Here is a 57,671-nt window from a genome sequence, read left to right on the forward strand (position 1 = left end):
TGTCTCGTATTAACGATTATCGGCGCTATTAACTGGGGACTGATCGGGTTTTTCCAATTTGATTTAGTAGCAGCCATCTTCGGCGGCCAAGGATCAGCTCTGTCGCGGATTATTTACGGCCTTGTCGGCATCGCCGGCCTGATCAATCTCGGCCTGCTGTTTAAGCCGAACGAAGAAACATCCCGCGAGGAAGCGGCAAATCCGGAAGTCAGATAAACATAAAAAAAGCACCGAACATACATATCCGGTGCTTTTTTTAATGATTATTTTTTGATAAGGTCTTTGCGGTTGGACTGTTCAATCCACTCTTCAAGCTTATCTTTCAATGTGTTGAAACCTTGCGGAGCAGAAGTTTCTTCAGAAGCTTGTGCCGCTTTCGGTTTTCTTGGTTTGCTTTCTTTTCTTTCAGGCGCCGCTTGAGTTGCACGGATAGAAAGGCTGATTTTGCCTTTTTCTTCGTCAACCGCAAGTACTTTTACTTGTACTTCGTCACCGATAGAAAGGTGTTCGTTAATGTCTTTTACGAAACCGTGAGTGACTTCAGAAATGTGAACAAGTCCTTGAGTTTCTTCATCTAATGCAACAAACGCACCATACGCTTGTAATCCTGTTACTTTACCAGTGTAAACACTGCCCACTTCAAATTTTGCTGCCATTCATAACAACTCCTAAGTTAAATTAAATACAGATTATACGCAATTTAAAATTATATCATACAAGTTTGTTTTTCGCAAAGAGAACTTTTTTACATAATCAAGTTTAAGCACAGATAAAGGAGGGTATACTATGATTACGAAGGCTTTCTAGTATTCCCCCCCTTTTATTTGGATGCGAACCGGGTTCGTATCTTTTTTTATGCCCTTTTTTCAACAAACCGTTTGATTCTGACGAGCGCTTCCTGAATCTGCTCAATGGATGTCGCATAGGAACATCTGATGTAGCCTTCGCCGCTCGGGCCGAATACATTCCCCGGAACGACGGCTACTTTTTCTTCAATGAGCAGCTGTTCCGCGAATTCTTCTGAACTCATGCCGGTCGACTGAATGGAAGGAAAGGCGTAAAATGCTCCGCCGGGGTGGTGGCAGCTGAGTCCGATTTCGTTCAATGTCTCCACAATCAGGTTTCGGCGTCTCCGATAGCTTTTCTTCATTCTTTCGACGTCTTCCTGGCCGTTTTTCAGCCCTTCAAGCGCCGCGTACTGAGCCATGGAAGGCGCGCACATCATCGCGTGCTGATGAATTTTGAGCATCGCATCCCTGATCACGGGAGGCGCCGCCGTAAATCCGAGTCTCCATCCCGTCATGGCAAATGCTTTGGAGAAGCCGGAAATAAGAACCGTGCGTTCCTTCATGCCGCGGATGGCCCCCATGCTCGTGAATGGCTCATCATACGTCAGCTCGGCATAAATTTCATCAGCAAGCACGATCAAGTCGTGTTTTTCAGCGAAAGCAGCGATGGATTCAAGCTCTTCTTTCGAATAGACGGAACCTGTCGGATTTGACGGCGAGCATAGAAGCAGCGCTTTTGTTTTGTCCGTCAGGGCCGCTTCAAAATCGGCTGGGGATGCTTTGAAACCTTTTGCAGCGACAGTCTGAATCGGCACCGGCTTCGCCCCCGTCAGGGTCACGAGTGATTCATATGCGACAAAACACGGTTCGGGAATTAACATTTCCTCTCCAGGATTCATAATGGCGCGGACAGCGAGATCAAGCGCCTGGCTTGCCCCTACAGTAACGATCAGTTCACTGTCAGGCGAATAACTCAGGCCGAACCGCTGATCTAAATAGCGGCTGATTTCTTCTCTCAGTTCATAAAGACCCGCATTTGCGGTATAAGCCGTATAACCCTGTTCTAAAGAAAGAATACTCGCTTCCCTCACGTTCCAGGCCGTCACAAAGTCAGGCTCTCCCACTCCCAGTGAAATGACGCCTTCCATCGTAGCGGCCAGATCAAAGAATTTGCGGATGCCTGACGGTTTAATCTGCTGCACGTAGTCAGATAAATAAGAAGTCTTCGTTTCCATTTACGGAGACACCACGATTCTTTTGTCATCGTCTCCGCTTTCAAAGACTTTGCCGTCATGCTTATATTTTTTCAGGATGAAGTGCGTTGTCGTGGAAACGACAGACTCAAGGGTGGACAATTTTTCAGACACGAAGCTTGCCACGTCTGACATCGTGTTGCCGCGAATAACGACGGATAAGTCATACACCCCTGACATCAGGTACACTGATTCAACTTCCTGGAATCTGTATATCCGCTCAGCGACTTCATCAAAGCCGACATTTCGTTTCGGAGTGACTTTTACGTCAATCATCGCCGTGACGCCTTCCAAACCGTCGACTTTGCGCCAGTCGATCATCGCCGCATAATCAATGATGACTTTTTCCTTTTCAAGCTTTTCAATGATGCTTTTGACTTCTTCAGCGGGAATGTTTGCCATTTTCGCAATCGTTTCCGCATCAACGCGGCTGTTTTCGTCTAAAATTTCTAATATTTCTGTTTCTTTTTCGGTCAGCTTCATACGTTTCACACCTTTGCATTATCAAAAATCTTCATGACATTATATCACGATTTTCGACAAATGCTAAGAAAAACCCGAAAGAAACCAGAGCTAAAATCTGACAATCAAAAAAGCCTTTACATTACAACAAAGAAAGGACGGCGAAGGCTCTCATGGAAGCTGTTTCACCGATTAAACGGGCCGCGATAGACGGAGTTGAGCTGTATTACGAGCATTATGAAAATCCCGGCAGACAGACACTCGTCTGTGTACACGGTTTTTTATCTTCGGCATTCAGCTTCAGAAAACTGATCCCGCTGCTCAGAAACCATTATGATATTATCGCCGTTGACCTGCCTCCTTTCGGGCAATCGGAAAAGTCACGGACATTCGTATATACTTACGCAAACCTCGCCAAGCTTCTGATCGGACTTCTGGAAAAGCTCGGTATCAGCCGGGCCGCACTCATCGGCCATTCAATGGGCGGCCAGATTTCCTTATCCGCGTCTCTTCTCAGACCCGAGCTTTTTTCTAAAATCGTCCTGCTGTGCAGCTCGGGGTATTTAAAGCGCTCGCACCCGTCGATTATATTCGGGACGCATCTCCCTTGTTTTGACCTGTATCTTAAGTATTGGCTTTCAAAAGACGGCGTGCTGAACAACCTGTTAAATGTCGTTCACGACCGGACGCTTATCGATCAGGAAATGATTGACGGTTACGAAAAACCATTTACAGACCGCCAGATTTTCAAAGCGATGACAAGGTTTATCAGACATAGGGAGGGCGATTTAGAGCCCGAGGATTTGAAGAAAGTGCAAAACCCCGCTCTTTTAATCTGGGGAGAAGAAGACCGTGTCGTTCCGGTCTCAGTCGGAAAACGGCTTCATGACGACCTGCCGGATTCCATTCTGTATTCACTCAAGGATACGGGGCACCTCGTACCCGAAGAGCGCCCGGAGTTTGTTTCGGAGCGGATTTTTGAATTTATTCAATAAAAAAACCGGCGGAACCGCCGGTTTTTAAGGGGTGCAGGAGCTGCTTTCTTTTATGAACAGAAGCTGCTCGGCGGCCTTTTGGCAGCCTTCGATCGGAAGCTTTCGCTCAAATGAAGCTTCAAAGATATCCTGAATGGCTGCTGCCAGCTTGTCGGCACGGTCTTCACTGTAGACGGCCTGAACGATATCGACGGCTTCTGTCTCATAAAAATCTTCTCCATATTTAAACGGGTCCCACTTGGCAATGATTTTCATCATTTCCATGACCGCTTGGCTTTCTTCCATTTTCATCACCGCTTATAATAAAGTTTGCAATTCTATTTTATCATAGATACGCTGTGCAAAATAATGATACTACAGGAGTGACATACATGAACTTTGATCTTCGAGAAAACCGTCTTGGCACACAATCGGTGAAATGGGACAAGGCGGAAGCGTTATTCGGCGTATCGGATGCGCTTCCGATGTGGGTTGCCGATATGGATTTCCGCGCTCCCGAAGCGGTCACTGACGCCTTAAAAGCCCGCCTTGACCACGGCATATTCGGTTATACGTCTCCTGACGAAAACACAAGAGAAGCCGTCGCTTCATGGCTTGAGACGCGGCACGGCTACCGGCCCGATCCCGCAAGCATCGCGTTCAGTCCCGGTGTTGTCACGGCAATCAGCATGGCCGTACAAGCCTTTACCGAACCGGGCGATCCGGTGTTGATTCAATCACCGGTGTATACGCCTTTTTATCAGATGATCAAGGAAAACAAACGGCAGGTTTTACATAACCCGTTACGGGAAGAAAACGGCGTCTACTGTATGGATTTTGAGGATCTTGAGAAAAAGCTGAACGATTCTGAGGTCAAGCTGATGATTCTTTGTAATCCCCACAATCCGTCCGGCAGAGCGTGGAGCCGGGATGAGCTTATGAAGCTCGGATCGCTGTGCGCCGCCCATAACGTTACCGTCGTTTCTGACGAGATACATTCCGACTTGATGCTGTACGGAAAGCCGCATACGCCTTTCGCTTCTCTGTCTGAGGAGTTTGCGCGGATTTCCGTTACTTGTGTCGCGCCGAGCAAGACGTTTAATATTGCCGGCATTCAGGCATCCGCCATTATCATTCCCGATCGGTATAAGCGGGCGAAATTCTCCGCCGCATTGCATCAGAACGGAATTTCCAGCCTCAACACATTTGCGGTTGCAGCAATCGAAGCGGCCTATACAAAGGGAGGCCCTTGGCTTGACGCGCTGATTCCTTACATTGAAGGGAATATGAAATTGGCTGAGGACTTTTTAAGAAAAGAATTGCCGAAAGTCCGCATGATGAAGCCTGACGCTTCCTATTTGATCTGGATGGATTTCAGCGAATACGGATTTTCGGATGCCGAGCTCAAAGAAAGAATGCTCAAAAAAGGGAAAATCATATTAGAGCCGGGAACAAAATACGGACCGGGCGGCGAAGGATTTATGAGACTTAATGTCGGCTGTTCAGCCGCCGCCGTAAAAGAAGGGCTTGAGAGAATGAAAGCAGCGCTCGCTTAGCAGCGGAAAGAACGCCTTTATCAGATGAGATAAGGGCGTTCGCTTTAGAGAAATATATACTTTTTTTTCCGGTAAAGATGTTATAATAGATTCATATTTACATAGGAAAGGATTTCGCATAAATGGAGATTGTAAAGGATTACCTGCTTCACTTCTCTTTTATTTTATTCCCTATTTTTCTTTATCAAGTCTTCTGGCTCAGCAAGCCCGATTTGCTTGTGCCGAGAGCGAACCGCCTGCTGGTCGCCGTATTTGCAGCGTCATCTTCCTTATTATGTACGGCTTTTCCCATCCAGGAGCTTCATTCCGTCCGTTACGGTTTGCAGCTGATTCCCATTATCGTCTGCCTGCTTTATTCCGGTACCGCCGCAGGACTTGCCGCAGGGGCGGCATCCGTTTTTTTTCAGCTCATATGGTTTGAACCTTCCGCTCTTTTTTTCTTATCCTTAATTCCTTTTTTAATCATCATCCCTATCCAGCTCCAAACGAAATGGCCTTTTTTTTCAAAGCGGAAGAAACTGCTTTTCGCTCTTCTCATCGGCTGCACTGAAACCGCCTTATTAACCGCATCTGTCTTCATCTATTCCGCGACCAATATTTTCAATTTTCAAAATCTATCTTCCGTTTATTATGAGGCGGCAGTATCCGTTTTTTTTCAAGTCAGCGCCCTTTTGCTGTGCATTTATTTGATTGAGATCATTGATGAGAATGCGTCCATGCGGGCAAGGCTGATTCACTCAGAAAAAATGGCCGTCGTCAGCGAGCTTGCGGCAAGCGTCGCCCATGAAGTCCGCAATCCGCTTACGGTCGTCAGAGGTTTTGTGCAGCTGCTGTTCAGCGGCGAGCAGCTTCAGGACAAATCCCACTCCGGATATCAGAAACTTGTGCTGTCCGAACTCGACCGGGCTCAGACGATCATTACGAATTATCTCGATATGGCGAAGCAGGATGACTATGAAAAAGAAAAGTTTGATATTTCTCTGCTCGTAAAGGAAACAGGTTCCTTAATGGAGTCTTATGCCAATTTTAAATCGGTGACCGTGACTGTTCAAAGCGAACCTGATTTATATGTGTTCGGCGATGTAAAAAAACTGAAACAGGCCTTCATTAATCTGATTAAAAACAGTATTGAAGCCGTGCCCTCTGAAAACGGCCGAATCGAGGTCTCCGTCCAAAAACAGGAAGAGATGATTCTCATTCAGATTACGGATAACGGAATCGGCATGTCCGATGAAGAACTGCAGAAACTCGGCAAGCCGTATTATACGCTGAAAACGAACGGCACCGGGCTCGGGCTTACCGTGACATTCTCGATTATTCAGCATCATGAAGGCTCCGTCTGTTTCACCAGCGGCGAGCACTCGGGCACAACGGCCTCAGTCAGGCTTCCGGCAGCTGTTCACTAGCCAACCGCGTTGATCTCTTATAGAATAACTAGAGAGAGGTGAACGCTATGAATACGTTTGACATCGGCACAATCGTAAAAGGGTTTTATAAAACAGGAGCATACATAGGGGAAGTGACAGACGTCAGGCCCAATCACTATTTAGTGAAAATTAAAGCCGTTCTGACGCATCCCGCTCAAGGAGATCTTCATCATCCGAAGCAGGCGGATGTTCCGTTTTTTCATGAAAGAAGAGCGCTTGCATTCGGGGAACAGACAAACATACCGCATCAGATGGTCAAACCGTTTGATGGCGAGGTGCCTGATTATACGGCTTCCTTACAAGCGGCGTCTGCCCGGCTGAAAGATCAGCTTACAGCGGACGGCTCAGAATGGGCGGAACGTTCGCTCGACAACTTGGCCGCGTTAGAGCGTGACTATTTTAAAAGAACTTGACCCAGTCGGCATGATTGGGTTTTTTTATGTGGCCCGGCGAAACAGTTCAGTCAGATCGACGCGATCACCGATCGTCGGAGGTTTCGGTTTTTCAAGATATTGTTTATCCCGCTCGACAAGCTTGAATAATTTGTATGTCGTCCGCGCATCATCCAGCGCTTTATGATGCGTGCCCGTCCCTTTATCGCCATACTCTTCTGCCGCTTTCCAAAGGCCGGTCAATGTTCTGTCGCCGAAGAAGTTTTTGTATTCAAGGGACAGATCCCGAAGTTCTCCTTTGAACGGAAAAGGGATGTGGTTAAACATGCAATTTTGCTTTAACACTTTCATATCCATATTGCCCCAGGTGACGATCGTGCAGTTTTTATCAGGATCAAGCTCATTTAATTTGCGGATGAATTCATTAAACGTGATTCCGCCGTCCACGTCTTTTTGGGTGATGTTCAGAAAGGTTTTGCATCGTTTCGTCAGCTTCGGAAATTTTTTCGGTTTGATATAACTCGAAAACGTTTCAGTCACTTCATCATTCACTGTCTTGACAATCCCCGCTTCAATAATCTCGGGAAAGAAATTTTGCGGGCTGTATTTTCCGTCAGGCATTGTAAATTCAAAATCAATAATGAGCAGACTGCGCTGATCCACTTTTTTTACACCTGCCTTTCCTCCGATCAAAAATGATATTTTATGATAGTATATCAGTTTCCCCTCTGAAACTTTCTTCATTTTCTAAAAATAATGAATTTTCCTATATCCGCATCGAAAATACAAATACCGGATTCATTCCTATATACTAATGATTAGATACACGAAAAGTAAAGAAGGTGATGTTATTTCTGTCCGTAAGAAGAACTTCGTCGTCATTTGGATTACAAATTTCTTTATTTCCGCCAGCATGACCATGATTGTTCCGTTTCTTTCGTTATATATCGAAACGATCAGCCCCCATTCGGGCGGGTATGTGCAGAGATGGAGCGGGTATGTGTTCGGCGTCACGTTTTTAATGGCGTTTGTGATTTCCCCGTTTTGGGGCAGATTCGGCGATAAGCGCGGCTACAAAAAAATTCTCTTGATTACAGGAACCGGCATTGCCGTCAGCATTTTATTGATGGGGTTTGTGACATCCGTTTATCAGCTGTTTGTCCTGCGGATGCTTATGGGTCTAGTAACAGGCTTTGTTCCGACGTCGCTTGCCATGATTTCGGCGCAGACGCCGAAAGAGACTGCCGGGAAGACGCTCGGCACGCTGCAGATGGGGCAGGTGTCAGGCACTTTATTCGGACCGATGCTGGGCGGGCTGCTCGCTGACAGCTTCGGGTTTACGTACACGTTTTTTATTACGTCTTTTGTCATTTTCGCATCGGTGCTTCTCGTTTTATTTCAGGTGAATGAGCAGCCGCTCGGCGAGAAACAAAACAAGCGGAAAACCTATTCCAGAAAACAGGTGCTCTCTTATATTTTTCACCAGCCCGCGCTTTGGGCGATGATGGTGCTTACTATGATCGTGCAGACCGGCAATTTCAGCATCCAGCCGCTGCTCGCTTTATATGTCAATGAGCTGCACGGACCTGTTAATTTAGCCTTTTTCTCCGGTATGGCGTTTTCAGCGACCGGACTCGGAAGCTTACTGCTTGCCCGGAAATGGGGGGACTTCGGCGACCGCTTCGGCCACAGCCGGATCTTAATCGTGCTTTTGATTGCCTCAGCGGTGTTTTTCATTCCGCAGGCGCTCGCCTCCTCCCTCTCCATTCTGTTAGTCTTCAGATTTCTGTTCGGCATGGTCATGGGCGGCACGCTCCCCTGCATTACGGCCGCAATCCGCGTCAGGGCGCCGGGCAGCATCCAGGGAGAGGTGCTCGGCTATAACGTCAGCTTTCGTTTTCTCGGAAATGTGCTCGGCCCTCTGCTCGGAGGTGCGGTCTCAAGCGGTTTTTCCATTTCGGCTGCTTTCTACGTCACCGCCTTTCTCTTTTTAATAGGCGCGGGGCTCTTATGGATGGCGGGACATCTGCAAAAGGATACAGCGTCAAATGCGGGCTGACCGGCAGCGATCACGATTTCTTCTAAATTTAACCTTCTCGTATTCTTAAAAGAATGATACGATATGGCTAGAAATCAGGAGAAAAGAGAGTGACCATGGTACGTAAAATAATCGGATGGATTTTGCTGCTCGGCATTATCCCGTTGTGTGCATTTACAGTTATTGCTTCCGGCAAAGAGGTAAAACAAATCAAGCCTTTTGATCAGGTGCTCGATAAACATATTGATTTAAAAGCGATCAACCTGGTTCAAAACAGTTACATGTATGACAGGGACGGAAGCCTTGTTTCTGAGATTGTCAGCGATCATGAGAACCGCGTGATCGTGCCCTTTAATAAAATACCGAATGAGGTAAAACAACTGTTTTTAACCTCTGAAGACCGTCATTTTTATGAGCATAAAGGGTTTGACTTTATGGGGATGGTCAGGGCGGCCGCCTCCAATTTCAAAGATCATAAAATTGATCAGGGCGCCAGCACCATCACCCAGCAGCTGGCAAGGAATGTGTATTTAAGCCATGAACGCACCTTCAGCCGAAAACTGACGGAGCTGGCCTATTCCTATCAGCTTGAGAAAAAATACAGCAAAGATGAGATTTTAGAAGGCTACTTAAATACGATTTATTTTAATAACGGCGTATACGGTGTCGGTTCGGCGGCACAATTTTATTTCAGCAAGCCGCTGAAATCTCTCACTTTGGGAGAAATGGCCTTTATCTGCGCCATCCCTAATAACCCTACATTATATGATCCTCTCAAGCATTTTGATTATACGAAAAAACGACAAGTCAGATTGCTTAACGGATTAAAAAAAGCAGGTGTTATATCCGGGAAACAGCTGAAAAAAGCCGAAAAGGAAAAGATCAAGCTTGATATAAACGAAAAAACAAATAAATATCCTGACTATGTTTCCTATGTAAATGATGAATTCACACAGCTTGTTTCATCATCCGAAGGCTATGACAAACGTCTTGAAAAAGCTTCCGGAAAGGCGAAACAAAAAATACAGAGTGAGCTTTCAGACAGAGTCAGCACATTGTTAAAAGACGGCGTGAAGATTTATACGGCGCTGAATCCGTATATGCAAAACCAGGTCGTCGCCCAAGTGAATCAAAATCTGCCGTATGCAGGCGTCCAAGGCGGAGCGGCCGTGATTAATCATCAGACACATCAGATTATCGCGCTTTCAGGCGGGAAAGATTACCATAAATATGATTTCAACCGTGCCTATCAGGCATACAGACAGCCCGGTTCATCCATTAAGCCGCTGCTTGATTACGGACCTTACATTGAAAAGACCGGCGCAACGCCACACAGCAAGATTGACGCAAGCAAATTCTGCAGTGCGGATTACTGCCCGCAAAACTACAATAACCGCACGTACGGTACGGTCACGCTGGAAACGGCGTTTAAATACTCGTACAACACACCGGCCATCAGAATCATGGACCGCGTCGGCGTCAATAAGGCGTTCAGCTACCTTGAACCGTTTCATTTCGCGAAGCTGGTCAGCGCGGATTACCGTCTGCCTGCGGCGCTTGGCGGTTTTACAAACGGCATGACTCCGCTTGAAATGACCAATGCGTACACCACGTTCGGCAACAACGGCGTTTATACGCCGAGCCATGCGATTACAAAAGTGACTGATTTAAAAGGAAAAACGATATTAAAATGGAAAGATGAGCCGACGCAGGTATTCAGCGTGCGGACCAACATGCAGATCAAAGAAATGATGAAAGCCGTCGTCAAGAGCGGTACAGGAAAAAAAGCGAACTTTAAAGCCCCGTACGTCGGCGGAAAATCAGGAACGTCAAATGACTATCACGATATGTGGTTTGTCGGCCTGACGGACGCTTATACGATGGGGGTATGGGTCGGCAAGGATACACCGTCAAGCGTCGAATATCTTCATGACGCAAGCCCTCAGCTTTCGATCTGGAAAAACACGCTGCAGGCAGCTTATTAAAGATAACGGAGGGGATCCGCTTTGAAACCAGCTCAGCTTCCGGACCGCGTTCTTTTGTTTGACGGCGTCTGCAACTTATGCAGCGGCGCCGTTCAATTCATCATTAAACGCGATCCGGCCGGCAAAATCTCATTTGCATCATTGCAATCAGATACCGCCCGGGAGCTTTTGGCATCAGAAGGACTTCCGACAGAACAATTTGACAGCATGATTTTTATCGAAAACGGGCGGATATACAAAAAATCCGCAGCCGTGTTAAAGGTTTCCCGTCATCTCCGCGGAGCCTGGCGGCTGTCAGCGGTTTTTTTCGCAGTGCCCCGCCCCCTCAGGGACAGAGCCTATTCTTTCATCGCCCGGCGCCGCTACAAATGGTTCGGAAAAAGGGAAGCATGCATGCTCCCCTCCCCTGAGATCAAAAACAGATTTCTGTCTTAACAAAAATGGCTAGCTTACACAGGTAAGCTAGCCATTATGCTATTATAAAGCTTGATAAAGATGTACAAAATACCGATAACAAAAGTAAACCAAAACAGAATCTCAAGCAATATAAAACCGATCAGCGAAACGATCGAGAGTGTCGAATAGATTCTGTACACCATGAAAATCAAATAAACGAGCGTAACAACGGCAAATAACGCCGCAATCCAAAAACCATTCTGCACGAGCGCAAAGGAAAGAATTCCTCCGCCTACATAAATTAAAGAGCCTAATCTGATTTTTTTCAGATTGTCCCCTTCAGGGTCATTTGTGAAAAACAAAAGAGACAGCTCTGTCACTGTGTTTGCAATCAGCTTCAAAGCCGAAAAAAGCATAAAATACACAAGGGCGAACGCTGCAAAAAGCGCCAGTCTGATCCCTTTCTCAGAGAAATAATCCAGCATCCCCTGATACATGCCGAGCGTCTGAAGTATCTTCATGACATAAAGCGAGGTAGAAATGGATAATGACGAACTAAAAAGCAGAATCGCAACGAGCGGAAAATAACCCGTCCAATAAGTATTTTTCATATAAAAAGTCCCTTTCTGTAATCTACCTCACTTATTATGGAGGACTTAAAACACATTGACAAGATAAAAAATACCATTTTTCCTCACTTTTACGAAATAAGGGCCTGATCTTCACAAACCGGCTTTTTCGGAGTAAAGTAGAACGCGGGAATGATAAACGTAAGGAAGGCTGTTATGAAAAAAACATTAAAATTGCAAACCCGATTAACGATATTCGTCTGTATTGTCGTCCTTATCGCACTTTGTATCACCTTTTTCACGATCAGCGTCCAAACAGCAGACCGCGTGAAAGAAGAAGAACGGACGACCGCGCTGCGCACCGCAAAGCTGGTCGCGGAAACACCGAGTGTCGCGCAGGCATTGCAAACAAGAAAAGGGCTGAAAGAGCTCCGGGATTATACATTAGACGTCCAGCATACGACAGGAACCGAATTTGTCGTGGTGATGGATATGAACAGCATCCGCCTCACCCACCCCGACGCAAATAAAATCGGGAAGAAATTCACCGGCGGAGATGAACAGCCGGCGATGCACGGGCATATCAAAACGAGCACATCAGCGGGAACTCTCGGAAAATCCATGAGAGCCTTCGTACCGATCTATGGAAAAGATAAAAAACAAGTGGGCGTCGTTTCGGTCGGAATTTCGCTTAACAAAATACAGGATGTCGTCAGCCACAGTTTGAGACCGCTTTATTTCATCATCTGCGTAAGTATTTTTGTCGGCGTCATCGGAGCCGTCATTGTCGCCCGCACCGTCAAAAACATTATGTACGGTCTTGAGCCTTATGAGATCGCCACCCTCCTCGAAGAGCGGAGCGCCATGCTCGAATCAACGAAGGAAGGCATCCTGGCGGTTGACGCGCGTGGAAAAATCAAGCTCGCCAATGCGGAAGCGAAACGGCTTTTTATTAAAATGGGTATTCCGACTAACCCGGTCGATCAAGATGTGAACGATATTCTCCCGAAAAGCCGGCTGAAACAAGTGATTGAAACGAAAAAACCGCTTCAGGACAGGGATATCCGCATTAACGGGCTTGAGCTGGTCTTTAATGAGGTTCCGATTCATCTGAAAGGACAAACCGTCGGAGCGATCGCCACGTTCAGGGACAAAACGGAGGTCAAACATTTAGCAGAACAGCTGTCCGGTGTTAAAATGTATGCAAACGCATTAAGAGCCCAGTCTCATGAATTCATGAATAAGCTTCATGTCATTTTAGGGCTTGTCCAGTTAAAAGAATACGATGATCTCGGCACTTACATTAAAGACATTGCCATTCAGCAGAAGACGGAAACAAGCGAGATTATAAGTGATGTCAAAAGTCCGGTTCTCGCAGGGTTTCTTCTAGGAAAACAAAGCTACATACGCGAACAGGGCGCTGATCTGGACATTCAGCTCGGCAGCCTGATCCCGAATGCGGCAGATCCGGCCGTCATCCATGAGCTCATTACGATTATCGGAAACCTGTTAAACAACGCGCTCGATGCGGTGGCGCAGATGCCGAAAAAAAACATTACGTGCTCGATGCGGTTTCAGGATCGCCAGCTTGATATAGAGATTACGGACACGGGAGCCGGAATGTCTGCGGCAGACCAAGCCCGTATTTTTGAACAAGGTTATTCCACGAAAGGGACAAACCGGGGGTTCGGCCTCTATTTCACCCAGCAGGCAACAGAAAATTTAAAAGGCCATATGATTGTGACAAGTGAAAAGAATGAAGGAACGACTTTCAGTCTTCGCATTCCGTATGAACCGAAGGAGGAAAATGATGATTAATGTACTCATAGTTGAAGACGACCCCATGGTGGGTGAATTAAATAAACGCTATCTCAGCCAGATTGAAGGATTTCAGCTGAAAGGGATCGCATCATCCTTTCAAAGCGCGCTGCACGTGCTGAGCGAGCATCATATCGATCTCATCCTTCTTGACATTTACATGCCGGGAAAAAACGGGCTTGAGCTATTAACGGAAATCCGCAAACAAAATGAATCGGTTGATGTCATCGTCATTTCGGCCGCAAGCGAGCTGGACGTCATCAAAAAAACGCTTCGGTACGGCGCCGTCGATTATTTAATCAAACCATTTGAATTTGACCGCTTTCAAACCGCTCTTTCCGACTACAGACGCAAGCAGAAAGTTTATCAATCACACAGAAGCATGACACAGAAAGAATTGGATGCCGAGCTTTTTCAAAAGAAAGAAGCGGCGGAAAAGGTTCACCTTCCGAAGGGATTGACAAAAAGCACGCTTAAACTCATCTGGGCGAGCATTGAGTCTTTCGGTGACGGCTCTTTTACCACGGAAGATCTCGCCAAGCATACTGAAATCTCGCAAGTCTCCATCCGGAAATACCTTAAATTTCTGGAAGACATACAAGTGCTGAATGTAGAGATGGCGTACGGCACAATCGGAAGGCCCGTCTTCCAATATCATATCAACACCGGCAATGTCAGCAGCATCAAACAATATTTATAATGTCAAAAAGCGCCGTTCCGCTGTGAACGGTGCTTTTTTACTGTCATATCCCGTGACAAAAGGCTTGAGATTCCTTTTTTGTATGCTATATAAGGATAATGACCCGGCTGATCCTCCTCTGTTTTATCCAGATGAGGAAGCCGATTCATAAAATTGATATTTTTTAAAAAATAAGCAAATTTCTATTTATTTATGGCGGGTAAAATGATAAATTATGATTGGTTAGCAGATCTTTTCAGATAAGTCATAAGTCCCGAACCCGGAAGAGACAGCCGCTCAAGGCGGGAAAAAGAGAGACGTCTCATCATTATTATCAGAAAGTTTTTTCGATTCTGCATCCGGTACGGGGACTCAAGTCTGAATTGAACGGCACAGCCATATTTTACAGGGGGGTTATATCTTTGAAAAAACGCAAAATCGGAATGGCGATGGCGCTCATCGCGGCGGCCGGAACCATATTAAGCGCATGCGGTTCAAGTGACAAAGCAAACGGCTCCGGCAGTAAAAACTTTACCGTCGGCATGGTAACGGATATCGGCGGCGTCGATGACAAATCATTTAACCAGTCCGCCTGGGAAGGTATTCAGGCATTCGGAAAAGACAACGGGCTTACAAAAGGCAAAAGCGGTTTTGACTATCTTCAATCAAAATCAGATGCAGATTATACAACGAACTTAAATAAATTAGCGCGGGAACACTTTGACCTGATTTACGGCGTCGGGTATCTGATGCAGGATTCCATCAGCGAAATCGCCGATCAGCGCAAAGACACAAATTTTGCGATCATTGACGCCGTTGTCAAAAAAGACAACGTGGCGAGCCTTACATTTAAAGAGCAGGAAGGTTCATTCCTCGTGGGAGCGGCCGCTGCGCTATCGAGCAAAACGGGAAAAGTCGGATTCGTGGGCGGAATGGAGTCTGAATTGATCAAAAAATTCGAAATCGGCTTCCGTGCGGGTGTACAAGCCGCAAATCCGAAAGCGACCGTCGAAGTGAAATATGCGGGCGGATTTGACAAAGCCGATGTCGGTAAGGCGACGGCTGAAAGCATGTACAAATCAGGCGTTGACGTCATTTATCACGCGGCCGGCGCAACGGGAACGGGCGTCTTCACAGAAGCGAAAAATCTAAAAAAAGAAGATCCGAAGCGGAACGTATGGGTCATCGGAGTTGATAAAGACCAGTACGCGGAAGGTCAAGTCAAAGGCACAAAAGACAATGTCACTCTCACATCAATGGTCAAAAAAGTGGATACAGCCGTGGAGGACTTAACGAAAAAAGCGAGTGACGGCAAATTCCCGGGCGGCAAAACATTAACATACGGTTTGGCGCAAGATGCAGTCGGCATCTCGGATCACAAGGAGAACCTTTCTGACGATGTCATCAAAGCAACAGACGATTGGAAGAAGAAAATCGCGGACGGACTCGAGATCCCTTCAACTGAAAAAGAATTGAAATCCTTCAAGGCTGAGTAAGAATCAGGGGATAAGGAGACTTCCGTGCTTATCCCCTCTCTTTTATGAAAAGAGCGGTGAAGGAAAAGCTGCATCTCTTGCAGCTTTTCTTTTGCCAAGCGCTTTCTCATCAAAGTATCTCTGAAAAGGAGCGTCAAATCGGTGGATTATATCATTGAAATGCTTAATATACGCAAGGAGTTTCCCGGAATCGTCGCCAATGATGACGTCACGCTTCAAGTGAAAAAAGGCGAAATACACGCCCTTCTCGGTGAAAACGGCGCCGGAAAATCGACACTCATGAACGTTTTATTCGGCCTGTATCAGCCGGAAAAAGGCGAGATCCGGGTGCGGGGCGAACGCGTTCACATCAACAGCCCGAACAAAGCCAACGATCTCGGCATCGGGATGGTGCACCAGCATTTTATGCTTGTGGATACCTTTACCGTCTCAGAAAATATCATTCTCGGAAAAGAGCCGAAAACTTTCGGCCGAATTGACAGACAGCGCGCCGCCCGGGACGTGCGCGATTTATCCGACCGTTACGGCCTGCACATTGATCCTGAAGCCAAAGTTGCCGATATTTCAGTCGGTATGCAGCAGCGGGCGGAAATATTAAAGACCCTCTACAGGGGCGCCGACATTCTCATTTTTGACGAGCCGACCGCGGTACTGACCCCGCACGAAATTCAAGAACTGATTCAGATTATGAAAAATCTTGTCAATGAAGGAAAATCAATTATCCTCATCACCCACAAATTAAAAGAGATTATGGAAGTCTGCGACCGTGTCACCATCATCCGGAAAGGAAAAGGCATTACAACACTCGATGTCGCACATACGGATCAAGATGAACTGGCAAGCCTTATGGTCGGACGCGAAGTGTCATTCAAGACGGATAAACAAGCGGCCGATCCGAAACAAGAAGTGCTTTCACTTTCTGATGTAACGGTTAAAGACGCGCGCGGCGTTGAGGCGGTCAAACAGCTCTCCCTCTCAGTCAGAGCCGGTGAAATCGTCGGCATTGCGGGCGTTGACGGAAACGGCCAGTCTGAATTAATTGAAGCCATTACAGGTCTCAGAAAAACGAATGCCGGCACGATCACGTTAAACGGCAAACAGCTGCAAAACATGCCGCCCAGGAAAGTCACTGAAGCCGGCATCGGGCATATTCCGCAGGACAGGCATAAACACGGGCTCGTCCTTGATTTTCCGATCGGAGAAAATATCGTGCTCCAAAGTTATTACCAAAAGCCCTACTCTTCTTTCGGCATATTAAATAAACACACGATTTATGACAAAGCGCGAAGCCTGATTGAAGAATACGACGTCAGAACACCTGATGAATATACGCCTGCGCGCGCTCTCTCCGGGGGGAATCAGCAAAAGGCCATTATCGGCCGGGAAGTGGACAGAAATCCGGATCTTTTAATTGCGGCCCAGCCGACGCGGGGACTCGATGTCGGCGCGATTGAATTCGTCCATAAAAAGATCATTGAGCAGCGTGACGCCGGTAAAGCGGTGCTTCTGTTATCTTTTGAACTTGATGAAATAATGAATCTCAGCGATCGCATCGCCGTCATCTTTGAAGGCAGCATCATCGCAAACGTCAATCCGCTTGAAACAAACGAGCAGGAGCTCGGACTTTTAATGGCGGGAAGTAAGCAAATGGAGGCGGGGAAAACACATGATTAATCGACTTTCTCATCTGGCTGTGCCGCTGATTGCGATCATCCTTGGATTAGCTGCGGGTGCGGTCATCATGCTCGCCAGCGGCTACAATGTCGTAAGCGGGTATTCGGCTCTTTGGAGCGGCATTTTCGGTGAAGTGTATTACATCGGGGAATCGATCCGGCAGATTACGCCATATATTTTGTCCGGATTGGCCGTGGCATTCGCATTTCGGACCGGCCTGTTTAATATCGGGGTTGAAGGACAGCTCCTTGTCGGCTGGACCGCCGCGGTGTGGGTCGGCGCTTCCTTTGACGCCCCCGCTTACATCCACCTTCCGCTTTCGTTATTGGCGGCTGCGGCTGCGGGCGGCATTTGGGGCCTGATTCCCGGATTTTTAAAAGCCCGTTTTTTTGTCCACGAAGTGATTGTCACGATCATGATGAATTATATCGCTCTTCATTTAACCAATTATCTCATTTCCGATGTCATGACGGACCACCGGGACAAAACAGACAAAATTCATGAAAGCGCGTCGCTCCGCTCGCCGTTTTTAGAGCAGCTGACAGATTACTCCCGCCTTCACTGGGGCATTCTGATCGCTCTGTTTGCGGCAGTCCTCATGTGGTTTATCATTCATAAAACAAAAAGCGGATTTGAATTCCGGGCTGTCGGCTTTAACCAGCACGCCGCACAATACGCCGGAATGAGCGTCAGAAAAAATATGATGTACGCCATGATGATTTCCGGCGCCTTCGCGGGGCTTGCCGGCGCGATGGAAGGACTCGGAACCTTTCAATACGCGGCGGTTAAGGGCGCCTTTACCGGCGTCGGCTTCGACGGCATTGCGGTTGCGCTTCTCGGCGGCAGCACGGCAATCGGCGTTGTTCTGGCGGCATGTCTTCTCGGCGGCCTTAAAGTCGGGGCATTAAATATGCCGATTGAATCCGGGGTGCCTTCTGAAGTCGTTGACATCGTCATCGCCATTATTATTTTGTTTGTGGCATCAAGCTACGCCATCCGTCTCATCCTTGATAAATTGAAGAAAAAGGGGGCGAAGTAAGTGGACTTCCTGCAGATTTTATCCATTATTGTCCCGGCAACACTCGTATATGCGGCTCCGCTTATTTTAACTGCTCTCGGCGGCGTGTTTTCTGAAAGATCGGGAGTTGTCAACATCGGTCTTGAAGGACTGATGATTATCGGCGCCTTTACAAGCGTCATGTTCAACTTATTTTTCGGACGCGAGCTTGGCGCCGCCGCTCCGTGGCTCGCCTTGGCTGCGGCTATGATTGCCGGCGGACTGTTCTCACTGATTCACGCGGCCGCCGCGGTTTCTTTCCGCGCCGATCAGACGGTAACCGGTGTGGCGATCAATATGCTCGCGTTAGGAGCGACACTGTTTATCGTCAAGCTGATCTACGGAAAGGCGCAGACTGATAAAATCCCGGAGCCCTTTTACAAAACGAACATTCCCGGGTTAAGCGATATTCCGGTTTTAGGAAAGATTTTCTTTTCCGACGTATATTATACGTCGATTTTAGCCATCGTACTGGCCTTTGTTTCCTGGTTTATTTTATTCAAAACGCCGTTCGGCCTCCGCATCCGTTCTGTCGGGGAACATCCGATGGCGGCCGATACGATGGGAATCAACGTGTTCGGCATGCGCTATATCGGCGTCATGATCAGCGGGCTGTTCGGCGGGCTCGGCGGCGGTGTATATGCTTCCACGATCGCGCTTGATTTCACGCACTCCACCATTTCCGGACAAGGCTTTATCGCTCTCGCCGCGCTGGTTTTCGGCAAATGGCATCCGATCGGCGCGCTCGGGGCGGCGCTGTTCTTCGGATTTGCGCAGAGTTTGAGCATTATCGGCTCGCTTTTGCCCCTGTTCAAAGACATTCCGAATGTATACATGCTGATGGCTCCTTACATTCTGACCATTCTCGCGCTTGCCGGCTTTATCGGCCGCGCGGATGCCCCTAAAGCCAACGGCATCCCTTACATTAAAGGAAAACGCTGATTGCCACAAAAAAGAGTTCCGCACCCTGGTGCCGGAACTCTTTTCATCTATATACGATTCTGATATACTCACGCGGCTGAAACGGCGTTTGCATTGATTCAGCCGCACTCAGCTTGTCTTCTGCGTATTCCGCACCGAGAAAAAAACGCTCCCAATTATCTGCCTCCGTCTGCTGCCGCGTTTTGCAGAAATCGTCCGCTATGAATGTTCCTGCAATAATAGAACAAAATATTCCAATACAGGCCGCCGCCTTTCTCTTCATCTGACCAGCTCCTTTTTTAAAAGCTTGATCTGAAAGATAAATGTATATACAAAGATCAGGATATTTGATAAATTTATTTTAGGTTCAAAAGACCACAAAAACACAGAAAGGAATACATTATGCCGTAGCAGGGTAAAAAAAAGTGCGATATAATTTGTACTGGGTCCTATGACCGTGAATTGATTGATTCACTCTTACATAAAGCAGTTGCTTGATGAAAAAACAAGCAAAGGAGGTCTTCTGTTGCAGCTGTTACATTTCGCGATTTTGGCGCCTTTTTTATTTGCATTTATCGTTCCCTTTCTTTATAAACGGGTAAAACAAGTCCATACAGGCTGGTTTGTGCTGATAGTGCCCGTTGTGCTGTTTGTTTACTTTATCAGCAAGCTCCCTGTAACAATGGCTGGGGAAACCGTCCGGTATGCGGCCGAATGGATTCCGTCCCTCGGTATTAACTATACCGTTTATCTTGACGGACTCGGGCTGTTATTCGCTTTATTGATTACGGGCATCGGCTCTTTAGTGACGCTTTACAGTATTTTTTACTTATCGAAGGACAAAGAAAAGCTCGGCCCCTTTTATGTGTACCTGCTGATGTTTATGGGCGCGATGCTCGGCGTTGTGCTCGTCGATAACGTCATCGTGCTTTATATGTTCTGGGAGCTGACAAGCCTGTCATCCTTCTTATTAATCGGGTATTGGCATAAGCGGAAGAAATCACGCTACGGGGCGGAAAAGTCACTGCTGATTACCGTCGGCGGCGGGCTGTGCATGCTCGGCGGCTTTATCCTGATGTATCTGATGACGGATTCTTTCAGTATCAGGGAAATGGTCAACCAAGTGCATATTATCGCAGGCCATCCGTTCTTTATTCCGGCGATGGTTCTCCTGTTATTGGGGGCCTTTACGAAATCAGCGCAGTTTCCGTTTTATATCTGGCTGCCTGATGCCATGGAGGCGCCGACTCCTGTCAGCGCCTATCTGCACTCGGCTACAATGGTGAAAGCGGGAATTTATGTGATTGCCAGATTCAGTCCGGTTTTTGCATTTTCACCCGTCTGGTTTTGGACGGTTGCCTCAGTCGGTCTGATCACGATGGTATGGGCTTCCTTCAATGCGATTAAACAAACCGATTTAAAAGCGATTCTGGCATTTTCCACAGTCAGTCAGCTCGGTATGATTGTATCGATGCTCGGCGCAGGAGCCGCCGCGCTTCATTACCAGCATTCAGAGTATTTTACGGCGGCTGTCACCGCGGCTGTGTTTCACTTAATTAACCATGCTACTTTTAAAGGAAGTTTATTTATGGCGGTCGGCATTATCGACCATGAAACGGGAACACGGGACATCCGCAGGCTCGGCGGCCTGATGGCGCTTATGCCGGTAACGTTCACCGTTTCACTGATCGGAACGTTTTCCATGGCGGGCCTCCCTCCGTTTAACGGCTTTTTAAGTAAAGAAATGTTCTTTACAAGTATGCTGCGGATTGCTCATGCAGATATTTTCAGCCTGGATACGTGGGGCGTGCTGTTCCCCGTTCTCGCATGGATCGGGAGCGTCTTCACTTTCATCTACAGCATGAAGCTGTTTTTCAGAACGTTCAGCGGCGCGCGCAAACCTGATCAGCTTGAAAAGACGCCGCATGAAGCACCGCTCGGCATGCTGATTTCGCCGGTGATTCTTGCCGCTTGCGCCGTCAGTCTGTTTTTTGCACCGAACGTTTTGTCTTACAGCCTGATTGAACCGGCGATGAACTCCATTTATCCGGCTCTGTTAACCGGCGGAGATACATTCCATGTCCATATTTCCCAGTGGCACGGGGTGACGGCTGAGGTAATGATGACCCTCGGCATCATCATTGTCGGCACGATCGGTTACGTAACGCTGTCTAAATGGGAGCGTTTGTACGGTCTGTTTCCGAAAAAACTGACGCTGAACAAGCTTTACGATGCGGTGACGGGCAGTATGGAAAAAAGATCTTACCAGCTGACGTCATCTTATATGACCGGATTTTTGCGGGATTATCTGCTGTATATCTTTGCGGCGTTTATCATTCTCATCGGAACGGCGTTCGTCACAAAAGGCGGCTTTTCCATGACAGCGAAAGGCATGGCTGAAATCGGCCTGTATGAAATCGTGCTGTCCCTCGTTATGGTGAGCGCAACGATTGCGACTGTGTTCGCCAAATCGCGGCTGACGGCCATTATCTCACTCGGTGTTGTCGGGTACACACTCGCGCTGTTTTTCGTGATTTTCAGAGCGCCCGATCTGGCGCTCACGCAGCTCGTCATTGAGACGATATCCGTCGCCTTGTTTCTTCTTTGTTTTTATCATCTGCCGAAAATGCGGCGGAAAAAGAAGACAAGAACATTCCGGATGACGAATTTTATCATTTCTCTCGGTGTCGGCGTCATCGTGACAATGCTCGGAATCGCGTCTTCCAGCGAAAAAACAAAAGACAGCATCTCCTCCTTTTTCACCGCTTACAGCCATAAGCTCGGGGGAGGAAACAATATCGTCAACGTCATCCTCGTTGATTTCAGGGGATTTGATACGATGTTTGAAATCACGGTGCTGTCGATTGCCGCACTCGGGATTTACGGCATGATCAGAACGAAAGTAAAAGAGGAGGGAGAAGAGCGTTGAGACAGCAAAACACAAACGACATCATCCTTCAGACGGCAACGAAGCTTGTATCTTTTATCATTCTGCTTTTCTCTTTCTATTTATTTTTATCGGGGCATAACGCTCCCGGCGGAGGATTTGTCGGCGGACTGATTACGTCTTCGGCCATCGTGCTGTTGCTTTTGGCCTTTGATTTAAAAACCGTCAAATCGATTTTGCCCGTCAATTTTATTTATGTGGCGGGCGCGGGTCTGCTTATCGCGATTGCAACGGGTGCAGGTTCGTTCTTATTCGGAGCACCCTTTCTCACCCATACATTCGGCCATTTTCATCTCCCGGTGCTTGGGAATACGGAGCTTGCGACGGCCACTTTGTTTGATTTAGGTGTGTATCTCGTTGTTGTCGGCGTGACGATGACCATTATTCAAACGATTGGAGAGGAAGAATAATGGAAATCTTAATGTCTGTCATTGCCGGTATTTTGTTTATGGCGGCAACCTACCTGCTGCTTTCTAAAAGTCTGCTGCGCGTGATTATCGGCACCGCGCTATTAAGCCACGGCGTCCATTTGCTGCTCCTGACCATGGGCGGACTGAAAAAAGGCGCTCCTCCCATACTGGGCGGAAAAAGCACGTTGTTTGTCGATCCGCTGCCGCAGGCACTCATACTGACGGCGATCGTTATTTCGTTCGGCGTCACGTCCTTCCTGCTTGTGATGGCGTTTCGCGCCTATCAGGAACTGAAAACGGACGATATGGATCGAATGAGGGGAAATGATCAACATGAATAACTTTGTGATATTGCCTATTCTGGTGCCGCTGCTTGCCGCAGTGCTGCTGATTTTTATGAACAGGCACGTGATGCTGATGCGAATATTCAGCACTGCCGCTTCCTGTGTCTCCATCGTCATCAGCGCCGCTCTCGTTCAGACGGTTTTCACACACGGGATTCAGACGCTGACACTCGGCGGCTGGAAAGCGCCGTACGGCATTGTGCTCGCCGCGGATCAGCTCGCCGCACTGCTTGTTTTGACAACCGCCATAATCGGGCTGCTCGTCACCCTGTACTCCTTCCGCTCCATCGGAGAAAAAAGGGAGCGCGCTTTCTATTATTCAGGGGTGCAGTTTCTTCTGGCCGGCGTAAGCGGAGCGTTTTTGACGGGTGACCTGTTCAACATGTACGTCTTTTTTGAGCTTCTGCTTATCGCGTCCTACATGCTGATCGTGCTTGGCGGAACGAAAATTCAATTAAGAGAATCATTGAAGTATATCGTGTTTAACATTGTGTCATCCGCGTTTTTTGTCATCGGCGTCGGTTACTTATATGCGGTGACGGGCACGCTGAATATGGCTGATCTAAGCGTAAAAATAAGCGAATCGGGCCAGACCGGGCTGATAACCGTCATCGGCGTCCTTCTTCTCATCGTTTTCGGTTTAAAGGGCGGGATATTCCCGCTGTATTTCTGGATGCCGGGCTCTTATTACGCCCCGCCGGCTGCGATTTCGGCCTTATTCGGGTCTCTTTTGACGAAAGTCGGCCTGTACGCCATTTTAAGAGTATTCACCCTGATCTTTATTCACGATACGGGCTTTACCCACCAATTGATGATGTGGCTTGCGATGCTGACGGTGCTATTCGGCGTAATCGGATCTATCGCCTTTTCGGATGTCATGAAAATCGTCATCTACAATATTATTACAGCCGTCGGCGTGATTTTGTTCGGCATTGCCATGAACACGCCGGCCTCCATTCAAGGAGCGGTTTATTACTTGATTCACGATATGCTGATTAAAGGAGCGCTGTTCATGCTCGCCGGCACGCTTATCGCATTGACGGGCACTGCCAGCCTGCATAAAATGGGCGGACTGATCACCCGTTATCCCGTTGTGGGATGGATGTTCTTTATTTCAGCCATATCTCTGGCCGGCATCCCCCCGTTCAGCGGATTTGTGGGCAAGCTGAAGATCGCGGAAGGCGGGTTCGATAAGGGGGAAACTTTGTTTTCCGTATTGATTCTCTTATCCAGCCTGCTTGTGCTCTATTCCGTGCTGAAGGTTTTTACGACGGCTTTTTGGGGGGAAGAAAAAGAAATCCCCGGCCCCGGCGCAGGCGGACGGTCCGCAAAAGGACTTCTTTATCCGGCAGCCGCTTTTCTCCTTTTGTCGCTTCTGTTCGGGCTCGGAACCGAATGGGTTTCACCGTATGTCAATCAGACGGCTGAGAATCTGCTGAATCCGGAAAAATACATTGAAGCTGTTTTGAAGGAGTAGATGGCATGGCTTTTCAACTATTATTAAATGTTCTTCTCGCTGTTTGCTGGATGTTTCTCACAAACAGCCTCAGCGCGGCGGGTTTTATGACCGGATTTATCGCGGGCTTGGCGGCGCTGTTTTTTTTCCGGCGCTTCTTCTCGCGGCCGTTTTACATTTGGAAAATATGGTCAGTCATCAAACTGGCGCTGATCTTTATAAAGGAATTATATTTGGCCAATGTCAGCGTGCTGAAAACCGTTATATCGCCGAAACTGAACATCCGCCCGGGCATTTTCGCGTTTAAGACGGAATTGACGGAGGATTGGGAGATCACGCTGCTCTCGCTGTTAATCACTTTAACACCGGGTACGCTCGTGATGGATATCTCCGATGACCGGTCGATTCTCTATATACACGCCATGGACATTGAAGATGCGGAGAAAGCGATCCATGACATCCGCGTCTCTTTTGAGAAAGCCATTCAGGAGGTGAGCCGCTGATGTTTACGTTTATTCTGCAATTATCACTCGGCATTATGGCGGTTTCGACTCTTCTGTACGTCATTCGCGTCATAAAAGGGCCTACGATACCGGACCGGGTCGTCGCGCTTGATGGGATCGGCATTAATCTGATTGCCATGACCGCGCTTGTATCCATTCTCTTAAACACATCGGCCTTTTTGGACATCATTCTGCTGCTCGGCATTTTATCGTTTATCGGCACGATTGCCTTTGCTAAGTTTTTGGAGAAAGGAGAGATTATCGAAAATGATCGAAATCGTTAAATGGGCCGTCGCCGTTTGTATTCTGATGGGATCGCTGATCTGCCTGGTCGCGTCTTTCGGCACACTCAGGCTTCCTGATGTGTATACGCGCGCCCACGCCTCTTCAAAAGGCTCGACACTCGGCGTTAATTTGGTATTGCTCGGGGTGTTAGGCTACTTGTGGATGCTGACCGGAGAAATTTCTGTAAAAATACTGCTCGGCATCATTTTTATCCTGCTGACGGCGCCGGTCGGAGCGCACCTCATATGCAGGGCCGCGTACAATTCGGGAGCGGCGCTTGATAAAAGAAGCGTACAGGATGATTACAAAGGAATCAGAAACTTTGTGATCAAACGAAAAGAAGATTCATATTTATAAAAACAAACAGCCGGACGATTCAGGGTTCCGGCTGTTTGTTTATTTTGTTATAACAGCCAGTGTGCAGCGGGAAACACAGATCAGCCTTTCCCGTTCATCGAAAATGTTAATCTCGTACACAATGGTTGCCCTGCCTGTGTGAACGGGTTTCGCAATCGCCGTGACCGTCCCGCCCTCTTTCACGGATTTTAAATGATTGGCATTAATCTCAAGCCCGACACACGCCTGGTTCGACCGGTCGATAAAATGCTGGGCCCCGACACTTGCAACAGTCTCCGCCAGCGCTGCTGACGCGCCTCCATGCAGATATCCGAAAGGCTGCACCGTCCTCTTATCCACCGGCATCACCGCCACGCATCTCTCCGGCGTGTTTTCAGTGATTTCAATACCGAGTGCGCCGAGCAATGTATTGTTCAGATTCATAGGTCATTCTCCCTTCAAGATTTATAGTACGTTATCTGACTTGGCGATCAGCACCGCTTCAGTTCGGGAGCCGACATTCAGCTTGTTAAAAATGGATGTCAGGCTGTATTCAATTGACCGCTTGCTTAAGTGAAGCGCATCTGCGATTTCCTGATTGGTCAAACCTTTTTCGACCTCTTGGAGAATATGTCGCTCTCTCGGGGTTAACCGATCCTGCTCACTTTGAGGGGAAGAAGACGTTTTTGTTTTTTGCTGGGTCATCAGCTGTTTGAAATAGGAGAAATCAACTAAAATCTGTCCGTTGAGCACGTGATATATGTATTGCATGATTTTCTCTTTAGATTCGGTTTTGCTGATGGCGCCATGCAGGCCCGCGCGGATGGATTCTTCAAAATAATCTTCAACCTCATAGCCTGTGTAGACAATGATTTTACAGAGAGGATTCTCTTTTAAGATTTTCTTGGAAAGCTCTATGCCGCTGATGTCATCACCCAGATTTAAATCCATTAATATGAGATCGTAAGCTGAAAAATCATGCCGGAGAACGAATTGTTCACTGGCATCAGGACTGAGGCAATCGACAGAAAGATTCGTGTCCGTTTCCAGAATCGTCTTGGTGCCCTCCATGACAGCCGGATGATCATCAATCACTAGTATCTTTTTCATGGTTTCCTCCCTTTTACTCACTCATTTCCATTTTATTAAAAAGACTTGGCTTCTGCCAAGTCGATTTGGTGATAAATTGGTTACAATTCCATTTCAATATCTACTTTAAAACCGTTTCCTTCACTTGTGTCGATTTTCATCCGTCCGTCAAGCGCACGGACGCGCTCCTTAATACCCGAAAGACCCATGCTCATCGACTGCCCGCCGCCTTCTTCCTGATTGCATCCGACACCGTCGTCTTCATAATGCAGAATCACTTTATTTTGAATGCTGATCAGCATAATCAGCACCTCATTCGCCTGTGAATGTTTCATGGCGTTCGAAAGAAATTCCTGAATAATGCGGTACAAATTCAGCTGCGTATCCAAATCCAGCGCCGCCGTAAACCGGCCCGTATTCAGACGGATATGAAACGGCGCACGCTCCTGCTGCTGTGCGGCAAGCTTGGATACCGCCTTGACCAGGCCCAAATCATACAGCAGCTGAGGCCGAAGCTCATGGCACGTCTCCCGGGTCATCAAAATGACATCCGACATCTGCTCATTCATCTGATGAAGCTTGTCCTGCACCTCTAACTGGCAAGGCTCCTCTTTCTTAAAATCGGCCAGAAACAGCTCACACTGGCGCTTCAAAGAAATCAAGTCCTGCAGCACTGAATCATGCAGATCACGGGCCAAATCCGAACGCTGCTTTTCCTCGATCGTAAACATCAGCTTTTTGAGCCATACCGGGTTTGTCTCTTGTTTCTTTAAATCTTCGAGATGATTCATAAGTTCTTCGATTTTAAGCACATTCTCCATCGTAATACTGGTATAGAATGATAAGGTTTTTAACCAAGAAATCTCATCCCAAGTTAGTTTCGGAGTATTCATAAATGATAAACACAGTACAATGTATGATTTAGTGCCCCGTTCCCCTATTTTCATTAAAAACCCTTTATCCACCTGAACTATCTTGCCAATTTCGCTTGTCGTTTCAGCTAATTGATGAGAATACGGCTCCCATAATTTTTTCTCATTATCATTAAAAAAATACCTTTCATTTAAGTCTCCTTCTACCTCTAAAACACATACTTTACTAACCATCAAAACTTCAAGTAGAGTAGATTCAAGTTCAGTGAATACTTGCTTTAAGGATGAAGCTCCTTTAATTATTTGAGTAAACTTGAATATGCTGTCCTGATAATTATGTTTTTCAGAAAAACGCTTTAAACGGAAACGAAAATCTAAGATCTCTTTTGAATAAAACACAGCCAACATAATAATATATGTCAGCAAAGTTAGTTTAAACGTATAAAACTCTGAGTTTGGATCTTGTACAAGATCATAAATTGTAATAATAAGTAAAGTAGGAGTGACAGCTAAAAGACTATAATATTTCAACCGCCCAATAATAAAATCAATTTCATAGATTTTATTAGTCATAAATTGATAAACTAAAGAAAAAGGAATTAATAAAAGAAAAGGCGCAACTAAAAAAGAAGAAACATAATAGTCATTAAAAATGATGTAGGGTGCCACATACAAAAATACAAATGGTGAGAAAGCAAAAATATTAATTAAAAGAAAAGTCTTAAGAATATTTGCTTGCTCTGTTTTTTTGTACTTTATTAAACCTACAGTAATGAAAAATAGAGCTATTAAATAAAGGAGAGATATTGATACTAGATTAACTTTCCCCACTACTCCTCTTTCAAAGCAATGCCTAAAAAACTCTAGTATTATATTAATAACAGGGACTGTATATAAAGCAACAAAAACTTTCCCGTTAAAAATCTTGTATCCAAATTCTTTGATATATTGGTAAATAAACAAGAGATAATTTACCGGTACGGATATTAAAGTTATGACATTTACGTATCGGCTTATTATATCTCCTTTTGATGAACCTCCCGCACTTACATATGCTATACCAGTAGTGAGTAAAAAGATGATCAATATAAAAGCTGAAACTGAATCTTGCTCCTTATTAATTTTTAAAATAAGGATAATACAACTAAGGCATACAAAGAAAAAAATAACAGGTATTAAATAAACAAATAAGTTGTCTTCACTTAATAAACTTAAATTTTTGAGATCAACTATTTCACCAGATCTTTCAACTGTCATAGATCTTACGTTTTTCAATGTATTTTGTTTTAAATCTTTTGGTTCAACGCTCTTATTCTGATTAATTTTAATTACAATGTCACCTTTTTTAACACCAGCATAATAAGCCATTGTGTAATCTGATACTTTGGTAATCTCTATTTGATTCTTGTTATTAACATTTGCGGTGGCTCCTACAAATAAATTATTTACATTTATATAAGTTAAATAGAAAATATAAGACAAGCTGAGTAAAATTAATAAAATGGAATACGTATTTTTAGATAACTTCATATTTACCCCTGTTTCATGACGGTTTCCAATATATCTCGTCTTTTGAACTCATTGAGATTAATTGATCAAATCCAAGCAATACCCCTTTCACCTCTTCTTTATCTAAACCTATGATACTGACTTCTTCTCTTCTCAATTTTTGAACAATTTCGGGATTACGAACTAAATAATTTACTATTTCCTGCATTTTTATCCACCTTCTCATTCTCGCAAATTTTTTTAATTAAATAGTTTTTGTTCTCTAAAGTCAAATTTAAATTTTCGAGTCCATTTTTCACTTTCAAATTATATACATTAATCATAACTGACATATAATGGATAACACCAGATTCTAAGAGAAGCCGTTTTAACTCTGATTGTTGAAAGTTGTTGTTTAACAATTCTGTGGATACTGTGTTGAATTTTTTCTCTAAGAACTGAATTGCCAAATTTGTCTTTTTGAAAAAGGTTTCCGTATTATTCACATACATTATCTCAAATAAATCATTTTTTAATTGAGCTGCAACCCCTATATAGAAAGCATACTGCTCCACATCTGATTGATAACGTTTAGTTGCAAGTACAGCACCCAGCATACTTGCTAAAGCTGTCAAAGCCCCTGACTTTTTCTTAATCATTTCAATGCATTGATTTTCAGTTAAAGTATTATCAACCAAATCAATGTGTTGTCCTTCCATAGCTTGAACTGTATATTTTAGAGCTGTCTTGAGTAATAACCCTTCCGGATCTCGAGATGATATCACTTGGAGAGCTATTGTATAAATTAAGGTTGCAATATTTAAAGATACAGCCTGATCCATTTTCATCCATTCTGCATTTGGACGATCCTTATCTTGTATGTCATCAAAAATATCAGCCGCTAAGATAAGCAGTTCAATCCCTGCTCCTAAATCTAGTATTTCTTCAAAATCATTCCCTCCAAAAGCCAAATAATGATCTAAAGCTAACTCAGCAAATGGAAAGTTGTTTTTTGTATCAGCAAAATTCAAAACATGTTTACTTACTTCTTTATTCACATCATTTTTTTTGAGAATATGGTTTATTGTGTCCTTTACATCTTCTGCTTCTAGAGTTAATTTCTTAGCTATATGAATCCCTCACTTTATTTTACTAAACCCTTTTGTTCAAATACAGCATGTTTATTGTTTTTTAACAATCATATAATACTTTATCCATTAATTGTATAACAAATGCACAAAAAAAAGACTTGTTTCCAAGTCTTTTTAAGAAATTTTCATTGCATATGAGAATTTATCGAGCTGATCAATGCTTTTGTTAATGTTTCGTAATGAGTCGGTTGTTTCTCTGATATCATTTTCAAGTCGGAATAATAATTGCTTTACTTCTTCTAATTTGTTTTCCACCGTTTCCACACTCCTTTTTTTGAAAGATCAATGAATTGTGTATGGTGAACGAGTCCTAGGTATTTGATCTGTTACTAATAGTGTAAACGTTTTTGCGGGATTTTTCACCGAAAAGTATGTGTAAAAGTATCTGCGTGACACCGCAAACCGGGGTAATCCCATAGTCCCGAACGGAGCATTTAGCGAACAGGACTATATAACTACCAGAAAGGCAGACGTTTAGGATGAAGCAGACCAATCTGGCGGTTCTGCTGTTTTTTTAACGGTTTTCCGACAAACCGGCAAGGACTATAGTCCCTGCCGTCGCAATTTCAAAACAGAATGGGCGAACAGCGTCGCATAACCACCGACAAACACCGAAAAGACCGCAACCCCCGCATTGTGGTCTTTTTGCATGTCATAACTCGTTATCACGCCGCCTATACTCATGTATAACCAATGTTTTCTCAGGAAGGAGGCCGCCGTATGCATTATGTGTATCCATGCTGTCCTGTTTTCGCCGCGCCATACCGGCATCCTGCGCCCAGTCCCCCGGTTCACGCAGATATTTTGACAGCGTCCGCAAAAGAGGCTGCGGGCATGCTGGAGGATGCCCGCCTGCTCCTTGCGCGGCTGTCGGCGTCAAAAGAGCTTGCGCGCCGTATCCTCACCGCAGCGCAATCATCTGACACCGCAGCGGTCAAGCGGCTCATTAAGCAGACCGGCATCAAAAATGACTTTGACGTGACGTATAATCCCGACGGCATCCGTGTCAGTCTGATCAGAGAGCAAAGCCGGTTTACCATCGCCCTCAGGTGGTCGGCTTAAAGCGGCTCAATCCACGATCAGCTGCCGGCACCATTCGATCGCCTGTAAGTAACATTCATACGCTTCTTCTTTGTTCAGTTCTTTTCCCCACTCGTCACAGTCCCAGTTGTTGCATTCAATGGCTTTGACGAACGCGAGCATCTTATAATAATCGTTTTCATAACCGAGCAGCGCCTGTCCGACTTCATCGATTAAAGGCAGTTCTTTGATGATATCCTCCAGCTCCCTGTGGAGAAGCGTATCGATGAGCGAAAACATGCCGATCAGCATGTAAGAAGAGGGCTGGGGCCTTCCGGTTCTTTTCGCCAGCAGTTCGCACAGTTTGGCCCTGATTAAGGAAATCTTAATGATTTCTTTTTGGCTTGAGTGGCTTTTCGCCGTTAAATCTCTAAATGAAAGAATGTAAATCAAGCGCTTAATCTCATTCAGCCCAAGCATCATGATGGCCTGCTGGATGCTGTCTATCTTTTTTTTCAGCCTTGTTTGCGATCCGTTTAAAAAACGCAGAATCTGATACGATAAGCTGACGTCCCGCTCTATGTATTCCGTCACGCGCTGTATATTGGGCTGGTCATTGTTTAATTCGCTTAAAAGCTGGTAGTAAGAATGAAAATGAAACGTCAGATCATTTCCGCTGATGACACGCGGTTCACTGAAAAAATATCCTTGAAACAGGTGAAAGCCGTCTATGGCCGCCTGTTTATAATCTTTTCTCGTCTCCACTTTCTCCGCTAAATAAATCAGACTTTTACAGCTGTACGTCTGAATGATTTTTTTGCGCTCCAGACGCGAGGATTGCAAAAAATCGATTTTTAAAATATCAATATATTTCATCAGCTGTTCCACTAACTCTTCATTTTCCGGATTGATGGCGTAAAAATCATCAAGTGCTAATGTATATCCTAATTTCTTCAGCTGTCTGCATCTTGAGATGAGTGCCGGAGTGATCGGTATGTCCTCAAGAATTTCGATAATAAGCTGGTCAGGATCAAAGGAGGTAGGGAGATCTGAAAACATCAGGCTTTCTGTAAAATTCACAAAGCAGCGTTTCCCCTCAGTCAGCTTTTCGATTCCGATGTTGATAAAGCTGTTAATAATGAGATCCGTCGTAGCTTTATCTCCGTCAGCGGCCGAATAACGGTTCTCTTCGCTCTCCCGGTAAAGAAGTTCATAAGCAACAACCTGTTCGTTTCTGTTGAAGATAGGCTGTCTCGCAACAAACACCTTCATTCATTTACCCCCTTAGATGCGGCCTTCGAACATAAGTATATCAAATAACTTGACGAAATTTGTCTAAATGTGAAAAATATTATCACAACAAAAAGGCCTTTCCAGAGAAAGGAAAGGCCGCTTTGTCTTCTATTCAAGTTCCCGTTTCAGCTCGCTTTTGATTTCATGAATCCGCTGCATCTTGTTGCTCCAGCAGTCTTCGCTTAAATCGACCGGATATTCTTCCGGCTTGCTGATCCGTTTGTATTCCTCCCACAGAAGTTTGAGGTTATCCTGCACGTATTGCTGGATGTCGGTAATTTCGGGATTATCATAGCATAAAACGCCGTTTTCAAAGATCGGCTCATGCAAGTCTTTCGCATAGAAATCAGTGACGAATTTGCTGACGAACGTGTGGACGGGATGGAACATTTTTAAGCGTTTCTGATCATTTACCCGCTCGTCATAAAGCGCGATATAATCACCTTCCGAGTGGTGATTCAGCTTGTTGATAATCCGGTATACTCTCTTTCTTCCCGGCGTTGTCACTTTTTCAGGGTTTGACGAAATTTTAATGGTGTCGGTCAGTTTGCCGTCCTCTTCAATGGCGACAAGCTTGTAAACCGCGCCGAGAGCCGGCTGATCGTATGCGGTAATCAGCTTCGTGCCGATGCCCCACGTATCGATTTTCGCTCCTTGCGATTTCAGATTTAATATCGTGTGCTCATCAAGATCGCTTGAAGCAATGACCTTTGCGTCTGTGAAACCCGCTTCATCAAGCATTTCACGCGCTTTTTTTGACAGGTACGCCAAGTCCCCGCTGTCCAGGCGGATGCCGATGAAGTTGATCCGGTCGCCGAATTCCTTTGCGACTTTAATCGCATTCGGCATGCCCGAACGGATCGTATCGTACGTATCTACGAGAAATACGCAGTCTTTGTGGGTCTCCGCATATTTCTTAAATGCCGTATATTCATCGCGGTACGCTTGTACGAGCGCATGAGCGTGCGTGCCGGATACCGGTATATTAAAACGCTTTCCGGCTCTTACATTACTCGTCGCGCTGAAGCCGCCGATCAAAGCCGCTCTCGCTCCCCACATAGCCGCATCCATTTCATGGGCGCGCCGCGTTCCGAATTCGAGGGCGTCTTCGTCACCGACAACGCCTTTAATGCGGGCCGCTTTCGTGGCGATTAATGTTTGGTAATTCACAATGTTAAGCAGAGCCGTCTCAATCAGCTGGGCTTCGATCAGGGGCGCTTCGACCCGCATAATCGGTTCGTTGTTAAAAACGAGCTCGCCTTCTTTCATGCTGTAAAGAGATCCGGTAAAAGAAAGATCCCGTAAATACTCAATGAAATCATCAGCATAGTGCAATTCCGTTTTTAAATAATTCAGATCGCTGTCGGTAAATTTGAAGTTCTCCAAGTATTCGATTGCTTTTTCTAAGCCCGCAAATACCGCATAGCCGTTTTCAAAGGGAAGCTTTCTGAAAAAAAGCTCAAAAATCGCTTTTTTCTCATGAATGCCGTCTCTCCAGTACGTTTCGGCCATATTAATTTGATAAAGATCTGTATGTAAAGACAAACTGTCGTCTTTAAAACCATGCTCCACCAAAATTGTTTTCCCCTTCCTTACTCTGCCACTTGCGCTCCGATGCTGTTCTTAAAATGGGACAGGGCCCATTCATGCCCTTCCGGATTAAAGCTGGCCACCGCGTTTTGATGAATGACGATCTGAAAGCCCTTGTTGTAGGCGTCAACCGCCGTGTGAAGAACGCAGATGTCCGTGCACAGGCCCGCAAGATGCAGCTCAGTGATCTGCCGTTCCCGCAGTTTCAGCTCTAAATCCGTTCCCGCAAAAGCAGAATATCTCGTTTTTTCCATATAATTTACGTTTTTTGCGTGTTTATGTTTCTCATAAAGAGGCGATAGCCTTCCGTACAGCTCTTTGCCCTCCGTGCCGTTGATATTATGCGGAGGAAACAGGCGTGTCTCGGGATGAAAATCATCGTCTGCATCATGCGAATCAACCGCAAAGACAACGTAATCACCGTTTTCTATAAATGCTTGCGTCAAACTGACAATCGTATCTTCAATCTGTCTCGCGGGTTCTCCGCAGGTTAATGCCCCGTTCTCTGCTGCAAAATCATTCGTATAATCAATGCATATAAATGCTTTTTTCATAGCCGGCCTCCCCGCCATTCATATGAAAACCATTATATCCTATCTCCACTTGTAAGTGAATTGGCATTGTAAAATGACAAACGGTGTTTTGCCCTTTTAAGATTTCAGGAGTGAGCGCTGAAAAATGTCATCCTGTACGTAAATGCCGTCAAGGTTCACGGCATAATCGGCGGCAAAAACCAGGCCGAGCGGCGTTTCGAATTGAAGATCCGATATGACGGAGCTTCGGACACCGGCAAGTGCGGCAAGCTTCATATATGGTGAATAAGCATGATACGGGAGCCTTCCGTTTATATAGAGCACCGCGTCTTTTCGGCTTTTCAGCGCCTGTTTCACTTCTTCATACGGCTGCTTTTGCAGCACCTGCCCCTTCGTCAGGGCAATGATGACTCTTTCACGCAGCGAGCCTAAAAATAAATGGCGTTCATCCGGTTTCGTCTGCAGAGGGCCGTACATCCCCTGCTGTAAATAAAGGTCAACCGTTTTGTCGCTCATCGGCCTGTCCCTCCTCAGCTTGTTTTACAATTATCGCCCCGGACGGGACGCGGTAAACCGCTTCGTTACATTTCAGCCACCCAATGGGAGATCTTGCCGGCGAGCTCTCCGGCGGGTTCTTCTTCAATCAGCTTGCTGAATGATTGTAAAAGCCGCTGCGCCAGCGCCTTTTTCTCTTCCTCATAGGAAATGATCGTGCTCCACTCAAGTTCCGGAACGGCTACAAGGGTATGCTGTTCTTTTTTATTTTCATGCAGATATACATCACCGATCATTCCGGACTGCACGGTAATATTCGCTTTTCTGATTTTCATAAAAAATTCCCCTTTTATAAAGACTGATTCTATTATACTACAAAAAAGCGACAGCCTCCTAAAAGGAGGCTGTCACGCGTTAAACCAATCAGGTTCGTCAAACACATCGATGTCTTCAAAGCGCGTTTTGCTGAATTTATTAGTGACTTTGACAAAATCTCCGGAATGAAACGCCCCTGCCCCCGCGCCTGAGTGGTCAACGGCTTTGGGAGAAATGGCAAACACGTCACCGAAGCTCGCCGCAGCGTCTCCGGCTAAACTCATAATATAAATCGGTCCCACAATTGCAGGCATACCCACACCTCCGCTTTTCTTTACAGCATTTTATGCGCTGCATCGGGAGTTGTGCCCGTTTTTATTTCGGCTTGCGGCTGTCTTCGAGCTTTGACCGCTGACGAAGTTTGATAAGCCGGACGATATTTAAGACGAAAGCTTTTAAAACCGCGTAAACCGGCACGGCCAGAATCATTGCGAGAATGCCGCCGAAACTGCCCGCTCCGATAAGCAGAAGAATAATGGTGAGCGGGTGGGTATTGAGCCGTTTCCCGATGACAAGCGGAGAAAGCAGGTTCCCGTCAAGCTGCTGGACGACAACGACAACAATAACGGCAAACAGCGCCTTAGCCGGCGAATCCATAAACGCGATAATCACCGCGGGCGCCGCCCCGAGAAACGGCCCCAGGTACGGAATGATATTGGTGACGGCGATCACCATCCCGAGAATTAACGCATACTGCAGGCCGATGATCCAATATCCGATAAAGCATGCCGTTCCGACAAAGAGACAAATCAGCAGCTGTCCTTGGAAATAGGCGGCCAATGTGACATATAAGTCATTAAATATTTTGCGACCTTCCGCCCGGTAGGAAGTAGGCAGGATTTTAACCGCCAAGAGCGGAAACCGCCGGCCGTCCTTCAGCATATAAAACAAAATGAACGGAACGGTGATCACGACAAGCGTGATATTCGTAACGACGCCGAACACGGCCGACAGGCTTGCCGTAATATTTTGCGGAAGGCTTTGTAAAAATCCCGTCAGAGACTGCTGGATTTTTTCTATCGACACATAATCCTGCGTCATCATCCACGTAAACCATTTGGAATGGGATAATTGCGCCGTCAAGACTTGAATCTGATGAATGTAATCAGGGAAATTGTTAATCAGCCCCGTGACCTGGGAAGCCACAATCGGTCCGATGGCGGTGAACATAAAGGCAATCAGGCCGATGAAAACGAGATAAATGAGCAGGATCGCCAATGTCCGGGGGATTTTTTTCTCAAGCAGGCGCACGATCGGATTAAAAATGAAAAACAAAATGCCCGAGATCAAAATCGGAAAAAACAGAGTGGTGATAAAACCGAAAAACGGCTGAAAAATAAACGAGACTTTCGTTGATACGTAAATAATGAGCAAAACGAGCAAAATTTGCAGCGTCCAAAAATGGACCTTTGATTTCAACAAGCGGTTTCCTCCTATTGTCATGTGAACTTGTACTGTGATTGTACCAAAAAAAGCCGCCGTGCATCTATGTATCTCAAAAAAGAAGACGCACCGGGGTTCTATAGGGCCGCCTCCGGTTTGCGCCTTATTCGTGCTGTTACACGCGTTCGGTATAATCAGGCATGACGGAAACCACATGGCGGTTTCTGATATAAAATACACGGTCATGCGTTTCTTCAATGGCGATGTGATCCGGAGTGGCATCAATCAGCCGTCCTCTGACAATGCGTCTGACGGTTTGAATGATAAACCTTGAGCCGATAAGCTTATGGATGGTCTGATAAACGTAAGGATCCACTAACGAGACGATTTGCGGGCTTCCTTGATGGGCCATTTTCGCTGATCCCCTTTACTATGTTTTCCTTCAGCATATGCAGCGGACAAAGGCTTTGACACAGTACGTCTATCGGAGCGGAAAAGGTGTTAGTGAGCATGCGGAGTTATGTAAGCGGAAAAGGCCGCATGAGTGGCCTAGACTGAGCTTCTTAAGGGATATTGGGCTTGGTCAATTAACTGATCAAGCTTTTGGATTTGTTTGAGCGCGGCCGTGTGATCCATTTGGCGGTAATGGTGATGTCCGCCGGGTTCTTCATCGAGTTCATCCGCTTGTTTCACGATTTGCTGGAGCGTATTCTTGTCCAGTTCGCCTTCAGGCAGATAGGAATCGGTGTGAAGCAGAATCGCCAGCGCAATGTCCTTCGCCGCTTTCGGTTCTTCACCGAGCCGGATGAGCAGCTTATGCGCCCGTTCCGCGCCTTTAATGGCATGGATATCGTTTCTTCTGTACTTTTCATAATCCCATTTGCCGTCTGTGTACCATTCATAATGGCCGACGTCATGCAGTAAAGCCGCTTTCGCCGCAAGATCCGGGCTGACACCTGCTTTTACGGCAAGACGGTATGCATGAAACGCGCAGGCGATCGCATGGGCGACACCGGAACGCTGTAAATACTTTTGTGCGATTGGATGGGTGAAGACATCCATTAACGTTACATTTCTCATGGAAACCCCTCCTTAATATATTTTTAGAATCCTAACATAAATCGAGAAGAAACTCAATTCATCTGATACATTTCTTATACCCCTTATACGTTGTTTCATTCATCATATGCCGCCGGACCCCGAAGTGATTGTACAAACAAAAAAGAGCAGCGTAAAAGCTGCTCTACAAAAATTCTTTGATATCGTATATCCGTCCGTTTTCCGGCTCGCCCGCGATCAGTGAGTGAATGACGCCGGCGATGTATTCCGGGCTTCTGAGGTTTTTCGTTTCTTTCAGATTGCGGAACCGCTCGATGTCATGAAAATCTTCTTTTGACGAAGAGCGGATGACAGCCTGCATGTCTGTATCCATCACTCCCGGCGAGAATGAGATCATGCGGACCGGCAGCTCTTCATCCTCCTGTTCAAACCCGAATGTTCTCGTAAACATATCAAGCCCCGCTTTTGAGCTGCAATACGCGCTCCAGCCTTTATAAGGATTTTTCGCTGCACCCGATGTGATGTTGACAATTGTTTTGCTGCCGCTGAACGCTTCGAAACGCTTTGTGAACATTTGGCTGAGCAAAACGGGCGCCGTCAGATTAAGGGTGTAATGGCGGTTTAATTCTTCGGCGGAAGCCTCTTTCGCCCGCTTGATCGGTTCCACCATTCCGGCATTGTTGATCAGTGTGACGGCGGAGTACCCCTTCTCCTCTGCTTGATCAAGAATCGCCTTCATCTGCCGCCCGGTATCTGCCAGGTCGGTTAGATCAACACTGTATTCTGTCAGTCCCTCGCGCTTTTCCCCGCTTATCGTTCTTGAAAGCGCGGCGACTTCGGCTCCTTCTTTAAGCGCCTGTTCCGTAAGCGCCCGGCCCAAGCCTTTTGACGCGCCTGTTATAAGAAAAAACTGCATGAAACTCCTCCTTTTTTTCTTATTTTACGGGCTGTCTTCCCGCAAACACAAGCGATTCGTTTACCGCTTTGCCTTTTCCTGCGCCGTGACTTTCGGGATCAGATAGATCATCGCCGCAATCCCGAGGAGGATCAAGACGGCATATATGACAGGCAGCAGATAAGAAGTCTTTTTCTCTTCCGTTTCCATATCTGCCGAGGTATGCCGCACCGCCGGCTCGGCAAAGGTGATACCCAGTTTTTTCGATTGCGCTTTGATCGTATTCGGCTCCGTGTCTGACGATGTAAACAAATTTGATATCAGTTTGTCATCCGGGTTTTCGGCCGGCTGATCAAACGTGATATCCTTCTGTTCTTTCGGAAGCGCCGTTTTTTCCTCGGAGTAGGCATCGTCGTGCAGGTAATCCGTACGAATTTCAATGTCTTTCTTTTCATATTCATTCGGCTTGACATCAGTATTTTCCTCATTCGCGGCTGCGGCTTGGGGAAGGAAAAGGAAAAAGGAGAGAGCAAACAGCAGCAATCCTTTTTCCATGAACGTGTTACGCCTCATAAGACTGATCACTTTCCTCCGTTTTTTCCGCAAACAGCCGAATGACGAGCGGAAGCGCCGCCGCAATCAGCGTAATGATCGCAAGAACCGTTACCCCCATCGCAAACAGATGACCCGTTCCGTATTGAATATCGATATAGACTTTCGAAACCGGACTGTCAAAGGTGAAGTTCGGCATAATCAGGTCGATCAAAGGCGCCACATAAAAGAGAATGAGCGCGGACGATGCAATCCATCCGGTGATTGAGCTGAAGACAAAGGCTGCCCGGATAAAAGCTGAACTCGCCGCAAGCAAGAGAATCGTAAAGACTGACCATTTAATTGTCTGATCGTCCGGAAGCGAGTAGATATTCAGACCGAACAGACTGATCATCAATCCGACCATAATGTTTAAAATCCCAAAGAGCGCGCCTTTGACAAGAAGCGGCGCCTGCTGATAATACGAGCTGAAATAGCCGATCAGAAGACTGCTGATCAGGACGATCACCAAAATGACGACCGGCGGAACATTCTGAACCCGGTCTTCCGGCACCTCTCCGCTGATTTTAAGCGGGTTGGCGAGATAATCGTAAACGTAGCCGTTTTCCTGTCCGTCAACGAGCGCGTTCCCTAAAATGCCGTACACGTCATTTCTGATCAATTTCGTGGAATCGACGTTTTTGCCCCAGTTGCTGTTTAAGGTGTCCGCTTTTTGCTGGACGTCATTTACGCTTTGCTGCATATTGTCGGTATAGCTGATGATGCCGGACTGGCGTTCTGACAGATGGCCCATCGTGTCAGACATTTGCAGGACTTCGCGGCCGACGGTATCCTGAGCGCCGAGCGCCATCGTTCCGGTTAATCCGTCTCCGCTGAACGCGGCCGCTTCCTGCACAGCGCCTTCAGCCAGCTGATCGGATGCTTTCGCCGCGCTGTCTGAAATGCTGGCGAGCTCATCGAGCACTCCGGCTTGTTCATCTCTGATATAGGTACTGTAGTTATCCGAGAATTCGGTCATGCCTTTAATGAAATTGCTGATGTCTTCATCTGTCTGCATTTTGTTGTTTTTCAGGTTTTCCCAGCTTGCCGTTTCCACCGGTTTGATGGCGAGAACGGTTTGAACTTCGCCTTGCTGGGCTTTCAGCACCCTGTTTTTCACATCAGGCAGCGGGCCCGCGTCAAGAGAGTGATAAAGTGTCGCCTCATACAGGGATAAATCATTATAGTAACTCATTAAATCGGATATTTCTTTTGTATTGATGTCAGCGGCAAATATCTGTTCAAGAGCAGATTTGCGGCCGCCATCCAATGGCGGGTAGTTCAGAATGTTCTGTTCTGTTTTTACAATCATTCTGTAAATGGTATTGAAGTCTTGTTTTCTCTTTTCTACTGTTTTTTCAAGATCTTCCTGTAATTTCTCCGCCCGTTTTTCAACTTTGGCAATCTGCTTTTTAAGGCTTTGGATTTCTTCATCAAGAGCATCGAGACGTTTTTTCAGTTCTTCATTATGAGTCTGCTGTTTCTCTTCCAGATCTTTTTCAATTTGCTGAATGCGCTCTGCGGCTTGGTTCAGCCTTTCTTTCGCCTCAGATATGTCCGTGCCGCCGTCCCCTTCAGAATCGTTCGGATCGTCCGCCGGCTCATCAGCAGGCGGAGTGACGTTTTTAGCGGCAGTGGCGGTCTGGACGGTTTTTGGCTCCTGATCGCTTGTGTTATCGGAAGCAGGCTGCTCTTCTTTTGTACCGTCTTCCGTTTTTCCGTCTTCTCCGGGATTCGTTCCGTTATTCGGATCGGTATCGCCGGAGTTTTCACCGTCATCGCCTTGGCCCGGTTTTTCAGGGGCCGGATTTTCTTTTTGCGGTTCTTTTAATCCGTCAGAAATGTGATTGATTTCAGCGGAGATGCGCTTTAATTCGTCACGCTGATCGTCAAGGTCAATTTTCAGATCGCCGGGTTTTTCTTCTTCCGGTTTTTCTTCTTCTTTCGGTTCATCCGAGCCGTCATCCCCCGGGTCCTTTTCCGGAACGGTTAATGCCTGCCGATCCCTTTTCATAAGGGTTTGGATACTGTTCAGTGTTTCAAATCTTGCTTGAGCTTTATATTGAGTCAAAAAATTGTTCAGTAAATTGGATTGAATATCTGCCATCCCGTGTTCCTGCTCAGGAACCTGCGCTTCTCTCACCTGTTGGGCGGCAAGAAGAGCCGATCCTGTCTGGTCAAGCTGTGTCTGCGCCCGGTTTATGTCTGAAGACAGCCCGCTCATCATCGTGCTGAACTGGTTGGCGGCCTGCTGTGCTTTAATGGCATTCAGTCCGGTTGTGATTTGCTTTTGATTTTGTTCCTGCGCAGCCATCAGCAGTTTTTTCTGATTTTCTTGATATTGTTTATAGCGCTCGACCGTGTCGGCAAAGTCTTTGAGGGTGGTTTTGGCTTCATCTGCCGAGGTCAATTTTTCTTTTGCCGCCCCCTGCGCTTCATTCATTGATTTTTTCAGTTCGTCAATCAGGTCTTTTTGCCGCTTGATTTCACCTGCCAAGTCATTGGAGCTCGGCTTGTAAAAGTTGTACATGACGTTTTGAAACTCTGATTCTTTATTGACGATCTTGTCAAAATCCCCTCGGACATTGTTCACTTTTTGCGAAACGAAATTCCAATATAATGCCGACATTTTTTTATTCATTGATTTTTGGGCGTCTTCTAGCTCACGCTGCACCTTTTCTTTGTTGACGGCGTTCAGGTTGCTTTGAATATTGAATGTCAGCGTGGCTTTTTGCGGACGCTCCTTGTCATAGCTTAAGATATCTTTTGAAAAATCGGATGGAATGTAAACGACGGCGTCATACTTCTTAGCCGCCAGACCGTTTTCAGCCGCGCTCCTGTTGACAACCGTCCATGAATAATCCGGACGGCCGCCGAGAGCGGCCGCTACTTCTTTGCCGAAATGGACGGATTCCTCTTCCTCATTTTCATCTGTTTGTAAGCCCATGTCTTCATTCACGACTGCGATTTGGCGGGTGGCGTTGATTTTTTGTTTTCCCGGATCATCGCCGATAAACCGGAAAAACAGCACCGGCAGCAGCAGAATGATGACGACCGCGGCTATTAATTTGATCAGGCTTTTTCGTTGTTCAGTCATCTGACGGCCTCCCTTTCCGCTGAACATAAAGGTATTTGGATTTTTTGCTCCTTCCCGTTTTCAACCAAATAGCCGAAGCCCGGCTGAATGTCCGGTTCCTGCCTTTGGTAAGGCAGCGGAATGACATTTTGTTCGGATTTTTTCACAAGCAGCATCGCGTGGCGGATCTGTTTCATTTCCGTCGTTAAGGAATCATAGCCTTTTGAGAATTCGCTGTGATTGCCCGCCGGGATAAAACTGAAGCCCACATGCGCGTAAGATTTCATAAACATCGCCAGTTTGTCCTGAATGGCGGTGTCGATCGTCTGCTGGAATCTTGTAATACCGTCGGCCATTAACACGACCGGAGAGAAACTGAGTTTGTGCACATCGCCATTTTTGACGGCCTGCGCATACTGAGCTTCGCGCTCCGTGAAAATGGCTTCTGCCGTTTCGATCCACTGCTGGACGTCTTCTTTTGTATCCAGATAGCTGACCTTTGTTTCCTGCGCATACTGCGACAGTCCGCGGTCAATCGAGTCAAACAGCCCGAGCCATTCCGTACCTTCACGCAGCAGGTGATTCAGCATCACTTTCAGAATGTTTGTTTTTCCACGCTGTGTCTGGCCCAAAATAAGACAATGCTTATTTTTGCCCAGATCAAAGTACACAGGGCTGACCTTTTCCTCATGAAGCCCGACAGGAATGCGGAACGGTTCTTGATCCGGGCCGAGACGGAGTGAAAATTCGCCGGCCGTCAGCCTATCCGGAAGCATCGGAATCGGGTCTGGGCCGGCTGTTCCGGCGTGGCGCTCAGCTAAAGCTTTGACATCATCTTTCAGCGACTGGAACATCTCGAGGTCATTTTCCGCTTCAGCCGGAAGAAACATTTGCGCGAAATACAGTTCTTCTTTTTGGATCATGACGCGGCCCGGGATCGGTTCGAGACTGAACGGCGGACGCCCGTAAATGGAGTACCCTTCTGACTGATCCATTAAATAATGGACGACTTTCGTTTTTATGTTGTTTAACAGCGACTGGCGGACGGCGTTTACCCTCGTTGCGGTCAGCAGGAAGTAAATGCCTAAGCTTTGCCCGTCGCGTGAAATCTGGATAAATTCCGTTTCTAATTCATGCATTTCATCTTTTACGATGTCGAAATTGTCAATTGTGATAAATATAAACGGCAGCTCTTCTTCACTGAGCGAATTGTACATTTTGATATGGCTGACTTCTTTTTCTCTGAACAGCCGTTTCCGCCGCTCGATTTCTTCCTTGATGCGGATCATGAATTTTTCGATCTTTCTCATTTGATCCATTAAGAAATAGTCTGCGGTGTGCGGAAGCTTTGCCAATGGCAAAAGCGTGCCGTTTCCGAAATCAAAGATGTACATATGAAGCTCTTCCGGCGTGTATCCTTCCGCGAAGTTCATCAGGAAGGTGATGGCAGCCACTGACTTGCCGTAGCCGGATGAGCCGAAAATGCCGATGTTGCCGTCATCCATCATCGTATAAGCGAGAGGCGCCTGTCTTTGCTGATCAGGCTCATCCACGCAGGCGATGAAGAAGCGGTCTTTTTCCTGCGCTGGGTAAAGCGTGCGCGGGATACGTTCGGCAAGCGGCGGAAGCCACGGGCTCGGCAGCTTTTCAATGCCCATTTCATTTTGAATCCGCTCGATTTCTTCGACTACGGCTTCTATTTCTGCCGGGGCGTCTTTTTTCGCCGCATCATCCGCGTCCACCTCAGACAGCGGAATTAAGCCGGTGTCGGTAACGATGGCAATGTCATCCTCGGTGCCGTATACATCTTCCATGTAAGGCGCGCCGCTCCAGGCAGACTGGAACTGCTCATACACTTCGTTATTTCCGACTTGCAAGTAGCCGCGTCCGGTGACCGTAATATTCGCCGCATCACTGTTTTTCAGGATTTCTTTACTGTCACTTGCATCCTGCACTTTCAGCGCGACCTTAAAGCGTGAGTTGCTCCATATTTGGTCGTCAATGATGCCGCCCGGCTTTTGCGTGGCGAGAATTAAATGCACACCTAGGCTCCGTCCGATGCGGGCCGCGCTGACAAGCTCCCTGATAAAGTCAGGCTCTTCGCTTTTCAGCTCGGCGAATTCATCTGAAATCAAAAACAGGTGCGGCATCGGAATATCCGTTTCTCCCTGTTTATACAGCTTTGTATAGTCATTGATGTGATTGACGCGATATTGATCAAACAGACGCTGCCGTTTTTTCAGCTCGCTTTTAATGGATGCAAGCGCCCTGATACTGAAGTTTCTGCTTCCTTCAATATTCGTGATGGTCCCGAGAAGGTGCGGCATCTTGCGGAACGGCTGCGCCATTCCTCCGCCCTTATAGTCAATCAGCAAAAACGCCGCTTCATGCGGGTGGAAATGAACGGCCAATGACAGGATGTACGTTTGCAGAAATTCACTTTTCCCGGAGCCGGTCGTTCCCGCCAGCAATCCGTGCGGCCCGTGCGCTTTTTCATGCAGGTTTAAATAGACGATGTCGTCTTTTCCTTTATAGCCGATCGGAACAGCCAGCGATTTTGCAGACTCACTTGTCTCCCACTTCTGCCTGATGCCGATTTCTTTTACTTCCTTCGCATGAAACAGCTCCAGAAATGAGACCGTTTCAGGAATGGAATTCGTCATTCCGACCTGATGGTGCAATGTCCGAAGCGTCCGGGAAAACCGCTCGTTGTTTGTCCGTTCGTGCCTGTCCAGCTTAAACGGGATCTGCACCGCTTTTTTCTGCTGAATGAGAATGTCTCCCTCATCTTCATTAATGTAGCGGACGAGGGTGTGAATGTTTTCCGCCAGGCTTTCCTTCGTTTCAGCGGCGATGATTGCCGAGATGCCGAGATGCTCATGCCGGCCTTCGATGTATTCTAAAATGACGTGCTCTGCGATCAGCTGCTGATTTGTGATGACAAAGACAAAATGCGGCTGGAAGATCTTTTTTTCTTTATCTTCTTCCAAATCCCGCTCCCGCAGCAGCTCGTAAATGGACGATAACAATTGATCGCGGGTCTGTTCATTGTAAATAAATCCTTTCGCATACATATGAGGCAGCTGAAATTGCGGCAGCCACTTCATCCATTCCCATTCCTTATATTCGTCCTCATGAAAGATAAAGACAAATCGCAGGTCATGGTAGCTGTTGAAGAACGCGAGCTGGCCGATCAGCTGGTGAATTTCATTTTTGACGATCTGAGGTTTCCCGACAAGCCCCATCGGCCCTTCTTGTAAATCAACGGTCACGGGCGCATGACGGATATCTTTATACACACGCTGCATGTGCTGCGACTGCTCCATCAAGTCATCCACATCACGGTTCGCAAGGTCTCCGCCGCTCATTGAAATCTCGTAGCTTGCCGGGACCGTGCCCGTTCCAAGCCGAAGCATCAGAAAATCCCTGCTTTCCAGCGATTTCTCCCAAATGCGGCCGCTGATTTCAGAGGTTAAATATTTCATTTTTTCAAACGGGGGAAAATGATGCGTCAGCACTTGCAGCTGTTTTTCCGACAGCGCCTGAAGTTCTTTCCGTTTGTTTTCTAAATACTGCTTGTACACACGCTCCCGCTTCTCCTCCCGTTTTTTCCGCTGGTTTTTTTCACGGAAATACTGCACGGTGGAGGTAATGAGAGTCATCATAAACATCGCCAAAGAGACTAGGATGAATATGCCCCTCGGCTGTATAATGGCGACAACCCCCATTACAATCAGCATGACCAAAGGAGGCAGAATGACGAGCCACAGCCCCCGGTTATTCTGTTCGCTTTCCTGCGAGGGAAAGCTGAATGAAACGCGGTCTTCTGGAAGATCGTAGACCATGCGCGGCGTTCTTCGGTATTGCGGGTATTTCTTTTTCATTTCGGTGCTTGGTTTTACCGTTTTGGTTAAACCGGTTTGAAGCTTTTCGTGATGAACGACTTCTAAAAGGTCGTCCTCCGTCAGCCTCACACGCAGAAAATTCCACAGCAGCTCATCTCCCGTCCGGAGCCTTTCGGGAGCTTCTGCAAGCTTTCCGTTCACATAAACGTCTTGGCCATCAGGGACGACAGACCAGCATCTTCCCGACTTTCGCAGATAAAAAGCCCCTGTTTGAGCGGAGGACGGCTCTTTGTATATATCCGCTTCCTCTGTTTCCGATGAGAAAACGATCTCATCCTTCCCGCCGATAAAATAAACGGAGGATTCTTCTTTGTCAGGAGTGAGCAGAAGCCGCATCGTCTCTTCTTCAATCCGGCAGGGCATTTCATTTCCTATTGTCAATTCGCCGGCACAGTTATTTCCCAGGAAAACATCATAACGATCTGTTTCTTTTCGATAAAGGGTTGCGGCGTTTTGCCGTAACGGAAGTGTGCCGACCGTGATAGTATCTTTCATATCCGGACCGATCGTAATCGGCTGAGACGGCGGGAGTTCAGACAGCTGAATCTTTTGTACGTGCTCTCGGTAAAAGACCCATAACAGACTCATATGGCGAACCTCCTGACAGCCTGATCGTTACCTGCGGCCATTTGATGTGTGCTGTTATTTTTTTTCATCTTTTTTCTCATCTTTCTTGTCGTTCTCTTTGTTATCTTTCGCTTTGTCTTGTTTGCTTTCATCCTGTCCGGCGGAAGCTTCGGCGGTGTCACCGTTTTCCTCCGCTTCTTTATGCTGCTCCTCCGCCTCTTTTTTCGCCTTCGCAAGCTCGCTTTCCACGGCATCCAGTTCTTTCTGCTTTTCGTCGTCTTTCATACTGTCATCCGCTAATAATTGCTGTTTATATTTTGTAAGTCCGAGCCAGATGTACGGGTTGTACTCAAGATTGCGGCCGATTTTGATGGCTTCTTCATTTTCCCCTCTGCCGATATCAATCCAATAAAGAAAATGCTTCGGGTCTGATTGCAGCGTGACCAGATTCCCGATGTTTTTCCGCTGCTCTTCCCTCAGATTTTCAACTGCCACATAAGAGGAAGCAAGCTCGTACTGCACAGATTCCGGGAGGCTTTCCGCATCGTATTTGGCGAGTGTGTCAATGACTTTGCTGTACTGCTGATTTAAAAAATAGCGGTTGCTTTCCGTAATTGCCTCTTGCTTTGGCTGGGCGAAAAACAGAACGTATAAGGAGTAAAGAAGTGTCGGCACAAGGAGGACGGCAAGCGCCAGACCGGCGTATCTTTGGATTTTCCATTTCTTTTTCGGCAGTTTTATGTATGTCTTGTCCCTTTCTTCGAGGGAATCAATTGCGGTTTGAATGGTTTCTTCCAGTTCTTCAATCGTCTCCGCCTCTAGCACGCTTTTCACCTCAGAAGAGAAGTGAAGCGTCTCCTTGTACTTCAAATATTCATCGAAGGTGTACGCCCCGTCAGCTGCAAGCGCCGCACAGGCTTTGAGCTCTTTTAACACCCTTTCTCTATCTTCCTCATAAGGCGGAAGGCTCTCCTTTACGCCGTAATGAAGAAAGTAAGGCGTCAGCGCTTTATCAAACACGATATTTTCAGGGGCGGCAATCAGATTGAGACGTTTCAGCTTATGCTGTTTTACGGCTTGGACGAGACGGTAAGCAAATTGCCACCTGCTTTTTTTATCTTTTCCTTTTATATAGCCGAAAGCCTGATAAGAAGAAGGAGGTTTGATTGTGATGGTTACTTCGTCTTCTGAAACTGAAACCTCTTTTTGAAAAAAAGGATCAGCATCTTTAATCACGTTTGCTTCCAGCCCGTCAAGAAGCTTGATTTTTTCCCGCTGGAAGGTGAACGTGAAGCCTGATTCGGTTTCTTCCCGGACGGCGTCTAATTCTGTTTCTAAATAAGATCTGTTATGACCTGTCATTCCACCATGTCCTTTCATAAAATTTCAAGGCGGTCTCCGTTCGTAATGCCGCAGTCAGATAGCTTTTGTTCTCCGGAAAAAACCGCTTCTTTATTGACCACTCTGATCCAATAGCCTTCACGCGGCGGAACAGATACATGCTGAGCCTGCCGGGCAATATCGATGACTTTTTTCACAGAATGGTAATCTGACAATCTGAGATCGAAGACGCTGCCGTTATAATGTGTTAAATCTATTGTAATATCGATATACATATTCATATCACCCTTACATAGAAAGAGCGCCGTCTTCTTGATTGAATCAGGCGCTCCGTTTCTTCATTCATCTTATTATCCGCGAATTTGGTTAGCGATATCTTGGTCAGTAGACTCAAGCGTATTTGCCGTTTGATCGAGCTGATGATTCACATCTTGAAGCAATTCAGACATTTTAATAAATGAAGGTTTCAGCTGCTCATATTGATCTGCAAATGCTTCACTTGAAGCACCTTCCCACATGCCTTTCAAATCAGAAATCATGCGGTTCAGGCGGTCAACCTGATTCATGACTTCCTGACTTTCAACGCCATATTGCTTAGCCATCGCTCTTAGCTCTTCGGGTGTGACACGAATTAATCCAGACATATTCCTTATACCCTCCTGTGTCATCAGCCTAAATATGGGCTAATTCACTTATTTTTTGAACGTCATTATTATAAAAACAACCATTCGGCACAGTCAAACAAATCTGTTTTAATTTTACAAAATGAGTCTTATGATATATTGGATTTTTCGTTACATTTACACATTTTGTAAATGTAATAGTATGATTTTCTTATTATTTTCGTTTTCATCGAATGATCTTATTGTCCTAGTCTGTTTCCCTGCAAAGATGCCTTTCAGTCTGAAAAGCAAGATGGTAAGATCAAGATATGAAGCTATGAAAAAGTAGGGATACAGATGACCAATCCAAAGGATCCATTTAAGTACAGTTTCGACAGGCTTGAAGATGTTGCCGACCATATCAGTGAAGTTCTTCAATGCCCCATTACAATAGAAGACGTTAATCATAAACTGCTTGCATACAGCACGCACAGCGATTGTACAGATCCGGCCCGGACGTCGACGATTATCGGGCGGAGGGTGCCGGAAAAAGTCATCAACAAACTCTGGAAAGACGGAACCATTCCGGCCCTTTTAAAAACGGACCAGCCGATCAAAGTGAAAGAAATTGACGAGGTGGGCCTGAGCAACCGCGTGGCGATTTCCATCTGGAAAAACAGTCAGGTTCTCGGATTTATTTGGGCGCTTGAGATCAAAAAAAAGCTCAATGACGAAGATCTGAAGACACTTCAGCTGGCAGCCAAAGCGGTGCGGAACAAGCTTTTGCACCTGCAGATCCGCAAAACGAAAATCGAAGAGCGGGGCCAGGAGTTTTTTTGGAAAATGCTGACCGGCCATATTTATCAGGAAGCCGAAATGGCCGAAGGGTTTCATAAGCTCGGAATGGCGCTGCCGTCCGTGTTCAGCGTCATGATCATCCGTTTACATGATGAGCTGACTGAAAAGACGGAACAGCAGCTGCAATATTTGCAGGAAACGACACAGCAGATTCATGTCATGCTGGCGACTGTCGATTCAAATGAATTAATCTTATTAGCCGCGCCGAAAACCGATCAGCCTTTTAAAGATGTAAAGCACTTCGCCCTTCATATTCAAAAACAGCTGAAGGAACGATATAAAATTGAGGATGCGTCGATTGCGGTCGGCGGTATTTACGAATCGATTTCTTATGTTTACCGCTCCTATCAGGAAGCGCTTTCCGTATTAAAAGCGAAAGAGCGGTTTGTGAGAGAAACCAAACACCTTTTCAGCTTTTCGGAACTCGGCATTTATCAGTACCTGGATGTGTTGGATGAAAAACGCAAGCACAGCGGCTATATGAACTATTCCCTGTCAAAGCTTGAGCAGTATGACAGGGAGCACCAAGCCGATATGGTAAAAACGCTCGAACATTTTATTGATGCCGACAGCAATGTCAACACCGCCGCTAAAGCGCTTAACATCCATGTCAATACATTGAATTACAGGCTGAAAAGAATCAGCCAGATCGCAGAAATCGACTTAAAAAATGTGAATGAAAAGTTTACGATTTACCTTGATATCAAACTTCGCAGCATGGGTTCGTGAAATTTCACAAATCCGTGTTTTTTTATTTTCTGTTTCAAACAAAGAATTTTCGCAAAAATCGCGCTACACTTGAAGCATCACACAAACATTGGGGGAAACAGACATGATTATCGGGGTTCCAAAGGAAATCAAAAACAATGAAAATCGAGTGGCATTAACACCTGGAGGCGTTTCACAGCTTATCGGAAACGGCCATCGGGTTCTTGTGGAATCCGGAGCGGGACTCGGAAGCGGCTTTACAAATGAAGATTATGTATCAGCAGGGGCGGAAATTCTGGAGGACAGAAAGCAAGTATGGGATGCGGAAATGGTCATGAAGGTAAAAGAACCGCTGGCTGAAGAGTATGCGTATTTCCGTCAAGGTCTGGTCTTATTCACTTACCTTCATTTAGCTGCAGAGCCGGAATTAGCTAAAGCGCTTACAAAAAAAGGCGTGACAGCTATCGCGTACGAAACGGTAACGGACGGACGTTCCCTTCCGCTGCTTACGCCGATGTCCGAAGTGGCCGGCAGAATGGCCGCGCAAATCGGGGCTCAGTTTCTTGAAAAACCAAAGGGCGGAAAAGGAATTTTATTAGCCGGCGTACCGGGTGTATCCCGCGGAAAAGTCACGATCATCGGAGGGGGCGGCGTCGGAACAAATGCCGCGAAAATGGCTGTCGGACTCGGTGCCGATGTGACAATGATCGATTTGAACGCAGACCGCCTGCGTCAGCTTGATGATATTTTCGGGCATCAGATTAAAACCTTGATGTCAAACCCTGTAAATATTGCAGATTCCGTCGCGGAAGCGGATCTTCTGATCTGCGCCGTGCTCATCCCGGGAGCCAAAGCGCCGACTCTCGTTACGGAAGAGATGGTTAAACAAATGAAACCGGGTTCCGTCATTGTTGATGTTGCCATCGATCAGGGCGGCATTGTGGAAACCGTTGATCATATTACAACCCACGATAATCCGACTTACGAAAAACACGGCGTCGTTCACTACGCTGTCGCCAATATGCCGGGCGCCGTACCGCGTACGTCTACGCTCGCATTAACGAATGTAACCGTTCCTTACGCGCTTCAAATCGCCAATAAAGGCGCGGCACAAGCCATTGCAGACAGCCCTGCGCTTAAAGCGGGCTTAAATACGGCTAACGGACATGTCACGTATGAAGCGGTAGCCAAAGACTTAGGCTATGACTACGTGCCTGCTGAAAAAGCAATGCAAGGTTCGGCTGCAAAAGCTTAATAGATATGAAGAGGACAGCCTGATCAGCGGGCTGTCCTTTTTTTCTTTCTCATAAAAGGAAAAACGGCCCCCTGTCTCGAATATCAATTCATATCCCGAAAGAAAAAGGAGGATTCATATGGCTGTTCAGCACTATGGTGTATTAAAAGGCACTGTGTCAGATATGAAAAGGGAAACAGATGATGATTCTCCGCATTTTCAAGTCGAGGTGCTAGGCGAGCCTGATACGCGCTATCGCTGTGCGATCAATGTCATGTCAAGTTCAAAAGAATCAGAGGTTCTGTATGAGGCACGAGATCATTTTGATGCAAGCGCGATCACCCTGCTGCCCAACATTCCGTATGGATATACCCCAATTGATGAAACCAGCCGTGAGCTGGCGCTGGATTATGTCCGCGGCGGATTGTTTGATCCCCGGAACATGGTGCCCCTCCCGCATGAAGTCACCGGTCCGGATAATGACTTAAATGACTTTATTGAGACGTACATGCAAAAAGCCAAATCAGAAAAAGCCACCGTCTATATTTACGGCTCTAAATTCGGGCCGGAGCCGGGCGCTGATAAGATTTTCGGGTTCAAGCCGACAAACGGCATGCATAATATTCATATGAATCAGGGAAACCCAATTGATACACGCTGGAAGAAGGATAACGGAACGTGGCACGACGGCGGTATTTTAATCCAGTTTGCAGACCAGTGGGCCGCGGTCTTTTTGGCTTTTCTGTCTCAGTCATGGTGCACGAATGAAGAAGGCCACCCTTATACATTTTGTGATCATACACAGCTTAACGGCTGATGTCCGCATAAAAAGCCTGCCGAAATAACGGCAGGCTTTTCTTATTACATTTTAGCGGCTTCGGCCTGTTTCAAGCTTTCCGGCCTCATATCACGCCAGTTTGTTTCAATATATTCGAGACAAACGGGGCGGGTTTCATTCGTGAGGCGGGTTTCCCAGCCGTCCGGCACATCCAGATAGGCCGGCCACAGTGAGTACTGGCCTTCAGCATTGACGAGCACATGGTATGAGCCGTCTTCCCGTTCAAATGGATTTGTCATATCATCTCTTTCCTTTCTTTACCGGACTGTACGCCGTCCGTTTAATTTCTCTGCCAGAATCGCGCCAATGTCGGCAAGCGGGCCCGGCTGGCACATATCTTTATGGCGGCAGTCTAAGTCATACCGCTCAATTTTCCCCGTAATATACGGTTTCCAAGTATCCGGCTCAATCGGGTCAAACCACTCCGGAATAATCGTTGATCTGAAGAACAGCATATCTCCGTGGAACGGTTTCGGCTTGTATGTTCCTAACAGCCCGACAGAATTAATGTACGTGTCTTTCAGATTCATCATCACTGACTCGTCCAGGCTGGCTAATGCGCTTCCCTCACGGCGGAGAATGGTCAGCGCGGTGTCAAAATCAAGCGGCTGATCCCCGAGGCTGTCCGGGTCGTACCCTCCCAGGGCAAGCAGCGCGATGACGGCTTCCTCGTCATCAGGCGCATTTTTTATCGGCAGAAAATGATTCGGATACGCGTCAAGCATCACCAATAGCGAAACCTCTTCACCCCGGCTCTGTAATTGTGTCGCCATGGCCTGAATGACATTCCCTCCGAGAGACCAGCCAAGCAGACGGTACGGCCCTTTCGGCTGCACGGTGCGGATTTTTTCAATATAATCCGCCGCCATGTCATCTAGGCTTTGCGGAAGCGGTTCTTTTTTTCCGATGCCTCTCGCCTGTAAGCCGTATATCGGATAATCAGCCTCTAAAGAAGACATCAGCCCGGCATAACACCAGCTGAGACCGCCGGCCGGATGGACACAGAACAACGGTGTTTCTTTTCCTGCCGTTCTGAGCGGAAGAAGAACATCAAGCGCGCTTGCGCCCGTTCCTGACTCAAGTCTTTCAGCAAGGCTTGCCACCGTAGGAGCTTCAAATAATGTTCCGATACTCAGCTCGGCTCCCATCGCTTCCCGAATACGGCTCATTAAATGAACCGCAAGCAAAGAATGGCCGCCTAAATCAAAGAATCTGTCATCAATACCGACACGCGGCAGATGAAGCACCTCTGCGAACAGCTCACACAGCATTTCTTCCTGCGGCGTTCTCGGTCCCCGGCCGGTGACCTCCGTTTGGAAGTCAGGCGCAGGGAGCGCTTTTCGGTCAAGCTTTCCATTCGGTGTCAGCGGCAGTTCATTCATTTGGACAAAAGCTGACGGAATCATGTAATCCGGCAGGCTTTCTTCGGCAAACCGACGCATGTCCCCCGTGTCCAAGGTGCTGCCGGCAGATCGGACAAGGTAGGCGGCCAGCCGTTTATCTCCCGGCCGGTCTTCACGGACGACTACGGCGGCATCCTCAACATCCGGATGTTTGACGAGAACCGCTTCGATTTCTCCCAATTCAATCCGGAAGCCGCGGATTTTAATCTGGTGGTCCGCCCTGCCCATATAATCAAGAGAACCGTCCGTCCGCAGACGGGCTAAATCCCCCGTCCGGTACATTCTCGTTCCCGGCGGGCCGTACGGATCAGCCACAAAGCGTTCGGCGGTCAGGCTTTGCCGCCCTAAGTAGCCGCGTGCCACGCCTCCTCCGGCCACATACATTTCGCCCGTGATGCCCGGGGGCACAGGCTCCAGCCGGTCATCAAGCACATATACGTTCAGATCAGGAATGCCGCAGCCGATGAGGCTGTTTGCTCTCAGTTCGGCAATGTTTTTGTCTAATTCAAGGTAACTGACGTGCACCGTCGTTTCCGTAATGCCGTACATATTCACGAGCACCGGCTGATTGTCTGCGTGGCGGCTGTACCAATCCTCAAGCCGGCTCAGCTCAAGCGCCTCGCCGCCGAAGATGATATATCTGAGTGCGAGCTGACGCCCCAGCTCTTTGTGTTCTTTTTCCGCATGCATCAGCTGGTAAAACGCTGACGGCGTTTGGTTAAGCACGGTTATCCGCTCTTTCACGAGGAGATGTAAAAACGCTTCCGGCGATCTGCTGATGTCATGCGGCACGACGACGAGACGTCCGCCGTGAAGCAGCGGCCCCCACATTTCCCAGACAGAGAAATCGAAAGCGTAGGAGTGAAACATCGTCCATACATCATCAGAATGAAAGTGATACCAATGCCGCGTCGACTCAAACAGCCGGATAACATTGCTGTGCGGAATGATGACACCTTTCGGCACACCTGTTGATCCCGACGTGTAAATGACGTAGGCCGGGTGAAGCGGTGACAGCGGCCGAATCCGGTCAGCATCCGCAGGGTTCGTGACGGCATATTGCCGAAGTGTTTCCTTGTTCTGCGGGTCATCCAAAATGAAGGCCGGCATGCCGCTTTCGTTAGAGAGCTGACTTGCGCCTTCACGGTTGGTGAGCATAAATACAGGCTTGGCATCATGTAACATAAAAGCAATGCGGTCCGCGGGATAATCAGGATCAAGCGGCAGATACGCTGCCCCCGTCTTCAGGACGGCTAACAGCCCGACAATCATATCTAAAGAACGCGGCAGCGCCAGTGCGACAAACTGCTCCGGGCCGACGCCGCGGGCAATCATCATGTGCGCGAGCTGATTGGCTCTTTCATTCAGCTCTTTATAAGTGAGTCCGCTCTCTTCAAAAACTGCCGCCGTTTCAACCGATTTTGCGGCGGCCTGTATTTCAAACAGTTCAGGCAGTGTCTGCCGAGGCTGAATATGCTGTTGTGCACGTTTAACCGGCAAAAGCTTCCGGCGCTCTTCATCAGAAAGAATGGTTAAGCTTCCGATCGGTTTATCCGGATGTGATGCGGCATCTTCGAGCAGAAGAAGCAGGCGTCCGGCAAGTGCTTCAGCCGTTTCTTTTCTAAATAAGTCCGTACTGAACTCCAGCAGGCCTTCAATACCGGCAGGCGTGCCGTCGTCATGGCGCTGTTCAGCCAATTCCAGCGTCAAATCAAATTTGGACGATCCGACACTGCTGATTTGCAGGCTTGTTTCCATATCAGGAAGACTGAGTACAGGGTCAGGCGTATTTTGGAATGCGAGCATCACTTGGAACAGCGGATGTCTTGACCGGGAACGAACCGGATTCAATTCTTCCACGAGACGTTCAAACGGCACGTCCTGATGTTCATATGCTGCGAGATTCATTTCCCTGACCCTTTTAAGAAGCTCACAAAAGCTCGGATCGCCAGAGGTATCGGTTCTCAGTACGAGTGTATTAATGAACATACCCACAAGGTCTCCTAATGCGTCATCACTGCGGCCGGCTATCGGACTGCCGATCGGAATATCGGTCCCTGCACCGAGCCGGGTCAGTAACGCGGAAAGCCCTGATTGAAGCACCATAAACAGGCTTACGCGCTGATTTCTGGCAAGTGAGAGAAGACGGGCATGAAGCTCTTGGCCGATGTTGACCGGAATGACGCCGCCCCTGTAGCTTGATTCAGCGGGACGCGGAAAATCAGACGGCAGCTCCAGCTGATCCGGTACATTTTCAAGCGTTTTCTTCCAGAAATCCAGCTGGCGCGCAATTAAGCTCTCAGAATCAGACGCGCTGCCTAAAAGCTGCTGCTGCCAAAGCGCATAATCCGCATATTGAACCGCCAGCGGCGCCCATTCTGCTTTTTCACCTGTTTGCCGGGCGATATAGGCTATGGATAAGTCACGCATGAGCGGATTCAAGGACCAGCCGTCACCTGCGATGTGATGCAGGAGAACCATCAGCGTATACTCGCCGTCACCATGATCAAACAGCTCAGCCCGGACGGCCGGCTCTTTAGCGAGATCAAACCGATATCGTGCCGCAGCGGCAAGCATGTCTTGGAGCTCGTTTTTGTCTGCACGTGTCACTGTAAACACAGGGCGGGCTTCTTCAGCAGATAAAATGAGCTGATGAGATGATCCCTTATTTTCCGGAAAAACGGTGCGCAGGCTTTCATGACGGCTGACAACATCGTAAAAGGCGTGTTTCAGCGCTGATTGGTCAAGCTTGCCTGACATGCGGACAATCACCGGAATGTTGTAAGTCGGGCTTGGCCCTTCAAGACAGTAGAGAAACCATAGACGCAGCTGCGCAAATGACAGCGGGATGTGCTCCGGCCGGTCAAACGGCTTGAGCTTAGGCCGCGCACTCTTTGCGGTGTCAAGCTGTGCGGCGAGCCCGGCAACGGTCGGCGTATCAAACAGACGGCCGATGCCAAGCTCTGCGCCCATCGTCTCCCGGACCCGGCTCATCAGGCGTCCGGCTAAGAGCGAATGTCCGCCCAATTCAAAGAACCCGTCATCAATTCCGACCCGCGCGAGACCGAGAACCTCGGCAAACAGATCGCATAATATTTCTTCCTGCGGCGTCCGCGGCCCTCTGTCAGACAGGACAGCGGAAAAATCAGGTGCAGGCAGAGCGCTGCGATCGAGCTTCTTATTCGGTGTCAGCGGCAATTCTTCCAGCTGTACAAACGCGCCCGGCACCATATAATCCGGCAGGCTTTCGCCCATATATTCACGAAGTCTGCCGATATCAAGGGGCTGATCCGCGACAGCGTAAGCCGCCAGCCGCTTATCTCCGGGCTGGTCTTCACGGACAATAACGGCGGCCTGCGAAATACCCGGATATTTCGACAGCACTGACTCAATTTCTCCTAATTCTATCCGGAACCCGCGGATTTTAATTTGGTGATCGGCTCTGCTGATATAATCAAGCGAGCCGTCCTCACGCCAGCGCACGAGATCTCCCGTCCGGTACATCCTCGCGCCCGCGGGCCCGTACGGATCGGCAATGA

The 57,671-nt window shown here is 47.2% G+C and carries 56 protein-coding genes (2 of these 56 running past the window's edge); 25 read left to right on the top strand and 31 right to left on the bottom strand.

What is annotated here, in order from left to right; all coding sequences use genetic code 11:
* Positions 1–216: the 3' portion of a DUF378 domain-containing protein gene (locus JNUCC21_RS16470; RefSeq protein ID WP_003152104.1), read on the top strand. The gene continues 21 nt to the left of window position 1, outside the view; only the last 216 of its 237 coding nucleotides appear in the window; its start codon lies beyond the left edge, outside the window; the stop codon is at positions 214–216.
* A 47-nt stretch (positions 217–263) separates the two neighbouring features.
* On the opposite strand, the gene yugI is transcribed toward JNUCC21_RS16470, so the two are convergent.
* From yugI to JNUCC21_RS16485, 3 genes are all read right to left on the bottom strand, one after another.
* On the bottom strand, positions 264–656 hold the full coding sequence (gene yugI, locus JNUCC21_RS16475) for a S1 domain-containing post-transcriptional regulator GSP13 (RefSeq protein WP_007408653.1): 393 nt from the start codon (positions 654–656) through the stop codon (positions 264–266).
* Between the two features lie 197 nt (positions 657–853).
* Positions 854–2,023 (bottom strand): aminotransferase, encoded by a 1,170-nt coding sequence (locus JNUCC21_RS16480; RefSeq protein ID WP_220007491.1) that lies wholly within the window; start codon positions 2,021–2,023, stop codon positions 854–856.
* Entirely contained in the window at positions 2,024–2,524 is a 501-nt protein-coding gene (locus JNUCC21_RS16485) for an Lrp/AsnC family transcriptional regulator (RefSeq protein WP_003152098.1), read from the bottom strand.
* A 152-nt stretch (positions 2,525–2,676) separates the two neighbouring features.
* Here JNUCC21_RS16485 and JNUCC21_RS16490 point away from each other — a divergent pair, with 152 nt between their 5' ends.
* Complete coding sequence (locus JNUCC21_RS16490; protein ID WP_007408654.1) at positions 2,677–3,498, top strand: alpha/beta fold hydrolase; 822 nt, start codon at positions 2,677–2,679, stop codon at positions 3,496–3,498.
* Positions 3,499–3,522: 24 nt separating this feature from the next.
* Here JNUCC21_RS16490 and JNUCC21_RS16495 read toward each other — a convergent pair whose 3' ends face one another.
* Entirely contained in the window at positions 3,523–3,783 is a 261-nt protein-coding gene (locus JNUCC21_RS16495; protein ID WP_015418093.1) for a DUF1871 family protein, read from the bottom strand.
* Between the two features lie 86 nt (positions 3,784–3,869).
* Here JNUCC21_RS16495 and JNUCC21_RS16500 point away from each other — a divergent pair, with 86 nt between their 5' ends.
* The 3 genes from JNUCC21_RS16500 to JNUCC21_RS16510 all read left to right on the top strand — a co-directional run bounded on the left by JNUCC21_RS16500 (position 3,870) and on the right by JNUCC21_RS16510 (position 6,873).
* The gene (locus JNUCC21_RS16500; RefSeq protein WP_015240471.1) at positions 3,870–5,033 is read left to right on the top strand and encodes a MalY/PatB family protein; all 1,164 of its coding nucleotides are present in this window, start codon (positions 3,870–3,872) and stop codon (positions 5,031–5,033) included.
* Between the two features lie 122 nt (positions 5,034–5,155).
* Complete coding sequence (locus JNUCC21_RS16505) at positions 5,156–6,439, top strand: HAMP domain-containing sensor histidine kinase (RefSeq protein ID WP_040238948.1); 1,284 nt, start codon at positions 5,156–5,158, stop codon at positions 6,437–6,439.
* Between the two features lie 47 nt (positions 6,440–6,486).
* A complete protein-coding gene (locus tag JNUCC21_RS16510) occupies positions 6,487–6,873 on the top strand; it encodes a kinase-associated lipoprotein B (RefSeq protein ID WP_007408657.1) in 387 nt (128 codons plus the stop codon).
* Positions 6,874–6,897: 24 nt separating this feature from the next.
* On the opposite strand, the gene kapD is transcribed toward JNUCC21_RS16510, so the two are convergent.
* Positions 6,898–7,515, bottom strand: coding sequence for a 3'-5' exonuclease KapD (gene kapD, locus JNUCC21_RS16515; RefSeq protein WP_003152084.1), 618 nt, complete (start codon positions 7,513–7,515; stop codon positions 6,898–6,900).
* Positions 7,516–7,666: 151 nt separating this feature from the next.
* Here kapD and JNUCC21_RS16520 point away from each other — a divergent pair, with 151 nt between their 5' ends.
* The 3 genes from JNUCC21_RS16520 (at position 7,667) to JNUCC21_RS16530 (ending at position 11,310) form a co-directional block, all read left to right on the top strand.
* Positions 7,667–8,911 carry a multidrug efflux MFS transporter gene (locus JNUCC21_RS16520; protein ID WP_369878337.1) on the top strand — a complete coding sequence of 415 codons (1,245 nt, stop codon included), beginning with the start codon at positions 7,667–7,669 and terminating at the stop codon, positions 8,909–8,911.
* A gap of 89 nt (positions 8,912–9,000) precedes the next feature.
* Positions 9,001–10,875, top strand: a complete 1,875-nt coding sequence (locus JNUCC21_RS16525; RefSeq protein WP_012118304.1) for a transglycosylase domain-containing protein — start codon at positions 9,001–9,003, stop codon at positions 10,873–10,875.
* A gap of 21 nt (positions 10,876–10,896) precedes the next feature.
* The gene (locus JNUCC21_RS16530) at positions 10,897–11,310 is read left to right on the top strand and encodes a thiol-disulfide oxidoreductase DCC family protein (protein ID WP_014305710.1); all 414 of its coding nucleotides are present in this window, start codon (positions 10,897–10,899) and stop codon (positions 11,308–11,310) included.
* A 14-nt stretch (positions 11,311–11,324) separates the two neighbouring features.
* Here JNUCC21_RS16530 and JNUCC21_RS16535 read toward each other — a convergent pair whose 3' ends face one another.
* Positions 11,325–11,882 carry a YufK family protein gene (locus tag JNUCC21_RS16535; protein WP_007408662.1) on the bottom strand — a complete coding sequence of 186 codons (558 nt, stop codon included), beginning with the start codon at positions 11,880–11,882 and terminating at the stop codon, positions 11,325–11,327.
* A 174-nt stretch (positions 11,883–12,056) separates the two neighbouring features.
* Between JNUCC21_RS16535 and malK the strand changes: the two genes are divergently transcribed.
* From malK to nupQ, 6 genes are all read left to right on the top strand, one after another.
* Positions 12,057–13,658, top strand: a complete 1,602-nt coding sequence (gene malK / locus JNUCC21_RS16540; RefSeq protein WP_029326022.1) for a malate sensor histidine kinase MalK — start codon at positions 12,057–12,059, stop codon at positions 13,656–13,658.
* Positions 13,651–14,358 carry a response regulator gene (locus JNUCC21_RS16545; RefSeq protein WP_003152077.1) on the top strand — a complete coding sequence of 236 codons (708 nt, stop codon included), beginning with the start codon at positions 13,651–13,653 and terminating at the stop codon, positions 14,356–14,358. The genes malK and JNUCC21_RS16545 overlap by 8 nt, the downstream gene beginning before the upstream one ends.
* Positions 14,359–14,759: 401 nt before the next feature.
* Complete coding sequence (locus JNUCC21_RS16550; RefSeq protein WP_007408665.1) at positions 14,760–15,833, top strand: BMP family protein; 1,074 nt, start codon at positions 14,760–14,762, stop codon at positions 15,831–15,833.
* Positions 15,834–15,974: 141 nt separating this feature from the next.
* The gene (locus JNUCC21_RS16555; RefSeq protein WP_150941365.1) at positions 15,975–17,507 is read left to right on the top strand and encodes an ABC transporter ATP-binding protein; all 1,533 of its coding nucleotides are present in this window, start codon (positions 15,975–15,977) and stop codon (positions 17,505–17,507) included.
* On the top strand, positions 17,500–18,546 hold the full coding sequence (locus JNUCC21_RS16560) for an ABC transporter permease (protein WP_012118308.1): 1,047 nt from the start codon (positions 17,500–17,502) through the stop codon (positions 18,544–18,546). The genes JNUCC21_RS16555 and JNUCC21_RS16560 overlap by 8 nt, the downstream gene beginning before the upstream one ends.
* On the top strand, positions 18,547–19,506 hold the full coding sequence (gene nupQ / locus JNUCC21_RS16565) for a guanosine ABC transporter permease NupQ (protein ID WP_003152071.1): 960 nt from the start codon (positions 18,547–18,549) through the stop codon (positions 19,504–19,506). It begins immediately after the preceding gene.
* A 43-nt stretch (positions 19,507–19,549) separates the two neighbouring features.
* On the opposite strand, the gene JNUCC21_RS16570 is transcribed toward nupQ, so the two are convergent.
* A complete protein-coding gene (locus JNUCC21_RS16570) occupies positions 19,550–19,768 on the bottom strand; it encodes a hypothetical protein (protein WP_007408668.1) in 219 nt (72 codons plus the stop codon).
* Between the two features lie 243 nt (positions 19,769–20,011).
* On the opposite strand from JNUCC21_RS16570, the gene JNUCC21_RS16575 reads away from it, so the two are divergent.
* Genes JNUCC21_RS16575 through mnhG form a run of 7 tightly spaced genes read left to right on the top strand, consistent with a single transcriptional unit; the run spans position 20,012 to position 25,787 of the window.
* Positions 20,012–22,414, top strand: coding sequence for a Na+/H+ antiporter subunit A (locus JNUCC21_RS16575; RefSeq protein WP_369878338.1), 2,403 nt, complete (start codon positions 20,012–20,014; stop codon positions 22,412–22,414).
* Positions 22,411–22,842: a Na(+)/H(+) antiporter subunit B gene (locus JNUCC21_RS16580; protein ID WP_007408670.1), complete on the top strand. Its 432-nt coding sequence runs from the start codon at positions 22,411–22,413 to the stop codon at positions 22,840–22,842. The genes JNUCC21_RS16575 and JNUCC21_RS16580 overlap by 4 nt, the downstream gene beginning before the upstream one ends.
* Positions 22,842–23,183, top strand: coding sequence for a Na(+)/H(+) antiporter subunit C (locus tag JNUCC21_RS16585; RefSeq protein WP_043020758.1), 342 nt, complete (start codon positions 22,842–22,844; stop codon positions 23,181–23,183). Before JNUCC21_RS16580 ends, JNUCC21_RS16585 begins: the two co-directional genes overlap by 1 nt.
* Entirely contained in the window at positions 23,176–24,663 is a 1,488-nt protein-coding gene (locus JNUCC21_RS16590; RefSeq protein ID WP_369878339.1) for a Na+/H+ antiporter subunit D, read from the top strand. The genes JNUCC21_RS16585 and JNUCC21_RS16590 overlap by 8 nt, the downstream gene beginning before the upstream one ends.
* 5 nt (positions 24,664–24,668) lie before the next feature.
* Complete coding sequence (locus JNUCC21_RS16595; protein WP_007408672.1) at positions 24,669–25,145, top strand: Na+/H+ antiporter subunit E; 477 nt, start codon at positions 24,669–24,671, stop codon at positions 25,143–25,145.
* A complete protein-coding gene (locus JNUCC21_RS16600) occupies positions 25,145–25,429 on the top strand; it encodes a Na(+)/H(+) antiporter subunit F1 (protein ID WP_012118311.1) in 285 nt (94 codons plus the stop codon). The genes JNUCC21_RS16595 and JNUCC21_RS16600 overlap by 1 nt, the downstream gene beginning before the upstream one ends.
* Positions 25,413–25,787 (top strand): monovalent cation/H(+) antiporter subunit G, encoded by a 375-nt coding sequence (gene mnhG / locus JNUCC21_RS16605; RefSeq protein ID WP_003152056.1) that lies wholly within the window; start codon positions 25,413–25,415, stop codon positions 25,785–25,787. Before JNUCC21_RS16600 ends, mnhG begins: the two co-directional genes overlap by 17 nt.
* Before the next feature lie 39 nt (positions 25,788–25,826).
* Here the strand turns inward: mnhG and JNUCC21_RS16610 are convergent, their stop codons facing one another.
* The 6 genes from JNUCC21_RS16610 to degQ form a co-directional block, all read right to left on the bottom strand.
* Positions 25,827–26,210 carry a hotdog fold thioesterase gene (locus JNUCC21_RS16610; RefSeq protein WP_012118312.1) on the bottom strand — a complete coding sequence of 128 codons (384 nt, stop codon included), beginning with the start codon at positions 26,208–26,210 and terminating at the stop codon, positions 25,827–25,829.
* A gap of 21 nt (positions 26,211–26,231) precedes the next feature.
* Positions 26,232–26,876, bottom strand: a complete 645-nt coding sequence (locus JNUCC21_RS16615) for a response regulator transcription factor (protein WP_003152052.1) — start codon at positions 26,874–26,876, stop codon at positions 26,232–26,234.
* Positions 26,877–26,956: 80 nt separating this feature from the next.
* Complete coding sequence (locus JNUCC21_RS16620; protein WP_369878340.1) at positions 26,957–29,257, bottom strand: histidine kinase; 2,301 nt, start codon at positions 29,255–29,257, stop codon at positions 26,957–26,959.
* A 13-nt stretch (positions 29,258–29,270) separates the two neighbouring features.
* A complete protein-coding gene (gene comX, locus JNUCC21_RS16625; RefSeq protein WP_012118314.1) occupies positions 29,271–29,444 on the bottom strand; it encodes a competence pheromone ComX in 174 nt (57 codons plus the stop codon).
* Positions 29,413–30,273 (bottom strand): polyprenyl synthetase family protein, encoded by an 861-nt coding sequence (locus tag JNUCC21_RS16630; protein WP_157774448.1) that lies wholly within the window; start codon positions 30,271–30,273, stop codon positions 29,413–29,415. Before JNUCC21_RS16630 ends, comX begins: the two co-directional genes overlap by 32 nt.
* Positions 30,274–30,480: 207 nt before the next feature.
* The gene (degQ, locus tag JNUCC21_RS16635; protein ID WP_003152043.1) at positions 30,481–30,621 is read right to left on the bottom strand and encodes a degradation enzyme regulation protein DegQ; all 141 of its coding nucleotides are present in this window, start codon (positions 30,619–30,621) and stop codon (positions 30,481–30,483) included.
* 465 nt (positions 30,622–31,086) lie between these two features.
* Here degQ and JNUCC21_RS16640 point away from each other — a divergent pair, with 465 nt between their 5' ends.
* Positions 31,087–31,428: a hypothetical protein gene (locus JNUCC21_RS16640; RefSeq protein WP_025285192.1), complete on the top strand. Its 342-nt coding sequence runs from the start codon at positions 31,087–31,089 to the stop codon at positions 31,426–31,428.
* A gap of 6 nt (positions 31,429–31,434) precedes the next feature.
* Here JNUCC21_RS16640 and JNUCC21_RS16645 read toward each other — a convergent pair whose 3' ends face one another.
* The 16 genes from JNUCC21_RS16645 to JNUCC21_RS16720 form a co-directional block, all read right to left on the bottom strand.
* On the bottom strand, positions 31,435–32,658 hold the full coding sequence (locus JNUCC21_RS16645; protein WP_007408678.1) for an EAL and HDOD domain-containing protein: 1,224 nt from the start codon (positions 32,656–32,658) through the stop codon (positions 31,435–31,437).
* 129 nt (positions 32,659–32,787) lie between these two features.
* Positions 32,788–34,254 (bottom strand): nicotinate phosphoribosyltransferase, encoded by a 1,467-nt coding sequence (locus JNUCC21_RS16650; RefSeq protein WP_020954301.1) that lies wholly within the window; start codon positions 34,252–34,254, stop codon positions 32,788–32,790.
* 17 nt (positions 34,255–34,271) lie between these two features.
* Positions 34,272–34,823, bottom strand: a complete 552-nt coding sequence (locus JNUCC21_RS16655; protein WP_003152033.1) for a cysteine hydrolase family protein — start codon at positions 34,821–34,823, stop codon at positions 34,272–34,274.
* Positions 34,824–34,919: 96 nt separating this feature from the next.
* The gene (locus JNUCC21_RS16660) at positions 34,920–35,318 is read right to left on the bottom strand and encodes a YueI family protein (protein WP_003152031.1); all 399 of its coding nucleotides are present in this window, start codon (positions 35,316–35,318) and stop codon (positions 34,920–34,922) included.
* 65 nt (positions 35,319–35,383) lie between these two features.
* Positions 35,384–35,632: a YueH family protein gene (locus JNUCC21_RS16665; protein WP_003152028.1), complete on the bottom strand. Its 249-nt coding sequence runs from the start codon at positions 35,630–35,632 to the stop codon at positions 35,384–35,386.
* Positions 35,633–35,704: 72 nt separating this feature from the next.
* On the bottom strand, positions 35,705–35,926 hold the full coding sequence (locus JNUCC21_RS16670; RefSeq protein ID WP_007408682.1) for a spore germination protein: 222 nt from the start codon (positions 35,924–35,926) through the stop codon (positions 35,705–35,707).
* A gap of 61 nt (positions 35,927–35,987) precedes the next feature.
* A complete protein-coding gene (locus JNUCC21_RS16675; RefSeq protein WP_015418110.1) occupies positions 35,988–37,094 on the bottom strand; it encodes an AI-2E family transporter in 1,107 nt (368 codons plus the stop codon).
* A 136-nt stretch (positions 37,095–37,230) separates the two neighbouring features.
* Positions 37,231–37,467, bottom strand: a complete 237-nt coding sequence (locus JNUCC21_RS16680) for a DUF2642 domain-containing protein (protein WP_003152023.1) — start codon at positions 37,465–37,467, stop codon at positions 37,231–37,233.
* Positions 37,468–37,604: 137 nt separating this feature from the next.
* A complete protein-coding gene (locus tag JNUCC21_RS16685) occupies positions 37,605–38,135 on the bottom strand; it encodes an HD domain-containing protein (RefSeq protein ID WP_007408684.1) in 531 nt (176 codons plus the stop codon).
* Positions 38,136–38,298: 163 nt separating this feature from the next.
* Positions 38,299–39,030, bottom strand: coding sequence for a (S)-benzoin forming benzil reductase (locus JNUCC21_RS16690; RefSeq protein ID WP_369878341.1), 732 nt, complete (start codon positions 39,028–39,030; stop codon positions 38,299–38,301).
* A 60-nt stretch (positions 39,031–39,090) separates the two neighbouring features.
* Positions 39,091–39,564: a type VII secretion protein EssA gene (gene essA / locus JNUCC21_RS16695; protein WP_045208754.1), complete on the bottom strand. Its 474-nt coding sequence runs from the start codon at positions 39,562–39,564 to the stop codon at positions 39,091–39,093.
* Between the two features lie 7 nt (positions 39,565–39,571).
* The gene (esaA, locus tag JNUCC21_RS16700; protein ID WP_369878342.1) at positions 39,572–42,697 is read right to left on the bottom strand and encodes a type VII secretion protein EsaA; all 3,126 of its coding nucleotides are present in this window, start codon (positions 42,695–42,697) and stop codon (positions 39,572–39,574) included.
* Complete coding sequence (gene essC, locus JNUCC21_RS16705) at positions 42,694–47,169, bottom strand: type VII secretion protein EssC (protein ID WP_369878344.1); 4,476 nt, start codon at positions 47,167–47,169, stop codon at positions 42,694–42,696. Before essC ends, esaA begins: the two co-directional genes overlap by 4 nt.
* Positions 47,170–47,223: 54 nt before the next feature.
* The gene (gene essB / locus JNUCC21_RS16710) at positions 47,224–48,510 is read right to left on the bottom strand and encodes a type VII secretion protein EssB (protein WP_369878345.1); all 1,287 of its coding nucleotides are present in this window, start codon (positions 48,508–48,510) and stop codon (positions 47,224–47,226) included.
* A gap of 14 nt (positions 48,511–48,524) precedes the next feature.
* Positions 48,525–48,764 carry an EsaB/YukD family protein gene (locus JNUCC21_RS16715; protein WP_007408690.1) on the bottom strand — a complete coding sequence of 80 codons (240 nt, stop codon included), beginning with the start codon at positions 48,762–48,764 and terminating at the stop codon, positions 48,525–48,527.
* Positions 48,765–48,839: 75 nt separating this feature from the next.
* The gene (locus JNUCC21_RS16720; protein ID WP_003152013.1) at positions 48,840–49,133 is read right to left on the bottom strand and encodes a WXG100 family type VII secretion target; all 294 of its coding nucleotides are present in this window, start codon (positions 49,131–49,133) and stop codon (positions 48,840–48,842) included.
* 315 nt (positions 49,134–49,448) lie between these two features.
* Here JNUCC21_RS16720 and JNUCC21_RS16725 point away from each other — a divergent pair, with 315 nt between their 5' ends.
* From JNUCC21_RS16725 to JNUCC21_RS16735, 3 genes are all read left to right on the top strand, one after another.
* A complete protein-coding gene (locus JNUCC21_RS16725) occupies positions 49,449–50,678 on the top strand; it encodes a CdaR family transcriptional regulator (protein WP_007408691.1) in 1,230 nt (409 codons plus the stop codon).
* 103 nt (positions 50,679–50,781) lie between these two features.
* A complete protein-coding gene (gene ald, locus JNUCC21_RS16730; protein WP_007408692.1) occupies positions 50,782–51,912 on the top strand; it encodes an alanine dehydrogenase in 1,131 nt (376 codons plus the stop codon).
* Positions 51,913–52,030: 118 nt separating this feature from the next.
* Positions 52,031–52,708, top strand: a complete 678-nt coding sequence (locus JNUCC21_RS16735) for a YukJ family protein (protein WP_150941372.1) — start codon at positions 52,031–52,033, stop codon at positions 52,706–52,708.
* A gap of 44 nt (positions 52,709–52,752) precedes the next feature.
* Here the strand turns inward: JNUCC21_RS16735 and JNUCC21_RS16740 are convergent, their stop codons facing one another.
* Together JNUCC21_RS16740 and JNUCC21_RS16745 are read right to left on the bottom strand one after the other, a co-directional pair.
* Positions 52,753–52,968 (bottom strand): MbtH family protein, encoded by a 216-nt coding sequence (locus tag JNUCC21_RS16740; protein ID WP_007408694.1) that lies wholly within the window; start codon positions 52,966–52,968, stop codon positions 52,753–52,755.
* A gap of 18 nt (positions 52,969–52,986) precedes the next feature.
* Positions 52,987–57,671, bottom strand: partial view of an amino acid adenylation domain-containing protein gene (locus tag JNUCC21_RS16745; protein ID WP_369878346.1) — the 3' portion only. Its footprint extends 2,443 nt past the window's final position; the window shows 4,685 of its 7,128 coding nt (coding positions 2,444–7,128); its start codon lies beyond the right edge, outside the window — the gene reads right to left on this strand; its stop codon occupies positions 52,987–52,989.

This window comes from Bacillus sp. JNUCC-21 (genome assembly GCF_041222765.1).
GTDB lineage: Bacteria > Bacillota > Bacilli > Bacillales > Bacillaceae > Bacillus > Bacillus velezensis.

Bases quoted from the DNA above. Each gene is read 5' to 3' on its own strand.
- yugI (WP_007408653.1), bottom strand. From the start codon at position 656: ATGGCAGCAAAATTTGAAGTGGGCAGTGTTTACACTGGTAAAGTAACA.
- JNUCC21_RS16480 (WP_220007491.1), bottom strand. From the start codon at position 2,023: ATGGAAACGAAGACTTCTTATTTATCTGACTACGTGCAGCAGATTAAA.
- JNUCC21_RS16485 (WP_003152098.1), bottom strand. From the start codon at position 2,524: ATGAAGCTGACCGAAAAAGAAACAGAAATATTAGAAATTTTAGACGAA.
- JNUCC21_RS16490 (WP_007408654.1), top strand. From the start codon at position 2,677: ATGGAAGCTGTTTCACCGATTAAACGGGCCGCGATAGACGGAGTTGAG.
- JNUCC21_RS16495 (WP_015418093.1), bottom strand. From the start codon at position 3,783: ATGGAAGAAAGCCAAGCGGTCATGGAAATGATGAAAATCATTGCCAAG.
- JNUCC21_RS16500 (WP_015240471.1), top strand. From the start codon at position 3,870: ATGAACTTTGATCTTCGAGAAAACCGTCTTGGCACACAATCGGTGAAA.
- JNUCC21_RS16505 (WP_040238948.1), top strand. From the start codon at position 5,156: ATGGAGATTGTAAAGGATTACCTGCTTCACTTCTCTTTTATTTTATTC.
- JNUCC21_RS16510 (WP_007408657.1), top strand. From the start codon at position 6,487: ATGAATACGTTTGACATCGGCACAATCGTAAAAGGGTTTTATAAAACA.
- JNUCC21_RS16520 (WP_369878337.1), top strand. From the start codon at position 7,667: ATGATTAGATACACGAAAAGTAAAGAAGGTGATGTTATTTCTGTCCGT.
- JNUCC21_RS16535 (WP_007408662.1), bottom strand. From the start codon at position 11,882: ATGAAAAATACTTATTGGACGGGTTATTTTCCGCTCGTTGCGATTCTG.
- malK (WP_029326022.1), top strand. From the start codon at position 12,057: ATGAAAAAAACATTAAAATTGCAAACCCGATTAACGATATTCGTCTGT.
- JNUCC21_RS16545 (WP_003152077.1), top strand. From the start codon at position 13,651: ATGATTAATGTACTCATAGTTGAAGACGACCCCATGGTGGGTGAATTA.
- JNUCC21_RS16560 (WP_012118308.1), top strand. From the start codon at position 17,500: ATGATTAATCGACTTTCTCATCTGGCTGTGCCGCTGATTGCGATCATC.
- JNUCC21_RS16570 (WP_007408668.1), bottom strand. From the start codon at position 19,768: ATGAAGAGAAAGGCGGCGGCCTGTATTGGAATATTTTGTTCTATTATT.
- JNUCC21_RS16585 (WP_043020758.1), top strand. From the start codon at position 22,842: ATGGAAATCTTAATGTCTGTCATTGCCGGTATTTTGTTTATGGCGGCA.
- JNUCC21_RS16590 (WP_369878339.1), top strand. From the start codon at position 23,176: ATGAATAACTTTGTGATATTGCCTATTCTGGTGCCGCTGCTTGCCGCA.
- JNUCC21_RS16595 (WP_007408672.1), top strand. From the start codon at position 24,669: ATGGCTTTTCAACTATTATTAAATGTTCTTCTCGCTGTTTGCTGGATG.
- JNUCC21_RS16600 (WP_012118311.1), top strand. From the start codon at position 25,145: ATGTTTACGTTTATTCTGCAATTATCACTCGGCATTATGGCGGTTTCG.
- mnhG (WP_003152056.1), top strand. From the start codon at position 25,413: ATGATCGAAATCGTTAAATGGGCCGTCGCCGTTTGTATTCTGATGGGA.
- JNUCC21_RS16610 (WP_012118312.1), bottom strand. From the start codon at position 26,210: ATGAATCTGAACAATACATTGCTCGGCGCACTCGGTATTGAAATCACT.
- JNUCC21_RS16615 (WP_003152052.1), bottom strand. From the start codon at position 26,876: ATGAAAAAGATACTAGTGATTGATGATCATCCGGCTGTCATGGAGGGC.
- JNUCC21_RS16620 (WP_369878340.1), bottom strand. From the start codon at position 29,257: ATGAAGTTATCTAAAAATACGTATTCCATTTTATTAATTTTACTCAGC.
- comX (WP_012118314.1), bottom strand. From the start codon at position 29,444: ATGCAGGAAATAGTAAATTATTTAGTTCGTAATCCCGAAATTGTTCAA.
- JNUCC21_RS16640 (WP_025285192.1), top strand. From the start codon at position 31,087: ATGCATTATGTGTATCCATGCTGTCCTGTTTTCGCCGCGCCATACCGG.
- JNUCC21_RS16645 (WP_007408678.1), bottom strand. From the start codon at position 32,658: ATGAAGGTGTTTGTTGCGAGACAGCCTATCTTCAACAGAAACGAACAG.
- JNUCC21_RS16655 (WP_003152033.1), bottom strand. From the start codon at position 34,823: ATGAAAAAAGCATTTATATGCATTGATTATACGAATGATTTTGCAGCA.
- JNUCC21_RS16660 (WP_003152031.1), bottom strand. From the start codon at position 35,318: ATGAGCGACAAAACGGTTGACCTTTATTTACAGCAGGGGATGTACGGC.
- JNUCC21_RS16665 (WP_003152028.1), bottom strand. From the start codon at position 35,632: ATGAAAATCAGAAAAGCGAATATTACCGTGCAGTCCGGAATGATCGGT.
- JNUCC21_RS16670 (WP_007408682.1), bottom strand. From the start codon at position 35,926: ATGCCTGCAATTGTGGGACCGATTTATATTATGAGTTTAGCCGGAGAC.
- JNUCC21_RS16680 (WP_003152023.1), bottom strand. From the start codon at position 37,467: ATGGCCCATCAAGGAAGCCCGCAAATCGTCTCGTTAGTGGATCCTTAC.
- JNUCC21_RS16685 (WP_007408684.1), bottom strand. From the start codon at position 38,135: ATGAGAAATGTAACGTTAATGGATGTCTTCACCCATCCAATCGCACAA.
- JNUCC21_RS16690 (WP_369878341.1), bottom strand. From the start codon at position 39,030: ATGCAGTTTTTTCTTATAACAGGCGCGTCAAAAGGCTTGGGCCGGGCG.
- essA (WP_045208754.1), bottom strand. From the start codon at position 39,564: ATGGAAAAAGGATTGCTGCTGTTTGCTCTCTCCTTTTTCCTTTTCCTT.
- esaA (WP_369878342.1), bottom strand. From the start codon at position 42,697: ATGACTGAACAACGAAAAAGCCTGATCAAATTAATAGCCGCGGTCGTC.
- essC (WP_369878344.1), bottom strand. From the start codon at position 47,169: ATGAGTCTGTTATGGGTCTTTTACCGAGAGCACGTACAAAAGATTCAG.
- essB (WP_369878345.1), bottom strand. From the start codon at position 48,510: ATGACAGGTCATAACAGATCTTATTTAGAAACAGAATTAGACGCCGTC.
- JNUCC21_RS16715 (WP_007408690.1), bottom strand. From the start codon at position 48,764: ATGTATATCGATATTACAATAGATTTAACACATTATAACGGCAGCGTC.
- JNUCC21_RS16720 (WP_003152013.1), bottom strand. From the start codon at position 49,133: ATGTCTGGATTAATTCGTGTCACACCCGAAGAGCTAAGAGCGATGGCT.
- JNUCC21_RS16725 (WP_007408691.1), top strand. From the start codon at position 49,449: ATGACCAATCCAAAGGATCCATTTAAGTACAGTTTCGACAGGCTTGAA.
- ald (WP_007408692.1), top strand. From the start codon at position 50,782: ATGATTATCGGGGTTCCAAAGGAAATCAAAAACAATGAAAATCGAGTG.
- JNUCC21_RS16735 (WP_150941372.1), top strand. From the start codon at position 52,031: ATGGCTGTTCAGCACTATGGTGTATTAAAAGGCACTGTGTCAGATATG.
- JNUCC21_RS16740 (WP_007408694.1), bottom strand. From the start codon at position 52,968: ATGACAAATCCATTTGAACGGGAAGACGGCTCATACCATGTGCTCGTC.